Origin of the sequence: Nocardia ninae NBRC 108245, assembly GCF_007990755.1 — a bacterium.
Lineage (GTDB): Bacteria > Actinomycetota > Actinomycetes > Mycobacteriales > Mycobacteriaceae > Nocardia > Nocardia ninae.
Map to the genome: position 1 here is coordinate 1 of NZ_BJXA01000051.1, position 57,671 is coordinate 57,671.

51 protein-coding genes are annotated in these 57,671 nt (G+C 68.1%); 32 read left to right on the forward strand and 19 right to left on the reverse strand.

Annotation, left to right across the window (positions count from 1 at the left end; all coding sequences use genetic code 11):
* The 3 genes from NN4_RS29220 to NN4_RS29230 form a co-directional block, all read left to right on the forward strand.
* Positions 1-1,003 (forward strand): LCP family protein (locus NN4_RS29220; RefSeq protein ID WP_246181147.1); only part of this gene is annotated, 1,003 nt, incomplete at its 5' end.
* A 10-nt stretch (positions 1,004-1,013) separates the two neighbouring features.
* Positions 1,014-1,562: a ferritin gene (locus NN4_RS29225; RefSeq protein WP_107653566.1), complete on the forward strand. Its 549-nt coding sequence runs from the start codon at positions 1,014-1,016 to the stop codon at positions 1,560-1,562.
* 72 nt (positions 1,563-1,634) lie between these two features.
* Positions 1,635-2,183, forward strand: coding sequence for a ferritin (locus tag NN4_RS29230; RefSeq protein ID WP_147138316.1), 549 nt, complete (start codon positions 1,635-1,637; stop codon positions 2,181-2,183).
* 265 nt (positions 2,184-2,448) lie between these two features.
* Here NN4_RS29230 and NN4_RS29235 read toward each other — a convergent pair whose 3' ends face one another.
* From NN4_RS29235 to NN4_RS29250, 4 genes are all read right to left on the reverse strand, one after another.
* The gene (locus NN4_RS29235) at positions 2,449-3,369 is read right to left on the reverse strand and encodes a DUF5926 family protein (RefSeq protein WP_147138319.1); all 921 of its coding nucleotides are present in this window, start codon (positions 3,367-3,369) and stop codon (positions 2,449-2,451) included.
* 337 nt (positions 3,370-3,706) lie between these two features.
* Positions 3,707-4,474 carry a glycerophosphodiester phosphodiesterase gene (locus tag NN4_RS29240; protein WP_147138321.1) on the reverse strand — a complete coding sequence of 256 codons (768 nt, stop codon included), beginning with the start codon at positions 4,472-4,474 and terminating at the stop codon, positions 3,707-3,709.
* Positions 4,471-5,571: a DUF4328 domain-containing protein gene (locus tag NN4_RS29245; protein WP_246181148.1), complete on the reverse strand. Its 1,101-nt coding sequence runs from the start codon at positions 5,569-5,571 to the stop codon at positions 4,471-4,473. Before NN4_RS29245 ends, NN4_RS29240 begins: the two co-directional genes overlap by 4 nt.
* Before the next feature lie 92 nt (positions 5,572-5,663).
* Complete coding sequence (locus tag NN4_RS29250) at positions 5,664-6,032, reverse strand: rhodanese-like domain-containing protein (RefSeq protein WP_186818685.1); 369 nt, start codon at positions 6,030-6,032, stop codon at positions 5,664-5,666.
* A gap of 528 nt (positions 6,033-6,560) precedes the next feature.
* On the opposite strand from NN4_RS29250, the gene NN4_RS29255 reads away from it, so the two are divergent.
* The 4 genes from NN4_RS29255 to NN4_RS29270 all read left to right on the forward strand — a co-directional run bounded on the left by NN4_RS29255 (position 6,561) and on the right by NN4_RS29270 (position 10,234).
* Positions 6,561-7,172, forward strand: coding sequence for a hypothetical protein (locus tag NN4_RS29255; RefSeq protein ID WP_246181149.1), 612 nt, complete (start codon positions 6,561-6,563; stop codon positions 7,170-7,172).
* Between the two features lie 448 nt (positions 7,173-7,620).
* Entirely contained in the window at positions 7,621-8,244 is a 624-nt protein-coding gene (locus NN4_RS29260) for a superoxide dismutase (RefSeq protein WP_107653560.1), read from the forward strand.
* 341 nt (positions 8,245-8,585) lie between these two features.
* Positions 8,586-9,113, forward strand: a complete 528-nt coding sequence (locus NN4_RS29265) for a peptidase (RefSeq protein ID WP_135234223.1) — start codon at positions 8,586-8,588, stop codon at positions 9,111-9,113.
* A gap of 296 nt (positions 9,114-9,409) precedes the next feature.
* The gene (locus NN4_RS29270; RefSeq protein ID WP_147138323.1) at positions 9,410-10,234 is read left to right on the forward strand and encodes a TMEM165/GDT1 family protein; all 825 of its coding nucleotides are present in this window, start codon (positions 9,410-9,412) and stop codon (positions 10,232-10,234) included.
* A gap of 72 nt (positions 10,235-10,306) precedes the next feature.
* Here NN4_RS29270 and NN4_RS29275 read toward each other — a convergent pair whose 3' ends face one another.
* Both NN4_RS29275 and NN4_RS29280 read right to left on the reverse strand, forming a co-directional pair.
* Positions 10,307-10,984, reverse strand: a complete 678-nt coding sequence (locus tag NN4_RS29275) for a TetR/AcrR family transcriptional regulator (RefSeq protein ID WP_147138325.1) — start codon at positions 10,982-10,984, stop codon at positions 10,307-10,309.
* A 26-nt stretch (positions 10,985-11,010) separates the two neighbouring features.
* Positions 11,011-11,889, reverse strand: a complete 879-nt coding sequence (locus NN4_RS29280; RefSeq protein WP_147138327.1) for an SDR family NAD(P)-dependent oxidoreductase — start codon at positions 11,887-11,889, stop codon at positions 11,011-11,013.
* Between the two features lie 234 nt (positions 11,890-12,123).
* On the opposite strand from NN4_RS29280, the gene NN4_RS29285 reads away from it, so the two are divergent.
* A complete protein-coding gene (locus NN4_RS29285; protein WP_135234219.1) occupies positions 12,124-12,891 on the forward strand; it encodes an SDR family NAD(P)-dependent oxidoreductase in 768 nt (255 codons plus the stop codon).
* 61 nt (positions 12,892-12,952) lie between these two features.
* Here the strand turns inward: NN4_RS29285 and NN4_RS29290 are convergent, their stop codons facing one another.
* From NN4_RS29290 to NN4_RS29300, 3 genes are all read right to left on the reverse strand, one after another.
* Positions 12,953-13,771, reverse strand: coding sequence for a class I SAM-dependent methyltransferase (locus NN4_RS29290; RefSeq protein ID WP_147138329.1), 819 nt, complete (start codon positions 13,769-13,771; stop codon positions 12,953-12,955).
* Positions 13,772-13,984: 213 nt separating this feature from the next.
* The gene (gene htpG, locus NN4_RS29295) at positions 13,985-15,952 is read right to left on the reverse strand and encodes a molecular chaperone HtpG (RefSeq protein ID WP_147138332.1); all 1,968 of its coding nucleotides are present in this window, start codon (positions 15,950-15,952) and stop codon (positions 13,985-13,987) included.
* A complete protein-coding gene (locus NN4_RS29300) occupies positions 15,949-17,685 on the reverse strand; it encodes a TM0106 family RecB-like putative nuclease (protein ID WP_371865760.1) in 1,737 nt (578 codons plus the stop codon). Before NN4_RS29300 ends, htpG begins: the two co-directional genes overlap by 4 nt.
* A 153-nt stretch (positions 17,686-17,838) precedes the next feature.
* Between NN4_RS29300 and NN4_RS29305 the strand changes: the two genes are divergently transcribed.
* The 9 genes from NN4_RS29305 (at position 17,839) to rraA (ending at position 23,301) form a co-directional block, all read left to right on the forward strand.
* On the forward strand, positions 17,839-18,483 hold the full coding sequence (locus NN4_RS29305) for a DUF6474 family protein (protein WP_147138334.1): 645 nt from the start codon (positions 17,839-17,841) through the stop codon (positions 18,481-18,483).
* Positions 18,484-18,495: 12 nt separating this feature from the next.
* The gene (locus NN4_RS29310; RefSeq protein WP_147138336.1) at positions 18,496-19,014 is read left to right on the forward strand and encodes a hypothetical protein; all 519 of its coding nucleotides are present in this window, start codon (positions 18,496-18,498) and stop codon (positions 19,012-19,014) included.
* Between the two features lie 38 nt (positions 19,015-19,052).
* Positions 19,053-19,712: a YcnI family copper-binding membrane protein gene (locus NN4_RS29315; protein WP_147138337.1), complete on the forward strand. Its 660-nt coding sequence runs from the start codon at positions 19,053-19,055 to the stop codon at positions 19,710-19,712.
* Positions 19,709-20,251, forward strand: a complete 543-nt coding sequence (locus NN4_RS29320) for a copper resistance CopC family protein (RefSeq protein WP_147138339.1) — start codon at positions 19,709-19,711, stop codon at positions 20,249-20,251. The genes NN4_RS29315 and NN4_RS29320 overlap by 4 nt, the downstream gene beginning before the upstream one ends.
* Positions 20,248-21,207: a CopD family protein gene (locus NN4_RS29325; RefSeq protein WP_147138341.1), complete on the forward strand. Its 960-nt coding sequence runs from the start codon at positions 20,248-20,250 to the stop codon at positions 21,205-21,207. The genes NN4_RS29320 and NN4_RS29325 overlap by 4 nt, the downstream gene beginning before the upstream one ends.
* 118 nt (positions 21,208-21,325) lie before the next feature.
* Positions 21,326-21,805: an SRPBCC family protein gene (locus NN4_RS29330; protein WP_147138343.1), complete on the forward strand. Its 480-nt coding sequence runs from the start codon at positions 21,326-21,328 to the stop codon at positions 21,803-21,805.
* 25 nt (positions 21,806-21,830) lie between these two features.
* The gene (locus NN4_RS29335; protein WP_147138345.1) at positions 21,831-22,205 is read left to right on the forward strand and encodes a DUF5313 family protein; all 375 of its coding nucleotides are present in this window, start codon (positions 21,831-21,833) and stop codon (positions 22,203-22,205) included.
* Between the two features lie 49 nt (positions 22,206-22,254).
* Positions 22,255-22,620 carry a DUF5313 family protein gene (locus NN4_RS29340; RefSeq protein WP_135234209.1) on the forward strand — a complete coding sequence of 122 codons (366 nt, stop codon included), beginning with the start codon at positions 22,255-22,257 and terminating at the stop codon, positions 22,618-22,620.
* Positions 22,621-22,809: 189 nt separating this feature from the next.
* The gene (gene rraA, locus NN4_RS29345; RefSeq protein WP_147138347.1) at positions 22,810-23,301 is read left to right on the forward strand and encodes a ribonuclease E activity regulator RraA; all 492 of its coding nucleotides are present in this window, start codon (positions 22,810-22,812) and stop codon (positions 23,299-23,301) included.
* 9 nt (positions 23,302-23,310) lie between these two features.
* Here rraA and NN4_RS29350 read toward each other — a convergent pair whose 3' ends face one another.
* Positions 23,311-23,529, reverse strand: coding sequence for an RNA-binding S4 domain-containing protein (locus NN4_RS29350; protein ID WP_107659886.1), 219 nt, complete (start codon positions 23,527-23,529; stop codon positions 23,311-23,313).
* A 144-nt stretch (positions 23,530-23,673) separates the two neighbouring features.
* Between NN4_RS29350 and lysX the strand changes: the two genes are divergently transcribed.
* Together lysX and NN4_RS29360 are read left to right on the forward strand one after the other, a co-directional pair.
* The gene (gene lysX / locus NN4_RS29355; RefSeq protein WP_147138350.1) at positions 23,674-26,994 is read left to right on the forward strand and encodes a bifunctional lysylphosphatidylglycerol synthetase/lysine--tRNA ligase LysX; all 3,321 of its coding nucleotides are present in this window, start codon (positions 23,674-23,676) and stop codon (positions 26,992-26,994) included.
* A gap of 164 nt (positions 26,995-27,158) precedes the next feature.
* Positions 27,159-27,443, forward strand: a complete 285-nt coding sequence (locus NN4_RS29360; protein WP_147138352.1) for a hypothetical protein — start codon at positions 27,159-27,161, stop codon at positions 27,441-27,443.
* A 55-nt stretch (positions 27,444-27,498) separates the two neighbouring features.
* Here NN4_RS29360 and NN4_RS29365 read toward each other — a convergent pair whose 3' ends face one another.
* Entirely contained in the window at positions 27,499-28,998 is a 1,500-nt protein-coding gene (locus tag NN4_RS29365; protein WP_246181151.1) for an MFS transporter, read from the reverse strand.
* Positions 28,999-29,106: 108 nt separating this feature from the next.
* On the opposite strand from NN4_RS29365, the gene NN4_RS29370 reads away from it, so the two are divergent.
* The 3 genes from NN4_RS29370 to NN4_RS29380 all read left to right on the forward strand — a co-directional run bounded on the left by NN4_RS29370 (position 29,107) and on the right by NN4_RS29380 (position 30,924).
* On the forward strand, positions 29,107-29,805 hold the full coding sequence (locus NN4_RS29370) for a winged helix-turn-helix transcriptional regulator (RefSeq protein ID WP_147138355.1): 699 nt from the start codon (positions 29,107-29,109) through the stop codon (positions 29,803-29,805).
* Between the two features lie 58 nt (positions 29,806-29,863).
* Positions 29,864-30,475: a histidine phosphatase family protein gene (locus NN4_RS29375; RefSeq protein ID WP_147138357.1), complete on the forward strand. Its 612-nt coding sequence runs from the start codon at positions 29,864-29,866 to the stop codon at positions 30,473-30,475.
* 116 nt (positions 30,476-30,591) lie between these two features.
* On the forward strand, positions 30,592-30,924 hold the full coding sequence (locus NN4_RS29380) for a hypothetical protein (protein WP_147138358.1): 333 nt from the start codon (positions 30,592-30,594) through the stop codon (positions 30,922-30,924).
* A 78-nt stretch (positions 30,925-31,002) separates the two neighbouring features.
* Here the strand turns inward: NN4_RS29380 and NN4_RS29385 are convergent, their stop codons facing one another.
* From NN4_RS29385 to NN4_RS29400, 4 genes are all read right to left on the reverse strand, one after another.
* A complete protein-coding gene (locus NN4_RS29385) occupies positions 31,003-31,902 on the reverse strand; it encodes a cutinase family protein (RefSeq protein WP_186818686.1) in 900 nt (299 codons plus the stop codon).
* Positions 31,903-32,512: 610 nt separating this feature from the next.
* Positions 32,513-33,982: a glutamate synthase subunit beta gene (locus NN4_RS29390; RefSeq protein ID WP_147138363.1), complete on the reverse strand. Its 1,470-nt coding sequence runs from the start codon at positions 33,980-33,982 to the stop codon at positions 32,513-32,515.
* 122 nt (positions 33,983-34,104) lie between these two features.
* Positions 34,105-38,754, reverse strand: a complete 4,650-nt coding sequence (gene gltB, locus NN4_RS29395) for a glutamate synthase large subunit (RefSeq protein ID WP_147138365.1) — start codon at positions 38,752-38,754, stop codon at positions 34,105-34,107.
* An 874-nt stretch (positions 38,755-39,628) separates the two neighbouring features.
* Positions 39,629-40,216, reverse strand: a complete 588-nt coding sequence (locus tag NN4_RS29400) for a chorismate mutase (RefSeq protein WP_147138367.1) — start codon at positions 40,214-40,216, stop codon at positions 39,629-39,631.
* Between the two features lie 266 nt (positions 40,217-40,482).
* On the opposite strand from NN4_RS29400, the gene NN4_RS29405 reads away from it, so the two are divergent.
* A complete protein-coding gene (locus tag NN4_RS29405; RefSeq protein WP_147138369.1) occupies positions 40,483-42,186 on the forward strand; it encodes a DUF4407 domain-containing protein in 1,704 nt (567 codons plus the stop codon).
* 89 nt (positions 42,187-42,275) lie between these two features.
* Positions 42,276-43,874 (forward strand): adenylate/guanylate cyclase domain-containing protein, encoded by a 1,599-nt coding sequence (locus NN4_RS29410; protein ID WP_147138371.1) that lies wholly within the window; start codon positions 42,276-42,278, stop codon positions 43,872-43,874.
* 85 nt (positions 43,875-43,959) lie between these two features.
* Here the strand turns inward: NN4_RS29410 and NN4_RS29415 are convergent, their stop codons facing one another.
* Entirely contained in the window at positions 43,960-45,507 is a 1,548-nt protein-coding gene (locus tag NN4_RS29415; RefSeq protein WP_147138373.1) for an MFS transporter, read from the reverse strand.
* Between the two features lie 88 nt (positions 45,508-45,595).
* Between NN4_RS29415 and NN4_RS29420 the strand changes: the two genes are divergently transcribed.
* The 6 genes from NN4_RS29420 to add all read left to right on the forward strand — a co-directional run bounded on the left by NN4_RS29420 (position 45,596) and on the right by add (position 51,487).
* Positions 45,596-46,153: a TetR/AcrR family transcriptional regulator gene (locus NN4_RS29420; protein WP_147138375.1), complete on the forward strand. Its 558-nt coding sequence runs from the start codon at positions 45,596-45,598 to the stop codon at positions 46,151-46,153.
* Positions 46,154-46,282: 129 nt separating this feature from the next.
* Entirely contained in the window at positions 46,283-47,080 is a 798-nt protein-coding gene (locus NN4_RS29425; protein ID WP_246181152.1) for a hypothetical protein, read from the forward strand.
* Positions 47,077-48,108, forward strand: a complete 1,032-nt coding sequence (locus NN4_RS29430) for a DUF4129 domain-containing protein (protein ID WP_147138377.1) — start codon at positions 47,077-47,079, stop codon at positions 48,106-48,108. Before NN4_RS29425 ends, NN4_RS29430 begins: the two co-directional genes overlap by 4 nt.
* A complete protein-coding gene (locus NN4_RS29435) occupies positions 48,105-49,094 on the forward strand; it encodes an AAA family ATPase (protein ID WP_147138379.1) in 990 nt (329 codons plus the stop codon). The genes NN4_RS29430 and NN4_RS29435 overlap by 4 nt, the downstream gene beginning before the upstream one ends.
* Before the next feature lie 3 nt (positions 49,095-49,097).
* Positions 49,098-50,393, forward strand: coding sequence for a DUF58 domain-containing protein (locus NN4_RS29440; protein ID WP_147138382.1), 1,296 nt, complete (start codon positions 49,098-49,100; stop codon positions 50,391-50,393).
* A gap of 50 nt (positions 50,394-50,443) precedes the next feature.
* On the forward strand, positions 50,444-51,487 hold the full coding sequence (add, locus tag NN4_RS29445; RefSeq protein ID WP_147138383.1) for an adenosine deaminase: 1,044 nt from the start codon (positions 50,444-50,446) through the stop codon (positions 51,485-51,487).
* Here add and NN4_RS29450 read toward each other — a convergent pair.
* A complete protein-coding gene (locus tag NN4_RS29450; protein ID WP_147138385.1) occupies positions 51,484-52,278 on the reverse strand; it encodes an RDD family protein in 795 nt (264 codons plus the stop codon). The two genes, add and NN4_RS29450, sit on opposite strands and share 4 nt — an antisense overlap.
* Positions 52,279-52,321: 43 nt before the next feature.
* Between NN4_RS29450 and NN4_RS29455 the strand changes: the two genes are divergently transcribed.
* Positions 52,322-53,317 carry a stage II sporulation protein M gene (locus NN4_RS29455; RefSeq protein WP_147138387.1) on the forward strand — a complete coding sequence of 332 codons (996 nt, stop codon included), beginning with the start codon at positions 52,322-52,324 and terminating at the stop codon, positions 53,315-53,317.
* 1,320 nt (positions 53,318-54,637) lie between these two features.
* Here the strand turns inward: NN4_RS29455 and NN4_RS29460 are convergent.
* Positions 54,638-56,053 (reverse strand): hypothetical protein, encoded by a 1,416-nt coding sequence (locus NN4_RS29460; RefSeq protein ID WP_147138389.1) that lies wholly within the window; start codon positions 56,051-56,053, stop codon positions 54,638-54,640.
* A 152-nt stretch (positions 56,054-56,205) separates the two neighbouring features.
* Here NN4_RS29460 and NN4_RS29465 point away from each other — a divergent pair, with 152 nt between their 5' ends.
* Positions 56,206-56,847 (forward strand): class I SAM-dependent methyltransferase, encoded by a 642-nt coding sequence (locus NN4_RS29465; RefSeq protein WP_147138391.1) that lies wholly within the window; start codon positions 56,206-56,208, stop codon positions 56,845-56,847.
* A gap of 12 nt (positions 56,848-56,859) precedes the next feature.
* Here the strand turns inward: NN4_RS29465 and NN4_RS29470 are convergent, their stop codons facing one another.
* Entirely contained in the window at positions 56,860-57,627 is a 768-nt protein-coding gene (locus NN4_RS29470) for an SDR family NAD(P)-dependent oxidoreductase (protein ID WP_147138393.1), read from the reverse strand.
* Positions 57,628-57,671: the final 44 nt, after the last annotated feature.

Sequence of the window (57,671 nt, forward strand, 5' to 3'; positions counted from 1 at the left end):
GCCGCCACCGCCGCCCGGTCCGCCGCGTGGCGAACGCCAAGCCCGCGCCCCGCGTCCGCGCCGCAAGCGCCACTATTTCCGCTGGTTCCTGGTCCTGCTGCTGGTGCTCGTACTGGCCGCCATCGGCGCCGTCGTGAAACTCGACGGTTCGCTGACCCGCATTCCAGCACTCGCCAACTACTCCGAGCGGCTCGGCGATACCCCCGGCACCAACTGGCTGATCGTCGGCTCGGACGGCCGCGCGGGCCTGACACCCGAGCAGGAACAGGAGCTCGCCACCGGCGGCGAGGTCGGCCCGGAGCGCACCGACACGATCATGCTGGTGCACATCCCGAAGTCGGGGAAGACCACGATGGTCAGCCTGCCGCGCGACTCCTACGTCAGCATTCCCGGCAACGGCCAGGACAAGCTCAACGCCGCCTTCGCCATCGGCGGGCCGCAGTTGCTCGTGCAGACCGTCGAGATCGCCACCGGCGTGCGCATCGATCATTACGCGCAGATCGGTTTCAGCGGTTTCGCCGGTGTCGTCGACGCGCTCGGTGGCATCGACGTCTGCCTGCCGACTGCCATCGACGATCCGCTGGCCGGGATCAACCTGCCCGCAGGCTGCCAGAAGCTGAGCGGACCGGAGGCGCTCGGTTTCGTGCGCAGCCGCGCGACCGCGCTCGCCGACCTGGATCGGATCAATAATCAGCGCATCTTCATGGCCGCCCTGGTGAAGAAGGCGACCAGCACTGCGACCCTGGTCAATCCGTTCAAGCTGTGGCCGTTGGCCTCCGACACGGTGAAATCGTTGAAGGTCGACGACGGTGACCACATCTGGCATCTGGCGCAGCTCGGCTGGGCGATGCGGGGCGACACGGTGGCGACGACGGTGCCGATCGGCCGGTTCGCCGATACCGACAGCGGCAACGTGCTGGTGTGGGACAAGAACAAGGCGAGCCAGTTCTTCGATGCACTCGCTTCCGACCGTCCGATTCCGGAGGACCTGTTGACGAGGTAGCGTCGGTCACATGCCGGACACCGAGCTCGATCGCCCCTTCCCGACTCTGCTCACCGCACAGATTCGTCACGGGTTCACGGCAGCGCAGCAGTATCTAGCCGCCGCCGTGTACCTGGACGCGAATCGGTTGCCGCAGTTGGCCAGACACTGCTACGGCAAGTCCGAGGAGCAGCGCGCACACGCATTGCGGATGGTCCAGTATCTGCTCGACCGTGACCTCGACGTCCGGATCGGCGGACTGGACGAGATCCAGTCGACCTTCGAATCCCCCCGTGCCGCAATAGCTTTCCTGCTGGAGACCGAGCAGCACCGCAGCACGCAGATCACCGGGCTCGCCCGTGCCGCCCGCGAATCGGGCGACTATCTCGGCGAGCGCTTCGTCCAGTGGTTCCTGAAGGAACAGGTCGAAGACGTCGCCAGGATGACCACGCTGCTGACCGTGATCGACCGCGCGGCGGACAATCTGTTCGACGTCGAGGACTTCATCGCGCGCGAACTCCGGGTGCCGCAGCGCATCGACAACGCGACCCCGAGAATGGCTGGGACAGCGAAGAATTAATTAGGCAATACTAGCCTCAATAAGGTTGCACTTGGATGACACGCGCCTTGACCAGCGCTAATGTCAGCTACTATGTCCAGCCATCCGGAGTCCCCACGCAGCAAATTCCACGGCCTGCTCCATGATCAGATCAGGCATGAATTCAATGCCGAACATCAATACATCGCCATCGCGGTGTGGTTCGACAATGCTGATCTGCCCCAGTTGGCCAAGCGTTTCTATGCGCAGGCGGTGGAAGAACGCAACCACGCGATGATGATCGTGCAGTACTTCCTCGACCGGGACATCAGTGTCGAGCTGTCCGGCATCGATGCCGCCAAATCCAAGTTCGAGAATGTGCACGAGCCGATCGCGCTCGCCCTGGCCCAGGAGAAGGCGGTCACCGACCAGATCATCCAGCTGGCCAGCACCGCCCGCGAAGAAGGCGACTACCTGGGCGAACAGTTCATGCAGTGGTTCCTGAAGGAGCAGGTCGAGGAGGTCGCCAACATGACCACCCTGCTCACCATTGCCGAGCGCGCCGGTTCCAACCTGTTCGATCTGGAAGAGTTCATCGCCAGGGAAATGAGTGGTCCCAGCGATACTTCCGGTGCCCCTTCGGCAGCGGGTGGATCCGTCTGATAGGCGTTGCCCATCAATAGCAAACAGGCCCAGCTTCTCGCGAGGAGCTGGGCCTGTTGCCGTTCAACACTGTTCTACTGAACGCCCGTAGGGCTGAGCAGCGATTTTCAGCGGGTGCAGAATAACGTCCACGGTTTCTTCTTCCGCACCGGCTGTTGAGACCGCGCTCACCTCCGCCGCTTTTCGGTAGCAGTTAGCGAACCGCCTCGGTGACATAATTAGTAGGACCGTTCTGCGCTGAATTCTCCTACTGGTTCACCGCAATTCAGCGCAGGGTCACCTGACGCGACCGCAGACCATCGCGCGACCGACGCTCACCGGCGGTCAACGGCGCGTCCGAAGCCAGCGCCTCGGCCAGTCGGGCGTCGAATTCCTGAGCGGGCTTGGCCCATTCGTCGGCGTGCATCTCGGGATCCAGGTCGAAGACCGGAACCAGCACACCGTGCGTGCGGAACGAGCCCGCGAACCGGGAGCCCTCGCCGAGCTGCAGCCCACCGGCGGCGTGCAGGCGGGCCAGCGCCAGCATCAGATCGTCCTCGTTCTCCGGGCGAACCCAGCGGATGTGCGCCTTCTCGCCGGCGTCGACCCACCATGCCGCGCCGACCGCGTCCGGACCGAGCGCGATCCGGGCAGACGGCTTGATCGCCAGCTTGGCCTGCTCGATCGTCGCGGCGACCTGCGGGTCGGGCTGCACGCCCTCCGGCACCCACCAGTCGAAGTCTTGGTGCACCGTGATGTCCAGCGGCGCAGCGGGATCGATCACGTCGGCCAGGCGCGGGCCGCCCGCGACGCTCTCCACCGAGGCCAGCGAGTCACCGGGCTCGGCGGACTGCGTCCACAGGATGGCGGCGGCGATATCGGCGCCCAGGTCGGCGCCTTGGAACTGCACCTGCGCGCCGACGTAGCCGCTCGGCGGCTCGCCCGCCCGCACCAGCGCGGCCACCGCACCCGGTAGCACGGTGGCGAGCACGACCGAACGCTCCGCCGCGACACCGGACGCCAGCTTCAGCTCGGCGGTCGCCGACGGTACGAACTCGCACAGCGCGACCAGATCGCACTCCGCGGCCAGCCCCTCGAAGGGGCGCGAGACGGACTGCGCCGCCTGCTCGAGCGCCACCTTCCGCTCGGCGAGACGCTGTGCCCGGTTCCCTCCGGGCTTAGGACTATTCCGCTTGCTCTTACCCACGGGGGGTCAACCTACATGGTGTGCGCTCCGCCACCCCGCGCGCCACGGCACCGGGACGGTGCTCGGCGCGGCCGCGGGCGGGTCGCTGCTGAACGGCGCACGCGCACAACCTGGTTCGCAGGCCCGCCGGCGCGAGACGAACCAGTCGCCGAACCAACTCTGTCAAGCCGCCTTTCGTCAGCCCGCCTGTGTCGAGCCGCGCCGACTGGCAGCGAACCGAGGCGTCGCCGATTCGGCGATGGGGGCGCCGAGTAACCGCCCCTTCGGTTGAGAAGGGCGCGAAGCGGATACGCATGGACTGCTTCAAAGGTCAGCGGTATCAACCCGTTCGAGCGGGTCAGGCGGCGGCGAGCAGCGCCTTGGTCCGTCCGGGATGGTTGGTGGCGACCCAGCTGACACCGAGGTCGGCGCACAGGCGCACATCGTCCGGGTCGTCCACGGTCCAGCAGTAGGTGGCGCGACCTGCGGCGGCGGCCTTGTCGACCAGTTCGGGGTGGTCGCGCAGCGTCTTCACCGACGGGCCGACGGCGGTGGCGCCCACCGTGGTCGCGGCGCCGCCGCCGAGGTAGCGCGACGATTCGCCGAGCAGCACGGTCGGCAGCAGCGGCGCGGCCCGGCGGATCCGCCAGACCGCGGTGGCCGCGAAAGACATGACCACCGCGCGGGAATGATCGGCGGAGGCGGGGGTGGCGATGCCGAACCGCTGCAGTTCGGCCAGCAGCTTGTTCTCCACCAGCGCGCCGTAGCGGACCGGGTGCTTGGTCTCGATGAACAGCTTGGTCGGCCTGCTGCGCCAATCGAGCACCAACGTGATCAGCTCGCTCAGGGTGAGCACCTCCGCGGCTGCGCCGTCGGCGCCGAAGTCGAGTTCCTTCAGTTCGTCCAGCGTCATCTCGCTGACGAGGCCGGTGCCGGAGGAGGTCCGGTCGACGGTGCGGTCGTGTACGCACACCAGATGCCCGTCCCTGGTCAGCCGGACGTCGCATTCGACGCCGTCCGCGCCTTCCTGGAGCGCCAATTCGTATGCGGCGAGGGTGTGTTCGGGGCGCGCCGCCGAAGCACCTCGGTGCGCCACGACGAACGGTGCGCGACTGACCTGGCTCACTTGGCCAAAACCTCCTGTTGCTCACGGTCCACTGCACCGTTGTCCTCAACGCCTGAGCCGTTGTCATCCGCGCCGCTGTCTTCAGCATCATTGTGCTCAGCCGCGTCCGATACGGACTCGCCGACCGCCTGCGGCGCACGCCCACCGGGATGCACCGGCTCGATCACCGGCACCGCCGGGTCGACGGCGATCAACCAGCGCCGCGCGGTCCTGCTGCGGCCGAGCACGTCTCGTTCCTCGACCGCCCGCATCACGGCCAGGGTGAGCAGCGCGACGGCGGCGGCGACCAGGTCGGTGAACGCGGTGAACAGCACGCCGTCCGCCTCGGCCTGCAACGAATCCGCGGTCCGCCACAGCAGCGCGGCCGCGGCGACCACACCGCCGAACACCCAGGCGGCCCACCAGATCCGGATCGTCCGCAGCGCGCGCGGATCGGACCGTCGTGCGACGAGTTCGGTCAGAAAAACGCCGGGCCACAGGAGATTGACCACCGGGATCACAGAGCCGAGCACCAGTACCCGCACCGAGCGCGGGTCGGCGCGCCCGGTTTCCCGGAAGGCGGCGCGGCGCGCGTCGATCAACCAGCCGACCACGGCGACCGCGCTCAGCAGCGCGAACAACAGGGCGAGCACCGCGGCGCCGATGACAAGCGCGTCGGAAGCGAATAGCAGCGCGGGATGGATCAGCCGGGTGCGATTGCGCAGCAGGAGTAGATAGCGCAGCAATTCGCCGACGGCCGCGACCGCGAACAATGCGGTGGTGGTGATCAGCAGAGCGGATGCCCTGGCGGTCAGCCTGGTGAGCGGACGAGCAGCCGCGGCGGCAGGCTTCGGCGGCGGATCGAGCAGACCCCAGCGCGGAATATGGGTGTAGCGCGGAGTTTCGGCGCTCGGCACGGGGTGTCCGGCGGCCGGGGCCCTGCGCGCGCGATGGTCCGGCCTGCGCGCCACCCATCGATAGTTACGCCGCTCGGCGGGTGCGTCGATAGGCGCGGGCGACAGCAGCACGCCGCGGCAGCGCGGGCACCAGTGCATCGGGGTCGACTGCACGGCCCAGCGCGCGCCACACCGCGCACAAGGTTGTACGACCGTGCTCACCGTGCCTCCTGTGTCTTGCGGGACACCCGCGCCCGGTCGGCGCTGATGAGCGCTGCGCCATCGTGTCTCATCACGCCTCCTTCGCGGCGGTCCTAGTAGATCTTCGCCTGCCCGTCACCGTCGGCGACCAGCGGGCGGCCCGCCTGCTGCCACGCGACCATGCCACCGTTCACCTGGATGGCGTCGAAGCCGATGTGCGTGAGGTATTCGACCACCTGGAGGGAACGGCCGCCTTGCCTGCAGATGACGTAGAGATCGACGTCGTACTCCAGCTCGTCCACCCGGGCGGGCACGTCGACCATCGGGATGTGCACGGCGCCCGGCGCGTGCCCGAGTTGCCACTCGTCGTCCTCGCGCACATCGAGCAGGATCGCTCGCGCGGCGTCGGCTGCCGGTTCGGCGCTGTCGAATTCGCGCGGCACCGCGTCCACCGGGACCGAGGGCACATGGGGACTCGTCACAGTTTCGATCCTGCCATGGGCGACGGAGGGCCGTGCGGTTCCGCCCGCGCGGCGGCCGTCGGCGGCTCGACATCGAGCCGATACTTCAGGTATGTTCTGCGTCCCGGAACCCTGATCGATGCCCCGTTCAGGGTCGGCATGTGCATACCTCCGACAGAGTTATCCACATAATCCACAACTTCATCCACAGGCTGCAGCTATCGGACAGCGCACCATTCTCAGGGTTTGGCTATCAAAGCTACCCTCCGGCAAACCCGCTCTCCGGGCCCAGACTGCCGGATCAGGGGTCATATCTGAGCCCTCAGCGGATTCGCGGCATGAACTTCGGCGCGAACGACCGATCCGAGACTCCCCTCCAGCCGCCAATCCCGGAGCGGTCATTCGCCGCCGACCTCGGAACTCGCGGCGCGGCGGGTTCCGATATCTACTTGGACGGCGCGAGGCCCGGTTCGGTTCCATAAAAAACGAGAACACTAGCGAAAAACTGAAATACTGGGCTCCACCGGTAGCTGTCGGTAGCCTGTGGCCATGAACGTGAGCAGGGGGCTACTCGACGGCATGGATACGGCTGGGCTCAACGTCGCTCTGTCCGAGGCGACCTGCCTCGGCCTGGAGGTCGACGCGGCGGCCGGACAACTACGACTCGACTTAGAGGTGTTGACGCTTCCGGAAAACGGAACGCCCACCGAGGATTACCGGGTGCAGGTCACCTTCACCGGGGTCAGCCGCGTCGCGGCGTCCCTGCGCATGCAGAACTGGGACGACCTCGAACCGCGCGTGCTGCCACTGGAACTGACCGGTCTGGACGAGGCCATCCGCAGCTTCGGCGGCGGCAGGCTGCACGGTTGGGAGTTCATCGACCTCGATGACAGCGGCTGGGCACTGTGGAGCGAGCTGCTCAGCTTCGACACCACCCTCGACGAGCACGTCTCCGCGCACGTACTGGAGTTCTCCCAGGAGGAGGGCATCGACCCGCGCGAGCTGGACGTGCGCGTGTGGTTCGACAACATGCTCATCAACGACACCGCAGGCCGGGAGATCCCGCTGGCGGAGTTCATCGCCGGCGCGCAGCGCTGGTGGGCGGCGCACGACGCGGGCGACCCGCGCGCAACCCGTCCTGGCGTAGCGCCGCCGCTCTGAATCCACCACACCGATACCGCACACTCGGACTTCCGGCTGTGCGGTATTTCTGTATCCCGCGCCGCTGACGGGCGGCAACCGCAGCGATTCTCGGCCGGAAACTCGCCCTCGACTCGGGCTGGTTCCGGAATCGGCGGCTGCCGCGGATGACCATTGACGTATTGGGTATCCGGAACGAGGATCGGTGCTGCCGACCGGGCAGCGCCGCTCCGAGTGATCATGGACGCGCGCGGGGAGGCGCAGTCGCTGCACTGGTTCGTCGTACCGCGACATGGTTCGATGCAACGCGTGAGGTTCGACCCGCTGCCGATGACGACGTGCCGGTGCACAGCCCGTGCCCGCGTCGGAATGCGGGGGCATCAGGCCCGGTTGGAACCGAGCGGGTGTACGAATGATGGTTGGGTGTGCTCGATAAGGGCGCACACAGCCCGACATAGGAAGGGACATCGTGGCTGAGTACACGCTGCCAGATCTGGATTACGACTACAGCGCCCTGGAGCCCCACATCTCCGGGCAGATCAACGAGCTGCATCATTCCAAGCACCACGCCGCTTACGTCGCGGGCGCGAACACCGCGCTCGAGAAGCTCGAAGCGGCCCGCGAAAGCGGCGATCACGGCGCCATTTTCCTGTACGAGAAGAACCTGGCCTTCCACCTGGGTGGGCACGTCAACCACTCCATCTGGTGGAAGAACCTGTCCCCCAACGGTGGCGACAAGCCGGTCGGCGACCTCGCCGCCGCGATCGACGACCAGTTCGGCTCGTTCGACAAGTTCCGCGCGCAGTTCACCGCCGCGGCCAACGGCCTGCAGGGCTCCGGCTGGGCGGTGCTCGGCTACGACACCCTCGGCCAGAAGCTGCTGACCTTCCAGCTCTACGACCAGCAGGCCAATGTCCCGCTGGGCATCATCCCGCTGCTGCAGGTCGACATGTGGGAGCACGCCTTCTACCTGCAGTACAAGAACGTCAAGGCGGACTACGTGACCGCGTTCTGGAACGTCGTCAACTGGGAAGACGTGCAGGACCGCTTCACCCGCGCCGTCGGCCAGGGCAAGGGCCTCATCTTCGGCTGATAGCGACCACGCGCCCACGGGCCCGTGTCCCTGCCGCGCTCACGCGGTCGGGGCGCGGGCCCGTCGCCGTTTTCGGCCGGCAATCGCGACGCGATCAGGACACGCCCGAGCGGCAAACCGGTCTCGGACCGTGGGCCCGACCGGCCGTCGCGGGCCTGTGGGCTGGCTCGATCGCTGGTCAGCCCGATTTCGCCGGGCAGCTGGCACTCTTTGGTACTTGTGTGCCAGGTGATTCGTAGTTCATTCTCGGATTCCACAGTTCGAGGACGGGCAAAGCCGCTGGGAGCGCTATCGAGCGTGAACGCGCGAGGCCGCCCCCGGTTACCCGGACGGGAGGCACCATGCGGACGAACGGACCGATCGGCATCACGCCTTTCCATGCCCGCGGCTCGCTGCGCGGCTTCGTCATCTCCGGCCGCTGGCCGGACACCACCAAGGAATGGGCGCAGGTACTCGTGCTGGCCGTCCGAGTGGCCACGCTACCCGGGCTGCTGTCCACCTCGACGGTGTTCGGGGTGCGTGAGGAACTGCCGGACGACCCCGCACCCGACATGGTCGGCCTGGTGATGGCCGAGGGCACCGTGCTCGGCGAGGAGGCCCTCGCACCCGGCCGGTTTGCCGACCATGTGCCGGCCGCCCTGTTGATGCTGCATCCGCCCTCGGAAACCCGGCCGTCCCTGCCGGAATGCGCGGGCGCAGCCTCGGGCTGTGTGCTGCTGCCCGGCGTGCCGCATCTGGGCCTGGAACACCGGGCGGCGTGGGCCGAGGCCGAATCCGACGGGACGGTCACCTCCCTGGTCAGCCGGGTGGGACTGGACCCGATCAGCGATCCCGACACCGCGGTTCTGGCCATGCTGCTGGCCGCGTAAGGCTACCCGAAACTCTGCAGATGGATCGCCAAACTTATTGTGCGCATTGCGATTTGGGTAACAGCCGGTTGGCACACTGCAGCACCCGCGGGTAGAGTCGGGGACAGCGAAGGGGAGTAGCCCCCAATTGCACAGTCGACATACTGACCCGCTTCCCCACGAGGGCTCGGGTCCGGCTGTGTGAACCGGCGTAGACCGGTGGGCGAGACCTTCGGCCGAGACAACTATTTCGTTGTCGGCCGGAGGCATACCCAGACTCCGACCGGCAGGCCGGAGACCCGGGAGCCACACACATCATGATCGCCACCGTTTTGCTGAGTATCGGCATCGTCTTCCTTGCTGAGCTCGGTGACAAATCCCAGCTGATGGCCTTGACGTTCGCGTTGCGCTACCGCTGGTGGGTCGTGCTCGGCGGCATCGCGACCGCCTCGGCCGCGGTGCACCTGATCTCGGTGGGCGTCGGCTACTTCCTCGGATCGGCGCTGCCCACCCGGGCCATCTCGCTGGTCGCCGCCCTCACCTTCCTGGCCGTCGGCCTGTGGACGCTGCGTGAGCACTTCGGCGCGGACGAGGAGAACCCGGCGCCGAAGTCATTGCGGGCGAGCACCGCACCGTTCCTGGTGGTGCTGTCCGCCTTCCTGCTCGCCGAACTCGGCGACCGCACCATGTTCGCGACCGCCGCGCTGGCCACCGACTACGACTGGGTCGGCGTGTGGGTCGGCTCGACCATCGGCATGGTCGCCGCCGACGCGCTCGCCATCGGGATCGGCATCCTGGTCGGCAAGCACCTGCCGGAACGCGCGATCGGGATCGGTTCTGGGTTGCTGTTCCTCTACTTCGGTGCCGCGACCCTGCTTTCCACCGCCGCGCCCGCGCTGGGCGGACCGACCGTCGCCGTACTGGCGACCATCGCGCCGGCGCTGGCTGGTGCGGTCATGCTGATTCTGCGCAAGCTGCGGCCTGCCGCGCCGGCAGGACATCGGTCGGAGCCCGCTCCCCGCCTGCCCGCTCCCGGCCTGCCGGCTCCCGGCTCTGCGGCGCCCAGCCTGCCGTTGTCCGTTGCCGCAGCACCCGACTCGGCAGTATCCGGCACGGTCCAGGATCCGGAAGCGCGCCGGTAGTCCAGCTGTGGCACCTGAGTTCGCGAGCGCCGCACTGGATCCGGAAGTGTGGTCCAGCCGACGCTGTCACCGCTAGGTCCGCGGTTCGTTCGATTCGAGCAAGGCGTCGCCGTACAGCTCCCCGCCGCGCCGCACCAGATTCAGCAGCGGTACCCGCAGCGCGAGCAGGCCGTCCAGATCATCCGCCGCGATCCGGCCGGTCACCATCGCGCTGATCGAGGCCGCAAGGGTCTGGCAGGCGAACCGCTGATCGTCGGTGCCCGCACCGAGCACGTCGGCGATCAGGCCGACGAACAGCTCCATCAGCTGCGCCCGCCGCGAGAGTGCCGCCGAACCCACCGCGTAGACCTCGACCAGGAACAGCCGCGCGCTGGCCGGATCGTCCACCAGGTGCTGCAGGTAGGCCTGGAAGATTCGGTCCATCCGGTCCAAGCTGCTCAGTTCGGGTCCGGACGGATCGTCGACGCCGCGGGAGGCACCCTCGATGCGGCCGAGCAGATTCTGTACGGCCCGCTCGTAGGCGGCTTCGAAACACGCCTCCTTGGAACGGAATTGCTCGTAGAAGGTCTCCCTGGAAACTCCCGCGCGCTTCAGGATCGCCGCGACCGACGTTCCGACATAACCGTTCTCGGCCATCGCCTCGGCCATCGCGATCAGGATTCGCTCGCGCTGCGAGGCGACCACCTGCTCCCGCGGCAGGCCGTGCCTACCGCGCGGGAGTTGGCGTGCGCTGGTTGCCGATTCGGTCATTCGGTGGCTCCGGTGGTTCGGTCGGGCTAGGCTGGCCGCTCCATTTTGCGGGGTCGGGTGGGTTGGTCCGTTGTGAAGGGTGCCTCTTCACTTCGAGCGATCTCCAGGGCACGCCGCACACCTCGACGCAGCGTCAAGCCGATCAGCCGCTGGGCGATCGGCCGGAACGGTAGCGCGACGGCCACCCACCAGGGCGAAACCACCTGGCGACGCCGGCGCGCGATGGCCTTTTCCACCGAATCGATTGCGGGGCCGAGCGGCGCGACACCGGAAACGGTGGAGCGGCCGAGGATAGCGCGGGCCGCGGCGGTGCCGAAGCCGCGCGAGGTCATGTCCGTGTCGAGTTCGGCGAAGTATGCGATGCCGACCTTCGCGCCGGTGTGTTTCAGCTCGATCCGCAGCGTGTGGCCGAGCGCCTCCACCGCGGCCTTCGACGCGCTGTAAGCACCGACCAGCGGCAGGTTCACCGCGGCGGCGAGCGAAGAGACCACCAGCGCATAGCCGTTCGCGTGACTGATGTGCGGACCGGCCGCGCGCACCGTGTAGTAGACGCCGAGCACATTGACCGCGAGCGTCTCCTCCATCACCGCCGGATCGCCGCCGATCAACGGCAGCTGTCGCGCCACCCCCGCATTGGCCACCACCACATCCAGCCCGCCGAGCTCACCGACCAGCGTCTCCACCACCCGATCCACCTGCTCGACATCCCCGACATCGCAGTAGCGCCACGGCGCGTCCCCACACTCCCGCGCCACCTCCCCCAGCAACTCCTCCTCCAACCCCAGCAGCGCGACCTTCGCCCCCGCGTCATGCAACTGCCGAGCCAACGCAGCCCCGATCCCCCGCGCCGCCCCCGTGATCAACACCCGCCGCCCCGCCACCGACACCCCACCGAACAGCTTCATGCAGCGACGGTACCACCGAAGAACACGTTTGTTCGCAAATAGCCGTTCCACATCGTCGCCGCGGTTTTCGAGGATCCCGAGCGGCCACGAAGGGACCTGCCTCGGTAACCGCGCCGCAGGTGAGCCGAGAATCCACGCGGAAATGAGAGGGATGCCTCATGGGGCTCGGTGGGGGCAACCGTTAGGGTGCAATTGACGAAGGGCCAACTGGCTGTCACGAACGAGAGGACCATCGTGGAGATTTCGGGTTCCGCCGCCATTGTCACCGGAGGCGCATCCGGCCTCGGCGCCGCCACCGCCAAGCGTTTCGCCGAGCTGGGGGCCACTGTCTTCGGACTGGATGTGCCGCAGTCGATCGAACGGGCCGGGGACAATGTGCCCGCCGGGGTCACCCTCATTCCGGCCGATGTGACCAGCAATGACGAGGTCGCCGCCGCGGTCGCGCAGGTCGTCGACTCGGGTGCGCCGCTGCGCATCGTGGTCAACTGCGCCGGTGTCGGCTGGGCGGGGCGCATCCTGTCCAAGAACGGCCCGCACGACCTGGAGCTGTTCCGCACCGTCATCACCGTGAACCTGCTCGGCACCTTCAACGTGATGCGCCTGGCCGCCGACGCCATCGCCAAGACCGAGGCCGTGGACGAGTACGGCCAGCGCGGCGTCGTGATCAACACCGCGTCGGTCGCCGCGTTCGAGGGCCAGATCGGCCAGATCGCGTACTCGGCCTCCAAGGGTGGCGTGCACGGCATGACCGTGCCCGCCGCGCGCGACCTGGCCCAGTTCGGCATCCGGGTGAACACCATCGCCCCCGGCATCATCGACACCCCGATGCTGGCCGGCGTCACCGAGGAGTACCGCAAGGGCCTCGAGGCGGGCGTGCCCTTCCCGTCCCGCCTCGGTCGCCCGGACGAGTACGCGCAGCTGTCGCAGTACATCGTCGAGCACGACTACCTCAACGGCGAGACCATCCGCATGGATGGCGCGCTGCGCATGGCCCCGCGCTAAAGAACACCAACGCGAAAGCCGCTGCCGACCCACAAGGTCGGCGGCGGCTTTTTCGTACCACTCAGGCGAGCGGCTTGTGCCCGATACCGAGGAACGCGGTGGTGGACAACGGCCGCTGCGGACGGTAGTGCTCGGCGAGGTAGGCCTTCATCAGCGCGACGCGTTCGGCCCACACCTGTTCGCCGACGCTGCGGCGCATCAGCGCCAGCGGCGCGCTGCTGCGCACCAGGGTTTCCCACATGTCGTCCGCGGTTGCGAAGGCGAGCGCGGTCGAATGTCGTTGGATGGAGATGGCTTCGAAGCCGGCGCGGCGCATCTCGGTCTGGAAGACCTCGGGATTTTCCAGGCTGAGGTAGTTGGGCTGCGGCTCCTGGACGCTCGGGTCGGCGGCGTGCAGCGCGCCGAACATCATCCGCATCAGCGGTGATTCGATGACCGGCGCCCAGCTGGACACCACGGCCGTGCCGCCGGGGCGCAACACCCGGAACAGTTCGGCGAAACCTTTGGCCCGTTCCGGAAAGAACATCAGCCCGAACATCGAGAATCCGGCGTCGAAGGTGTCGCTGTCGAACGGCAGGGCCTGCCCATCCCCCACCCGCGCTTCGATATTGGTCAGCCCGGCGGCTCGAGCGGCGGCGGTGAGCCGCTCGATCATCGGGGCGGAGAAGTCGATGGCCTGCACCCGGGCCACCTGCGGCGCGGCCAGCAGACTCAGCGCGCCCGTCCCCGCCGCGACATCGATGACCTGGGAAGACGGTGTCAGCGAAGCGAATTCGAGCGCGCGATCGGAGAAGGGCTGCATGATCGCGGCGGCGAATTCGGCGTATCCATCGGCGACGAGATCCCACGGCTCGGCGACGGCAAGAGGGTTTCCGGACATAAGCTGACGATCCTTTCGATCGCCCAAATTTAACCGCGTCCACCCATGACCCAGCACCATCTCAGGCGAATATCGCTGTGCGCGAAGCTATTCGGATCGCGTGCCAGAAGGTAGCGAAGCCTGTCATTTCACACTGGACGCCGGATCGTGAACCACTCGAGCCGGACGTGCTTCGGCAGGGACCACCTGGGGTGGTCCCTGCCGAAGTCCGGATCAGAGGGTGCGGGTGAGGCGATCGGTGAGGATGTGCGCGAACCGCGCCGGATCCTTCAGCTCGCCGCCCTCGGCCAAGACCGCTGTGCCGTAGAGCAACTCGGCGGTCTCGGTGAGCTCGGGCACCTTGTCCGCATCCGCGTCGTCCTTGCGGGTGTCGTAGGCGTCGCGCAGACCGGTGACCAGCGGGTGGGTCGGGTTGAGCTCGAGGATCCGCTTGGTTTCCGGCACCAGCTGACCGGACGCGCGATACATCCGCTCCAGCATCGGGGTGAAGTCGAAGACGTCACCGACGAGGCAGGCCGGTGAGGTGGTGAGCCGGTTGGTGAGGCGCACCTCCTTGACGCTGTCGTCCAGCGTCTTGCCGAGCCAGGTCAGCACCTCGGCGAAATCCTTGTCCTGCTGTTCACGCAGCGCCTCGGAGGCCTTCTTCTCCTCCTCGGACTCCAGGTCGACCTCGCCCTTGGCGATCGAGGTGAAGGCCTTGCCGTCGAACTCGGGCACCGAGCCGACCCACATCTCGTCCACCGGGTCGGTGAGGATCAGCACCTCGCGGCCCTTGGCCTTGAAAGCCTCCATGTGCGGGGAGCTTTCGACCTGCTGGCGGGACTCGCCGGTCATGTAGTAGATGGCGTCCTGCCCCTCCGGCATGCGCTCCACATACTGGGCCAGTGTGGTCAGCTCGGTCTCGGAGTTCGTCGAGGCGAACGAGGAGACCTGCAGGATGGTTTCGCGGTTGTCGAAGTCGCCGAGCAAACCCTCCTTGAGGACGCGCCCGAACTCCTTCCAGAAGGTCTGGTACTTGGTCTGGTCCTCGGCGCCCTGCAGGTCCTTGACCGTGGAGAGCACCTTCTTGACCAGCCGCTTGCGGATCATCTGGATCTGGCGGTCCTGCTGCAGGATCTCGCGGGACACGTTGAGCGAGAGGTCCTGTGCGTCCACCACACCCTTGACGAAGCGCAGGTACTCCGGCATCAGCTCTTCGCAGTTGTCCATGATGAACACCCGCTTGACGTAGAGCTGCACGCCGCGCTTGTGCTCGCGGGTGAACAGGTCGAACGGCGCCTGCGACGGCAGGAACAGCAGGGCCTGGTATTCGAAGGTGCCCTCCGCCTTGAGCGGGATGATCTCGAGCGGATCGTCCCAGGCGTGGCTGACGTGCTTGTAGAACTCCTTGTACTCCTCGTCGCTGACCTCGCTCTTCGGGCGGGTCCACAGCGCCTTCATGGAGTTGAGGGTCTGGTCCTCGACGATGGTCTTCTCGGACTTCTCCTCGCCCTCACCCTCGGTGACGGTCCGCTCGACCTGCATGCGGATCGGCCAGGCGATGAAGTCGGAGTACTTCTTGACGATCTCCCGGAGCTTCCACTCCTGGGTGTAATCGAAGAGGTGGTCCTCTTCGTCGGCGGGCTTGAGGTGCAGCGAGACCGCGGTGCCCTGGGGTGCGGTGTCGAGGGTTTCGATGGTGTAGGTGGAACTGCCCGCGGCCGACTCCCAGCGGGTGCCCTCGGTCTCCCCGGCCCGCCGGGTGGTCAGGGTGACCTTGTCGGCGACCATGAAGGTCGAGTAGAAGCCGATGCCGAATTGGCCGATCAGCTCCGCGGTGTCGATGTTGGCCGCCGCGCTCTTGGCCTCGTTGAGCTTCTTGCGCAGCTCGGCGGTGCCGGACTTGGCGAGGGTGCCGATCAGGTCGACCACCTCTGCGCGGGACATACCGATGCCGTTGTCCCGAACGGTCAGGATCCGGTTGTCCTTGTCGACTTCCAGCTCGATGTGGAGGTCGGACGTGTCGACATGCAGATCCTTGTCCCGGAAGGACTCCAGCCGCAGCTTGTCCAGCGCGTCGGAGGAGTTCGAGATCAGCTCCCGCAGGAAGGTGTCCTTGTTGGAGTAGACCGAATGGATCATCAGCTCGAGCAGCTGATGCGTCTCTGCCTGGAACTCGAGTTGTTCGACGTGCTCTGTCACGACGCGATAGTACGACGCCCGAAATCCGCAAGGCCAGGAACCTCGAGGTCTGCCCGATTCGACATCCACTCGCGCAGCACCTGGGTGGCTCGAACGTCGTCCTCGTTGTACTCCAGCAACCGGGTGCGCTGGGACATGTCGGGGTCGCCCTCGTAGCCGACGGCCAGCCGATACCAGCTCATCGACGCCTCGCCGCCCGCCTCGGCATCGCGCCAGGCGAAGCCCGCGACCGGCGCGATCTTCTTCAGGCCCTTGCCGTTCGGGCAGATGAACTGATCGGAGACGGCCTGGAACATGTCCACCCACTCCGGTCCGTCGACGAACGCGCGCACCTGGTCGACGGTCGGCACGCCGGGGCGCCCGGCGAAGCGGCGCGCCGACTCGTAGAGCCACTTGTCCTCGGCGGTGCGCGAGTAGCAGTAGGCGGCAAAGGTTTTGCCGTGCGCGGCGGCTTCGGCGCGGATGGTCATCAGCCAGGTCCAGAACTCGCCGAACGAGCGGCCCTCGTCCTCGGTGGGCAGCGGATCCCAGGTGACGAACGGGCGGTACACGCCGTCGAGCAGCGTGCCCCACAGGTATGCGCCGTACTCCTGGAAGCTCTCCAGGTCGACGTCGACCTCCACGTCGGCCCGTTGCACCCGGATCGGCTCCACCCGGCGGACCAGCGGCGCGCCCGCGATCCAGGCGCGCGCGGTGACCACCGCCTCGTCGAACGGGCCGTGCTGCCAGTCGTCGGGGTCGTCGCCCGCCCACTCGGCCAGCTCGTCGATGGTCTCCACACCATGCCTGCGCAGCACGTCGGCGCGCGAGCCGGGCGCGACCAGGCTGACGTCGCGATGCTCGATGAGCCAGCCCTCACAGCTGGGTCCTTCGATGCTGCGCGTCCACCACGGGCACTGCCTGCACTCGGGCACCTTCGACGGAATGGTCGGCAGTTCGCCGCGGACCACCGCGACCCGGTCGGCGTAGCGCTGGTCGTAGTCGGCGAGCACCGGGCCGAGGTCGTGCACCAGGATGCAGTCGAAGTGGTAGCCGATCACGCCGCCGACCAGCGCCGGGCTGGCCATGCCGTGGCGCTGCAGCATTCGGTACAGGTGCGCGAGACGCTGCTGGTCGCGTGGCTGCTGGCGCAGCTTGCGGTGCCGGTCCGGTTTCGGGTTCCAGTGGTACGGGTTCGAGGTGGTCGGGTGGAAGTCGGCGGGTTCGGGGTTTCGCGGGTCGGTCACCTTGTGGTTCACCACGATGACCGGGATGTATCCGCCGCGGTCGAGGTCGCGCAGCAGGATCTCCGAGCCGCCGCGCCTGCCCGTCTCCGGTTCCTGCGGCAGCAGCCCGCCCCAGATGTGTTGCACGCCAGCGGCACACGCCTGCATGGTGGCCGCGGCGCGCTCGGCCGCGCGCAGCGTGGGGTCGATGACCACCCAACCTGCCGGATCCGCCGCGATCAGCGCGTCGCGGACCCGCAGGCGATGGGCCGTGGCCGCCTCCCTGCGCTGCCGCACCCCCGGGTCCTCGGTGACGCCCTGCAGCGCACCGGGATGTGCCGCGTCCAGGTGCAGTCGATGACGACAACCGATGAGCGCTCTGGCATCGATGAAGGGGGTCGGCGCATCCGCGACGCCGGCCGGCCGTTCGACGGCCGTGCCGTTGTGCTTGCGACCCGCTCGGTCACCGATGCCCGATTCCACGCTATGCAGTATGGTCCCTACCCCCGACAAACCCACGAACCCCATGGGCAACGGCATCGTTCGCGGCTCGTCGCCCTGCCACGCTCGCTGGTGTCGCGATGCACCCGTTAGGGTAGGACGCAAACCGTGTGACATGGGCGGACGGGCTTTCCCCGGCGTCGTACTGCCATGGCAAACCAGCATGACGGAGGGCCTTCGATGGGGTTGTTCACGAAGCGCAAGCGGCGCCCGAGCCGCAGGGCCGAGGCGAAAGCTCTCAAGCACAAAGCCGGTTTGGAAGCCAAGCTGGTCGCCAAGAACGACCGCAAAGCCCGCCGCGCGGAGGCCCGTACCCAGCGCAAGGTCGCCAAGGCGCAGATCTCGGCCCTGCAGGCGGAGGAGAAGGCCGCGCTCAAGCTGGCCGCCAAGGCCGAGCGTGACCTGTTCAGCGCCGGTCAGGTGAAGAAGTACCTCGGCGTGGCCCGGGTACTCATTCCGGTGCTCGCGCCGCTGGCCTACCGCGGCGCGACATTCCTGCGTGCGCAACTCGACACCCGCAAGGCCCAGCAACTGGGCATCGGCGTCGATCAGCTCGCCGACTTCAGCGGCCACGGCGCCAAGCTGCGGGCCCGGATCGTGAATACCGAAGCGGCCCTTGGCAAGGTCGGTGCGCAGGGCGGCAAGGACAAGGCCGAGACGCAGAAATTCGTCACCGCCACCCAGGCCCGCCTGGACAGCCTGGCCGCCGCGGTGCAGACCGCCGAGCAAATGCCCGCGCCGCGGCGCCGGGCCGTGCACACCTCGATCGCGGACGAACTGTCCGGCGTCGAGGCGGACGTGCTCGCGCGGCTCGGCGTGCGCTGACCTTCGCCCGCGATGTCGCCAGCACCGAGTACCGGCCACCTGCGTGGTGGCCTGGTCGGTGTGCTGGTGGGCGCGCTCGCCGTCGCCGCGCACGGGGTCGCGGGCGGCGGTTTTCCCGGCTCGACCGAGCTGACCCTGGTGCTGCTGGTGGCGGCGCTGGCCGGTAGCGCCGCGAATGTGGCTGCGCGCGGGCGCGGTTCGGTGCTCGTCCTGCTGGGGCTCGGACAGCTGGCGAGCCATCTCGCGCTGTCCGGCCTGCTCGGCCACGAGCACGACACTGCCGCAACGAATCCGCTGCCAACCGGCTGGATGCTCGGCGCGCACGCCGTCGCCACGATCGGCTGTGCGGCAGTCATCTCGGTCGCCGAACGGCTCTACGCGCTGGTCTCCGGCGCCGTCCGCGCGGTACTCGCGAAACCGTGTCTCCCCCGCGCCACCGGATCGCCGCACTGGTCCGATCCCGGTCTCGCGCACTATCACTGCCCGCCGAAGGGTGCGATCGGCCCGCGCGCGCCACCGGTGCTCGCCTGACTCGCAGCACCATTCCCCTTCGGACAGAAAGTCTTTCCATGCACCGTTCGATTTCGCGCGCCGCCGGCACGGCCGCAGCGGCCGCCACGCTCGCCGTACTGGCCTGCGGCACCGCCTCCGCCCACGTCAGCGTGGACGCGCCGGGCGCCCAGCAGGGCAAGTATTCGGTCGCCACCTTCCGGGTGCCCACCGAATCCGACACCGCGAGCACCACCGCGCTCACCGTCATCCTGCCCAACCTGAAAAGCGCACGGCCCGAACCCATTCCGGGTTGGTCGGTCAAGGTCGACAAGAACGAGAAGAAAGAGATCACCGCGATCACCTGGACCGCGGATCCGGGCGCCCCCGGTGTCGGCCCCGGCCAGTTCCAGCGGTTCGCCGTCTCGGTCGGCCCGCTGCCCGCGCAGGAGACGGTCAGCTTCCCGGCCAAGCAGACCTACAGCGACGGCAAGATCGTCAACTGGGATCAGCCAGCCGGCAAAGACGGTGCGGAGGCCGAACATCCGGCGCCGTCGCTCACCCTGGCCCAGGGCAAGGCCGACGCGGGCGACGACCACAAGGTCGACAGCGAGGCGGCGCACGGCTCCGCCGACGACACCGACAACACCGCCCGCTGGCTCGGCGGCATCGGCCTGGCGCTCGGTCTGCTCGCCGTCGCGCTCGGCCTCGGCAACGTGATCCGGGCGCGGCAGTCATGACCCGGCGCCTGCTCACCGCGCTCGTCGCGGGGCTGTTCCTGCTCGGATTCGGTCTCGCCGCAACGGGAACCGCCGCCGCGCACTCCGCGCCGACGGCCAGCGTGCCGGAGGACGGCGCGACCATCGAGGCGGGCCCGGCGCGCGCGAGCGTCACCTTCAACGAGGCCTTGCAGCCGAGCTTCCCGGCGCTCACCGTGGTCGGGCCGGACGGCAAGCTGTGGTCGAAGGGCTCGCCGACGGTCGACGGCAATACGGTCAGCGTCGAAGTGGGCGAGCTCGGCCCGGTCGGCGAATACACGGTCGCCTACCGGGTGACCTCCGCCGACGGCCATCCGGTCAGCGGCACCCGGCATTTCACGCTGAGCAAGGCGGGTAACGGTGTCCCCGGTGCGAAGCCGAACGCCAACAGCGGTAGCTCCGACGACGACGGCTCCGGCGGAATCCCGTTGTGGGTCTTCATCGTCGGCGCCGTCGTGCTCTTCGGCGGCGGGCTGGCGTTCGCGCTGTTCGGCGGCAGGAGCCGGAAACCGAACCAGTGACCGGTAGGACGATCGGCGGCCGGGGCGGTGCGCGGCGGGGTACCGCCCGCGCACCGTGGTCGGTGCTGCTGGTCGTCCCCGCAGGCTTGGTCGGTGTGCTGATCGCCTGGGCGCTGGCCGTGTCCGCTGGGTTCGCGGCCGAGGCAATCGTCCGGGTGCTCGCCGACGGCCTCGGCGCGACGGTGCTCGGCTTGGCCGCGCTGCCCCGACTGCACGCCCGCCTGGAGCCGCCGTGGCGCTTACTCGCCGTGCTGGCCGGGTGCTGGTGCGGCGCCGAGTTCGCGATCATCGTGTTCGAGGCGGCCCAGGTGGTCGGGGTGCCGGTCGGCGAGTTGGGTGCCGCGCAGTTCGGCGACTATCTGGTGCAGATCAGCGGCGGGCAGGTCGGCATCGCCATCCTGGTGGGCGTCGGCGCGGTCGCGTGCTATTCGACGGTGGCGTTCCGGCGGACCGCGGTCGCCTCCGCCGACCTGGTGCTGGTGTTCGCGGCGGTCGCGCTGGCGCTGCGGCCGATCACCGGGCACATGTCGCAGCAGGCGTTCGGGTCGGTGCTCGCCGCGGTGCACGCGCTGGCGGCGGCGGCCTGGTTCGGGCTGCTCGTCGCGCTCGCGCTGGTGGTGCGCACCCGTGGTGAGTGGGCCGTGGTGTTGCCGAGGTATTCGGCGGTGGCGCTGCCGCTGGTCGCGGTGGTGGCGGCGACCGGCCTGCTCAACGGACTGGTGCGGGTCGGCGGGATCACGCCGTTCGTCAGCACCGGTTACGGTCGCATCCTGCTCGCGAAAACCCTTGTGCTGGTGGGTCTGCTGGCACTGGGCTGGTGGTGGCGGCGCAGCTGGGTGCGCCGAGCCGCCGACCACCGGATGACCGCCGAGGCGTCGCTGCGCCGGGCGACCATCGAGGTGGTCGTGATGGCACTGGCCTTCGGTTTGGCCGCGACGCTCGCGGTCACCGCCTGAACCTCTGCCCCGTCGTCCCGGTGCGCACTTCGGTCCAGCCATCCGAGGGAAGCTGTGCGGCATCCGGGGCACCTCCGGCGAGCAGGCGACCTGGATCGCCACCGGTTACTGTTTTCGCATGACCGAAGTGAAGATCGTCGAGGACTGTGCGGCATCGGCGGAGTCCGCGTTCGCCTACGTGAACGACTACCGGAATCTGCCGAAGTTCCTCTACGGGATCCAATCCTTCACACCGGTCGGCGAGCAGACGGTCGGTGTCGGCGCCGCCTTCGACGGGCACATCAAGCTCGGGCCGGCCTCGCTGAAGTCCCGCGTCGAGGTGGTGCGCTGGGCGGAGAACACCCTGATCGCGGTGAAGTCGATCAAGGGCTTCGAGGTCGAGTCGACCTTCCTGTTCCACCCCAAGGGCGCTGCGCTCTGCACCGTCGACGCGATCGTCGACTTCCGGGTCGGCGGCGGGCTGGCCGGCCGCGCGCTCGGCAAGACCATCGAGCCGTTCGTGAAGATCGCGGTGCAGCACACCACGCACAACCTGATCACCCAGATCCAGGCTTTCCATGCCGGTCGCGCCGCGGAATCCGATGAGTCCGTGCATTGATCCACCGGTAGAGGATGCTTAGTCGATGAGTGCCACGCCGTCCTTCGTCCAGCGCATCGGTTACATCGCGGGCCGCACCCTGCCCGCCTCGATGACCGACTGGGTGCGCGAAGACCTGGTCGGCCCCGGCGCGACGCGGCGGTATCTGCTGCGCATCCTGGTGCCGTTGATTCCGGTGCTCATGCTGTTTCTGCTGCTGCCCGGCCCGTTGTGGATGGGCCTGGCGATGATGGCGCTGCTGTATCTGCCGCTGATCTACTTCACGGTCGCGCTGATGTACGTGTACCGGCGGCACCGGCTGATCAAGCACGGCCTCGACCCAGCGCTGGCCGACGCGGACGCCCGGCGCAAGGCCGAGCCGGAACGCCTCGCATACGAGCGTCGGCACGGCCGAGGTTAGGGGCTCAGCAACCTAGCGGTGACCGATACCACAGGCATAGCCTTTAGGTATGAAAACCCCCACAATTCGGCAGCGGATCGCCTACGATCTGGGCCGCGAGCTCCCCGAGGAGCTGCACGAGTGGGTCATCCGCGACCTCGTCGGACACGGGGCCATGGAGCGCTATCTCGTCCGGTTTCTCGGGCCAGTGCTGCCGTTCTTCGCCCTGGTACTGCTGTTCCCGGGTCCGATGCCGCTGAAGATCGGCTTGATCGTGATGATGATCGTTCCGATGGTCATCTTCACCGTGGCGCTCAGCTATGTCTGGCGCCGCTACCGTTTGGGCCAGCACGGGTTGAACCCCGAACTGGTCAACCGCGCCAAGTTCTCCGAGCACGACCGGGAGAGGTACGAACTGCGCTACGGGCACCGTTAGGTAGCGCCCAGACGAGACGCGCACACCCGAAGCAACCACCACGCGCGAGTTTTGCGAGCGCCGTTCGCGGCCCGTCTCGCGTCCGAGTGGCCGAAGCGCATGCGACGAAGTCGCTAGTCTCGGCCGCTCGGACGCGAGACTAAGGGGGCCGTGAACACGCCGGGCCGCAGGCACGGCAAAATCAACACAGTGACCGAATCGCAGAATGATGTTGTCGCCACTGCCGACCTGGCCGACGAGATCGGCCCCGAGATCCGCAGCTGCGACACGCAGTTCATCCAGTTCGGTGGCCGCGCGGCATTTTCCGGCCGCATCTCCACCATCCGCTGCTTCCAGGACAACCTGCTGGTGAAGCAGACGCTCGGCGAACCGGGCCATGGCAAGGTGCTGGTCGTCGATGGTGACGCGAGCGTGCACACCGCACTCGTGGGCGACATCATCGCCGGGCGCGGCGTGGACAACGGCTGGGCCGGCGTGATCATCAACGGCGCGGTGCGCGACTCGGCCATCCTGCGCACGCTCGACATCGGCATCAAGGCGCTGGGCACCAATCCGCGCAAGAGCACGCAGACCGGCTCCGGCGACCGTGACGTGCCGGTCGAGTTCGGCGGCGTCACCTTCGTGCCCGGCGACATGCTCTACAGCGACCACGACGGCGTCGTGGTGCGGGCCGAGGACTGAAAGTCCGCCTCAGACCGACACTCTCGCCTGATGACCGGCCAGGGTGACGACGTCACCGATCTGCAATTGCCTGCCGCGGCGCAGCTCCACCTCGTCGTTCACCCGCACCAGACCGGACGCGATCACCGTCTTGGCCTCCGAGCCGGATTCGATCAGGTTGGCCAGTTTCAGGAACTGACCGAGCCGAATGACGTCGTCATCGATCGGTACATCGACTGGTTCTGACATGAGGTACATCCTTACCTTGCATTCGTAAACAGCAAACGCCAGCCCCCTGCGCGCGTCGCTGACACGCGTGTGCGACGCGCCGATAACCGACATGCCCGGGTGGTCTTCGAGCACCGAAACGGCGGCACCGTACACACTGGTTCAGTGACCACCACGCAAGCCCGGCAACACCTGATCGAACCGCCCGCGGATAGACCGACCCCGCCCGTCCCGCATCGGGGACATGGCCGACTGGCCGAGGTACCGCATATCGCGGGCCTGGTGCTCGGGGTTTTCGCGGTGGCGTGCTTCCTCTGGAGCCTCTCGCCCGGCCTGCGTTTCCTGACCCAGGTACCGCGTCGCTACATCGACAACTACTACTTCGACGCCCCCGACACCAACCTGATGTGGGCGCTGATCGTCGGTCTGCTCGCCGGTGCGCTGGCCAGCCGCAAACGGATCGCCTGGTGGTTGCTGCTCGGTTATCTGGCGTTGTACGCGCTGGCCGACGGCTTGGATTTCGCGGACACCGGCAATATCGACGCGCTGGTGGCGATGATCGTGCACTTGGCCGTGATCGGTGTGCTGATCGCGGCCTGGCGCGAGTTCTACACGAGGGTGCGTCGCGGGGCGGGCTTGAAGGCGCTCGGCGTGCTCGCCGGCGGCCTGACGGTCGGCTCCCTGCTCGGCTGGGGTCTGGTCGAGTTGTTCCCCGGTTCGCTGCCGAGCGGCGCGCAGCGGCCCGGCTGGGCGATCTATCGGGTGACCGCCGCGGTGCTGGTGGACAACGAACACTTCGACGGTCACCCGCGCCCGTTCGTCAACTTCCTGCTGGGCCTGTTCGGCGCGATCGCGCTGCTGGCCGCGGTGCTCATCCTGCTGCGCTCGCAGCGGGCGGCGAACGCGATGACCGGCACCGACGAGTCGGCCATCCGCGGCCTGCTGGAACGTTCCGATCTGGAGGACTCGCTCGGCTACTTCGCCACCCGCCGCGACAAGGCGGTGGTGTTCGCGCCCAGTGGCAAGGCGGCGGTCACCTACCGCGTGGAACTGGGCGTCTGCCTCGCCAGCGGCGACCCGATCGGCATCCGTGAGGCCTGGCCGCAGGCCATCGATGCCTGGCTGCGGCTGGCCGACCAATTCGGCTGGGCGCCCGCGGTGATGGGCGCCAGCGAACTCGGCGCGACCTCCTACCGCCGGGCCGGGCTCTCCGCGATCCGGCTCGGTGACGAGGCCATCCTGGACACCAGGACGTTCTCCCTCGCGGGCCCGGAGATGAAGCCGGTCCGCCAGGCCGCGAACCGCTTGCGCAAGCACGGCATCACCGTCCGGATCCGGCGGCACCGCGACATCCCGGCCGAGGAGTTCCGGCAGGTGATCGCCCGCGCGGACGCCTGGCGCGACACCGAGACCGAGCGCGGTTTCTCGATGGCGCTGGGCAGGCTCGGCGATCCGCTGGACGGGGACTGCCTGCTCGTCGAGGCGGTGAACGGTCAGGATCGAGTGCTCGGCATGCTGTCACTGGTCCCGTGGGGCCGCACCGGTGTCTCGCTGGAGTTGATGCGCCGGGACCCGAACGGCCCGAACGGCGTGATGGAGCTGATGATCTCGCAGCTCGCGCTGAACTCCGAACAGCAGGGCATCACCAAGGTCTCGCTGAATTTCGCGGTGTTCCGCTCGGTGTTCGAGGAGGGCGGCCGGATCGGCGCCGGTCCGGTGCTGCGGCTGTGGCGCGGTGTACTGCTGTTCTTTTCGCGCTGGTGGCAGCTGGAGGCGCTGTACCGCTCCAACGTGAAGTACCAGCCGCATTGGGTGCCAAGGTTTTTCCTGTTCGAGGAGCGCAGGCAGCTGCCCAGGGTCGCGGTGGCCAGCGCGCTCGCCGAGGGTTTCCTGCCGCGCTTCGGCAAGGAGCCGGATACGGTCGCGCACACGGGCGTTCATAGCGCGGTGCCCGCGACCATGACCGGACTGCACGCCGACGGCAGCCCGCCCGACATCGATCACGTCGAGGGCAAGGAACAGCTGCCGCGCCGCCCAGAGCAGGTGCGGGTGCGGATGGACAAGCTGGACCGGCTCACCGCGTCCGGCGTCGAGGCCTACCCGGTCGCCTACCCGCCGACGCACACCGTCGCGAAGGCCAGGCACTCGCCGCGCGGCACCACGGTCCGGGTCTGCGGCAGGCTGCTGCGCATCCGCGACTACGGCGGCGTGATCTTCGCCGTGGTCCGCGACTGGACCGACGACATCCAGCTGGTGATCGACCGCGACCGGGTCGGCGCAGAGCGCAGCGCCGAGTTCACCGAGTTCTTCGACCTCGGCGACCTGATCGAGGTGAGCGGTCAGATCGGGCGCAGCCGCCGCGGCGAACTCTCGCTGCTCGCGGCGGACTGGCGGATGCTCGGCAAGTGCCTGCATCCGTTGCCGGACAAGTGGAAAGGCCTGTCCGATCCCGAGGCGAAGGTGCGGCAGCGCTACGTCGACATGGCGATCAACGCCGAGACCAGGGAGGTGCTCGCCAAGCGCAGCGCGGTGGTCCGTTCGTTGCGCGACTCGTTGAACGCCTGGGGTTATCTGGAGGTGGAGACGCCGATCCTGCAGCAGGTGCACGGCGGCGCCAACGCCACCCCATTCCTGACCCACATCAACGCCTACGACCTGGATCTGTACCTGCGGATCGCTCCCGAGCTGTACCTGAAGCGGCTCTGTGTCGGCGGCATGGAGAAGGTCTTCGAGATCGGCCGGACCTTCCGCAACGAGGGCGTCGACTTCAGCCACAACCCCGAGTTCACCATTCTCGAGGCGTACGAGGCGCACAGCGACTACGAGCGGATGATGCACGCCTGCCGCCAGCTCATCCAGGACGCCGCGCTCGCCGCGAACGGTGCGATGGTGGCGTTGCGGCCGCAGGGTGACGGCTCCTACGAGCCGGTGGACATCTCCGGCGAGTGGGCGGTGAAGACGGTGCACGGCGCGGTATCCGAGGCCATCGGCACCGAGATCACTCCGGACACCGACCTGGACCAGCTGCGCGAACTGTGCGACAAGGCCGAGGTGCCCTACCAGCACGGCTGGGACGAGGGTCAGGTGGTGCTGGAGATGTATGAGCACCTGGTCGAATCCCGCACCGAGGAACCGACTTTCTACATCAACTTCCCCACCTCGGTGTCGCCGCTTACCCGCGCGCACCGCTCGATTCCCGGGGTCACCGAGCGCTGGGACCTGGTCGCCTGGGGTGTCGAACTCGGTACCGCCTACAGCGAACTCACCGACCCGGTCGAGCAGCGCCGCAGGCTCACCGAGCAGTCGATGCTCGCGGCCAACGGCGACCCGGAGGCGATGGAGCTCGACGAGGACTTCCTGCAGGCGCTCGAGCACGCGATGCCGCCGACCGGCGGGCTCGGCATGGGCGTGGACCGGGTGGTCATGCTGATCACCGGGCGCAGCATCCGCGAGACGCTGCCGTTCCCGTTGGTGAAACCGCGCTGAGCCGAGGCAAGGTTCGCGAAGGGTCCACTCCGGATGAATCGGACAGCTACCCTGGGTTATTCGGTCCGGGCGGCCGAATACTCGGGTTGACCGGCCGGTGGTTCGGGCGTGCGGTGAGTGGTATTCGGCCCGGGAGGAGACCGATACACGAGATGGGGTTCTGAATGTACGTTGACCTGCTGACCAATATGAGCCTGGTGGACACGAGCGTGTGGGCGAGCCCGGACGTGTGGAACTCGGCGCTGGACCTCGCGGCCAAGAAGAAACGCAGAAGCAGCGGTGGGCTGATCATCGGCGGGCTCTGCTGCCTGCTGGTCATCGCGGCGATCATCGCAGGCGTCTACCTGATGCGGCGGCGGAAGAAGGGGCCCAACCAGCAACCGCCGAACCAGCCGCCCTACGGCGAGCAGCCCCCGTACGGGCAGCAGCAACCGCCTTACACTCCTTGACCGACCGAATGGCCCGGCTCGCATAGCGAACCGGGCCATTCGTTTGCGTCGTCCGTCAGATGGCGGTGCGCTCGGACGCCACTTCCGCCTCGAGCAACAGCTCGTCGTCCAGGTCGACGCCGTGCTCGGTGGCGGGCACCGACTTCAGCACGAGCACCGCGGCCAGCAGCGCGGCGACGACCAACGCCGCGCCGATCCAGAATGCGAGCTGGAACCCACTGGTCAGCGCCTCGTTCACCGGAATGCCCGCCGCCAACAGGTCGGTCGTCTTGCTCGCCGACAGGGTGGCCAGCACGGCGAGCCCTAGCGCACCACCGACCTGCATCGTGGTGTTGGCCAGTCCGGAGGCCAGCCCCGCTTCCTCCGGCGCCACCCCGGACATCGCCAGGTTCATCAGCGCCGGGAAGGCAAGGCCCGCACCGGTTCCGAACAGCACCATGGGGCCGAAGATGTGCAGCCAGTAGTTGCCATCGACCGGCGCCTGGGTCAGCCAGAGCAGCGCGGCGAGGATCAGCGACAGACCCGGGATCAGCACCTTGCGCGCACCGAACCGCATCACCAAGCCCTCGGAGTAGCGCACCGAGAGCAGGCCCATGATCGCGGCCACCGGGAAGAACGCCAGACCCAGTTGCAGCGGCTCGTAGCCGAGCACCTGCTTCAGGTACAGCGAGCCCAGGAAGAACATGCCGAACATGCCCGCCACGGTGACCACCTGAATCGCGTTGGCGCCGGACAGGTTCCGGGACCGGAAGATGGTCAGCGGCATCAGCGGTGTCTTCGCCGTCGCCTCCCGCGCGACGAACCCGGCGAGCAGCGCCAGCGACGCCACCCCGAGGCCCAGAGTGGCCGGATCGGTCCAGCCGTACTCGGCCGCGGGCTTGACGATGGTGTAGACGCCGAGCATCAGCGCCGCCGTGATCAGCACGGCGCCGGGCACATCCGCGCCGTCCTTCAGGCCCGCGCCCTGATCCTTGTCCAGGATCTTCAGCGCGGCGAGCCCGACCAGGATGCCGATCGGCAGGTTGACCAGGAAGATCAGCCGCCAGTCCAGCGCCGTGAGCAGGCCACCGAGCAGCAGGCCGATCGCGCCACCGGCCGACGCGACGAACGCGTAGCGCCCGATCGCCTTCGCCTGCTCCCTCGGGTCCGGGAACATCGCGAAGATCATGCCGAGGATCACCGCGGAGGTCATCGCGCCGCCGATGCCCTGCAGGAAGCGGGCCGCGATCAGGGTGACCTCGTTGACGGCCAGCCCGCACAGCACCGAGGCCACGGTGAACACCACCAGGCCGGACAGGAACATGGTGCGGCGACCGATCAGGTCGCCGAGCCGGCCCGCCAGCATCAGCAGGCCGCCGAACGAGATCAGGTATCCGTTCACCACCCAGGCCAGCCCGGCCGAGGTGAACCCGAGGTCCTGCTGGATGTCGGCGAGCGCGACGTTCACGATCGTGGCGTCCAGCACGATCATCAGCATGCCGCCGCACAGCACATACAGCGCGAGCCAGCGACTGCGGTCCGCCGCCTCGCGCGTCCGTTCTCTTACGTCAACCACCAGCGTTGCCTTCCACCCGAAGATCGTTATGGTGCGACGCTAGCAGTCGTTAGTCCTAAAAGACAACTATCTAATTATGTTGCAGTATCTACTGATATGCTGTATTCCATGACTGCTGCTCCCGAGCACCGCAACAAGCGCAGCTACCACGACGCCTGCGGCGCGGCCCGTGCGCTCGACCTCGTCGGTGAGCGATGGACGCTGCTCGTGGTGCGCGAACTGCTCCTCGGCCCCAAGCGATTCACCGATCTGCGGGCCGGGCTGCCTACGATCAGCCCGAACGTGCTCTCCCAGCGGCTCGACGAGCTGGTCCAGGCGGGCGTGGTGCACAAGCGCAAGCTGCCGCCGCCGGTCAGCGCCGCCGTCTACGACCTCACCGACTGGGGCAAGGAACTGGACACGGTGATCCTCGCGCTCAGTCACTGGGGTGCGCGCACACCCAGCACCTACCGCTGCTCGGAGGTGAGCACCGACGCCCTCGTCGTCTCGTTGCGCACCCATTTCCAGGCGGATCGGGCGGCCGGCGTGCGAGCCGACTTCGACCTGCACTTCACCGGACCCGATGCGAACACCGACGAATTCCACGCGGTGGTCGACGACGGCACGCTCACGATCAGTCGCGGCGCGAGCGGCACCGCGGCGACCGCCATCCACACCAGCGTCGCCGCCTTCGTCGCGGTCGTCTACGACGGGCACTCGATGGCCGAGACAATCACCGCGGGCGTTACGAAGGTGACCGGCGACGCGGCCGCCGCCGAGCAGTTCACCACCCTCTTCGAGCTGCCGCGGGAGTGCACCGGGCGCTGATCCGGCACTGTGTCGCGCCCGGATCGAAGCGCGGCCCGCGATACGGCAGAGTGGGCCTGTGCAGTTGATCCTCGTTCGCCATGCCCAACCGGTCCGGATCATGAACTCCGCCGGTCCCGCCGATCCCGAGCTCGCGCCCGTCGGGCTCGAGCAGGCCGAGCGGGTGCCTGCCGCGTTGAGCCAGCACCGGATCACCCGGGTGGTGAGCAGCCCGCAGCGCCGGGCACGCGAGACCGCGGCGCCGACCGCGGCGAAGCTCGGCTCCAGCCTCGACATCATGGACGACCTGGCCGAATACGATCGTGATCTGCCCGCCTACATTCCGATCGAGGATGCCAAGGTCGAGTTCCGCGAGGTCTACGAACGGATCAAAGCGGGCCACCTGCCGCACCAAATCGACGGCAAGGCGTTCAAGTCCCGGGTGCTCGACGCCGTCACCGAGATCGCCGCGAGCACCGACCCGGCAGGCACGGTGGTCGCCTTCACGCACGGTGGCGTGATCAACGTGCTGCTGCAGGAGATCCTCGGATTGGAACGGCCGCTGACGTTTCCGATCGACTACTGCTCGATCACCCGAATCCTGTTCTCCCGCACCGGGCGCCGGACCGCCGCGACGATCAATGAGAACGGGCACGTCTGGGATCTGTTGCCGCGCAATATCAAAGCCTGAGCGCCACTCACAGCCGATTGGCAGGGACGTCGCACCGTCGTCCCAGCGACGGAACCTTCTATGGGACGGGTGCGCTACCACCCTCAGTAGCGCACGGTTCCAGAGAAAGGATTCCCGTGTTGCTCTCCAGTACATCGAGACGCCGCCTCACCCGAATTGCCGTGGCGGGAGCGTTGATCGCGTTACCGGTCGGCGCGCTGGCCGCGACCGCTTCGGCGGCGGCATCCGATCCGGCGGCTGTTCAGCTGACCCCGGCTGCCGGCACCGATATCAGTGCGCATCCGCACGGCGGCCTGGACCTGCCCGGCCAAGGACACGACGGCCCGCGGGTGGAATATCGCGAGGGTCCGCGCGGTGACGGGCCGCGCATCCACAAGAAGGACGAGCCCGGTCCGCGGATCTTCTTCAAGGACGGCCGGCCGTCGACTGGCTCCGCGGGCAGCAGCTGATCCCTTGTCCGGGTAGTTGATACGACGAAGGCCCACCTCCTTGCCGGAGGTGGGCCTTCGTTTCGGTACGCGGTGGATCTAGGCCATGCCCGCGATCCAGTTGTGCATCCAGGAGACGGCGGTCTGGCCGCCGCCGACCGGGTAGCTGCCGTACAGGGTGTGTGCCTGCGACTTGTAGAAGCGCTCCAGGTCCTTGGCCCGCTGCTCGTTCGCCGACTCGGTCAGCTGCGCCTGCAGTGTGGGCACGCCACCATGCGCGAACAGGTCGTTCATGATGTTCCCGGCTTCGATCTGGTAGCGCCACATGTTGGCCGGGTTCGCGTCCGAGGCCTGCGCCAGGAAGCCGGCGAACCGGGTGACGAAGTCGTCGGGTGCGGTCGCGCAGTACAGGTCGCTCACCGCACAGATGCTGCGGGTGCGGTCGCTGATCCAGCCGAAGCCACCGACCCGGGCGCCACCGGCACCCGCACCGGGCGCCGGGGCGCCGACCTGAATGTCGTTCGGGGAACGGCGCGGGTCGGAGATCAGGCCGACGCCCGCGATCCGGTCCGGCGCCACCACGCTGAGTCCGGTGCCGATCTCGGCCGCCAGATCACCGGCGGCGTCGGCGCCCTGGCTGTAGCCGACGAGCGCGATCTTCGTCGCGCCGCACGACTTCGCCATGTCGGAGATGAGGCCGCGCGCGGTGTCGACGGCTTCCTTCTTCGAGTTGCCGTAGACCTCGCCCTCCCACGGGAACGCGGTCGCGGCATAGGTCACGTAGTCGACCTCCGCCGAACGCGGCAGATTGTTGGTGACTCCGGCCAGCATGCCCGGCTTCGGCGTCTTGTCTTTGCCGGTCTCCCAGGTACCCGGGATCGCCACCACGTACAGGCTCGGGCAGCCCGGCGCCGCGCTCGCGGCACCGGCGCCGAACACCATGCCGGACAACACCGTCGCGGACGCACCGAGAGCCGCGACAACCTTCTTCAACTGCATACCGCTCCAGTCCAAAACCATGCCTCTCGCGAGTTGCGTCCTCGACAAGTTGCGCCCCAATGCTGAACCCGACGGATGACGTTCCAGTGCACGCTGGGTTAACACAAGCCACCCACCGATGTGTCGGCTACGACCAACAACCCACGACCCAAGATCAGCAGCGCGACGGGATCACAATAGAGGTACCAGCTCGCCGGCGCCATCCGAAACCCCGGCCTTGTTCGAATTTTCACCGAATGCCCAAATCCTCAGTTGCCCACCGCAACCCATGCCCAACCCGCACACCTTCGACTTCCGCACCACCGCTGCATGCAGAGCAATCACACAGCTATCACGAGTCCCGCCGTAATCCACGCAACCCGTTCTCTGGCAAACATCAAGACCGTCCGCGCACCAGCCCACCGACCAAGACCGTGCCGCAGCGAATCCCTGAAATACGCCCTACGTCCCATTCACGGCGAAAGTCCTTGTGGGCTGGGGCAGTTGAGCGTCGAACTGGATTGTTGTCAGACCCTTGTTATTTGGGGCAGCCCGATCTGGAAAACAAAGGCGCCTGTGGACATTGCTGTCCACAGGCGCCTTTTCCGCTCCGGTAAGAGAGGGGTTCAGGTCATCGTTGGGCGACCATGGTGGGGGTGATGGGGGCGGGGAGGGCCGTCTCACCTTCCAGGAAGCGGTCCACCGCGGCGGCCGCGGCGCGGCCTTCGGCGATGGCCCAGACGATGAGGGATTGGCCGCGGCCCATGTCGCCGGCGACGAAGACACCGGGGATGTTGGTCGCCCAGTTCTTGTCCCGCTGGACGTTGCCGCGCTGGTCGTAGCCGACGCCCAGATCTTCGAGCAGGCCCGGCTTCTCGGGGCCGGTGAAGCCCATGGCGAGCAGGACGAGGTCGGCCTCGAGGGTGAAGTCGGTGCCGTCGACCTTCTCGAAGCGGCCGTTGACCATGCTGACCTCGTGCGCCTGCAGGCCGGTGACCTTGCCGTCTTCGCCGATGAAACGCTCGGTGTTCACCGAGAACACCCGCTCGCCACCCTCTTCGTGCGCCGAGGACACCCGGTACATGAGCGGGTAGGTCGGCCACGGGGTGGAGGCGGCGCGCTCCTCCGGCGGGCGCGGCATGATCTCGAACTGGTGGACGCTGGCCGCGCCCTGCCGGTGCGAGGTGCCGAGGCAGTCGGCGCCGGTGTCGCCGCCGCCGATGATGATGACCTTCTTGCCGCGCGCGTGAATGGGCGGCAGGCCGTCTTCGTCGGTGACGTCGTCGCCGAGCTGGACCTTGTTGGCCCACGGCAGGAACTCCATGGCCTGGTGGATGCCGTCGAGTTCTCGACCGGGGATCGGCAGGTCACGCGCGAGGGTGGCGCCACCGGAGAGCACGACCGCGTCGTAGGTTTCGCGCAGCTGCTCGGCGGTGATGTCCACCCCGACGTTCACGCCGGTCTTGAAGATGGTGCCTTCGGCCTCCATCTGCGCGAGCCGCCGGTCGATGAAGCGCTTCTCCATCTTGAATTCCGGGATGCCGTAGCGCAGCAGCCCGCCGATGCGGTCGGCCCGCTCGAACACGGTCACGGTGTGGCCCGCCCGGGTGAGCTGCTGTGCGGCGGCGAGTCCGGCGGGACCGGAGCCGACGACGGCGACGCGCTTGCCGGTCAATCGAGTCGGGTAGACCGGAGTCACCCAGCCCTCGTCGAAGGCGTTCTCGATGAGATCGACCTCGACCTGCTTGATGGTCACCGGGTCCTGGTTGATCCCGAGGACACAGGACGCCTCACACGGCGCCGGGCACAGCCGCCCGGTGAACTCCGGGAAGTTGTTGGTGGCGTGCAGCCGGTCGATGCCTTCGCGCCACTGACCCTTGTAGACCAGGTCGTTCCACTCGGGGATCAGGTTGCCCAGCGGGCAGCCGTTGTGGCAGAACGGAATACCGCAGTCCATGCACCGGCTGGCCTGCCGCTGCAGGGTTTCCTTCGGATATCCCTGCTCGTAGACCTCTTTCCAGTCCATCAACCGCAGCTCGACCGGTCGACGGGTCGGTAGCTCCCGGTGGGTGTGCTTCAAAAATCCTTGTGCGTCAGCCACGTTCGGCCTCCGTAATCTTGCCTGTGGACATCGGACTCAGCGTGTGAATGCGTCGCGTGCTAGCCACGGGCCGCCCTGAATGGTCACAGCGCCTCGTCGACGTCGTCTCTTGAACCCGCGTGCTAGCCACGGGCCGCCTCCATGATCGCCTCGTCGACGTCCTTGCCCGCCTTCTCCGCCTCGGAGATGGCCAGCAGTACCTTCTTGTATTCGCGCGGCATCAGCTTCACGAAGTGGTTCACCTGCTGCGACCAGTCGCCCAGAATGCGTTCGGCGACAGCGGAACCCGTCTGATCGCGGTGCTGGGTGATGATGTCGCGCAGCCAGGTGAAGTCGTCACCGGAGAGCTGCTCGACGGCGTCGGCCTGCTCGGGGTTGAGCCTGGACTCGAAGGTGCCGTTCGGGTTGTAGACGAACGCGACACCGCCGGACATACCGGCGCCGAAGTTGCGCCCGGTCTCACCGAGGATGACCACCCGGCCACCGGTCATGTACTCCAGACCGTGGTCGCCGACGCCCTCGACCACCGCGAGAGCACCCGAGTTACGGACGGCGAAGCGCTCGCCGACCACACCGCGGATGAACGCCTTGCCGTTGGTGGCGCCGAACAGGATCACGTTGCCCGCGATGATGTTCTCCTCCGCCACGAACTCGGCGGGCGCGTTCAGCGACGGGCGCACCACGAGGTGACCGCCGGAAAGCCCCTTGCCGACATAGTCGTTCGCGTCACCCTGCACCCGCAGCGTGATGCCCGCGGGCACGAAGGCGCCGAAGCTGTTGCCCGCCGAGCCGGTGAAGGTGATGTCGATGGTGTCGTCGGGCAGGCCCGCGCCACCGTAGAGCTTGGTCACCTCGTGGCCGAGCATGGTGCCGACGGTGCGGTTCACGTTCGTGATCTTGGTTTCGAACTTCACCGCCTGACCCCGCTCGAGCGCGTCGCGGCTCTGCGTGATCAGCTGCTGATCCAGCGCCTTGTCCAGGCCGTGGTCCTGGGTCTTGGTGCAGCGCCGGTCCTGGTACATGAACGCGGTCTCGACATTGTCGAGGATCGGCGACAGGTCCAGCTTGCTGGCCTTCCAGTGCTGCTTGGCCTTGGCGGTGTCGAGCAGGTCGACCCGGCCGATGGCCTCGTCCAGCGTGCGGAAGCCCAACTGCGCCAGCAGTTCCCGGACCTCTTCGGCGATGAACAGCATGAAGTTCTCGACGAATTCCGGCTTGCCGGTGAAGCGTTCGCGCAGCACCGGGTTCTGCGTCGCGACACCCACGGGGCAGGTGTCGAGGTGGCAGACCCGCATCATGATGCAGCCCGAGACCACCAAAGGCGCAGTGGCGAAACCGAATTCCTCGGCGCCGAGCAGCGCGGCGATCATCACGTCACGGCCGGTCTTCATCTGACCGTCCACCTGCACGACGATCCGATCGCGAAGTCCGTTGAGCAGCAACGTCTGCTGGGTCTCGGCCAGGCCGAGCTCCCACGGACCGCCCGCGTGCTTGAGCGAAGTGAGCGGCGAGGCGCCGGTGCCGCCGTCGTGGCCGGAGATCAGCACCACGTCCGCGTGCGCCTTGGACACACCGGCCGCGACGGTGCCGACGCCGGGCTCGGCAACAAGTTTCACGTGAATCCGCGCCTGCGGGTTCGCGTTCTTCAGGTCGTGGATCAGCTGCGCCAGATCCTCGATCGAGTAGATGTCGTGGTGCGGCGGCGGCGAGATCAGGCCGACACCCGGCGTCGAGTGCCGCACCTCGGCGACCCACGGGTACACCTTGTGCGCCGGAAGTTGGCCGCCCTCACCGGGCTTCGCGCCCTGCGCCATCTTGATCTGGATGTCGGTGCAGTTGGTCAGGTAGTGCGCGGTCACGCCGAAGCGGCCGGAGGCCACCTGCTTGATCGCGCTGCGCCGCCAGTCGCCGTTCTCCTCCGGCTCGAAGCGGGCCGGCGATTCGCCGCCCTCACCCGAGTTCGACCGGCCCCCGAGCCGGTTCATCGCGATGGCCAGGGTCTCGTGCGCCTCGGCGGAGATGGAGCCGTAGCTCATCGCGCCGGTGGAGAACCGCTTCACGATCTCCGACGCGGGCTCGACCTCGTCGATCGAGATCGACGCGCGCTCCTTCTTGAACTTGAACAGGCCACGCAGCGAGGCCAGCCGCTCGGTCTGGTCGTCGACCATCTTGGTGTACTCCTTGAAGATGGAGTACTGACCGGTGCGGGTGGCGTGCTGCAGCTTGAACACGGTGTCCGGGTTGAACAGGTGGTACTCACCCTCGCGCCGCCACTGGTATTCGCCGCCCACCTCGAGCTCGCGGTGCGCGCGCTCGTTGCGGTTCTCCAGGAAGGCGAGCCGGTGCCGCTCGGCGACGTCGGCCGCGATGTCCTCGAGGCCGATGCCGTCCAGGTGCGAGCGCAGGCCGGTGAAGTACTCGTCGGCCAGGTCCTGGGACAGGCCGATCACCTGGAACAGCTGCGCGCCGGTGTAGGAGGCCAGCGTCGAGATGCCCATCTTGGACATCACCTTCAGCACGCCCTTGCTGGCGGCCTTGTTGTAGTTGGCGACCGCCTTGCGGAAGTCCGCGGCGTGATCGCCGGTGCTGCCGGGCATTTCGAGCGCGCCGCGCTCGAGCATGTCCTCGATGGTCTCGAAGGCCATGTACGGGTTGATCGCGGCCGCGCCGAAGCCGACCAGCATCGCCATGTGGTGCACCTCGCGGGCGTCACCGGCCTCGACGACGAGACCGACCATGGTGCGGGTGCGTTCGCGCACCAGGTGGTGGTGCACCGAGGCGGTCAGCAGCAGCGACGGGATCGGCGCCAGCTTCTCGTTGGACTCGCGGTCGGAGAGCACGACGATCCGGGCGCCGCCGTCGATGGCGGCCGACACCTGGGTGTTGATCGCCTTGAGCGCCTTGCGCAGGCCCTTGCCGCCCTTGGCCACCGGGTACAGGCCGCGCACGATCACCGAACGCAGCTCGGGCTGGGAGCCGTCGTCGTTGATGTGCACCAGCTTGGCCAGCTGGTCGTTGTCGATGATCGGCGATTCGATCGCGATCTGCTTGCACGACTCCGGGCCGGGGTGCATCAGATCGGCCTCCGGGCCGATCGCCCGGCGCAGGCTGGTCACCACCTCTTCGCGGATCGCGTCCAGCGGCGGGTTGGTGACCTGCGCGAACAGCTGGGAGAAGTAGTCGAACAGCAGCCGGGGCCGCGACGACAGCACCGCGATCGGGGTGTCGGTGCCCATCGAGCCGAGCGCCTCGCCGCCGGTCTTGGCCATCGGCGAGATCAGCAGGTTCAGTTCTTCGTTGGTGTATCCGAAGATCTGCTGGCGGATCAGCACCCGGTCGTGCGACATGTGCACGTGCGGGCGGTCGGGCAGGTCCTCGAGCTTGGTCACACCCGCGTCCAGCCATTCCTGGTACGGGTGCTCGGCCGCAAGGTCGGTCTTCAGCTCGTCGTCGCCGACGATGCGGCCCAGCGAGGTATCGACCAGGAACATGCGGCCGGGTTGTAGTCGGACCTTGCGGACCACCTTGGACGGGTCGATGTCGAGCACGCCGACCTCCGACGCCATCACCACGAGGCCGTCGTCGGTGATCCAGATGCGGCTGGGGCGCAGGCCGTTACGGTCGAGCACGGCGCCGACCACGGTGCCGTCGGAGAAGCACACCGACGCCGGGCCGTCCCACGGCTCCATCAGCATCGAGTGGTACTCGTAGAACGCGCGGCGGCGCTGATCCATGGTCTCGTTGCGTTCCCACGCCTCGGGGATCATCATCAGCACCGCGTGCGGCAGGCTGCGGCCGCCGAGGTGCAGCAGTTCCAGGACCTCGTCGAAGCGCGCGGTATCGCTCGCCCCCGGGGTACAGACCGGGAAGATCTTCTCCAGCCGGTTGTTGCCCGCCGAGTCGGTACCGAAGATGTCCGAACGCAGCAGCGCCTCGCGCGCCCGCATCCAGTTCTCGTTGCCGGTGACGGTGTTGATCTCGCCGTTGTGCGCGACGCGGCGGAACGGGTGCGCCAGCGGCCAGGACGGGAAGGTGTTGGTGGAGAAGCGCGAGTGCACGATGCCGAGGGCGGACTCCACCCGGCCGTCCTGCAGGTCCAGGTAGAACGCGCGCAGCTGCGGCGTGGTGAACATGCCCTTGTAGACGAAGGTCTGGCCGGACAGGCTCGGGAAGTACACCGACTCCTTGCCGACCGAGCCCTCGCCGGGGCCCGACTTGCCGAGCTCGTGCTCGACCCGCTTACGGACGACGTAGGCACGGCGTTCCAGGTCCATCCCGGACAGCTGCTCGGCCGCACCCCGCGGGGAGCCGATGAAGATCTGCCGGAACGTCGGCATGGCGTCGCGGGCCAGCGCGCCGAGCGACGACTCGTCGATCGGCACCTCGCGCCAGCCGAGAACCTCGAGGCCCTCTTCCTTGACGATCTTCTCCACGCCGTAGGCGGCACGCGCGGCCTCGCGCCTGGCCTGCGGCAGGAAGGCGATACCGGTGGCGTAGGAGCCCTCCGGCGGCAACTCGAAGTCCACGATGGCGCGGAAGAACCGGTCCGGGACCTGGATCAGGATGCCCGCGCCGTCACCACTGTTGGGTTCGGCGCCTGCGGCACCACGGTGCTCCAGGTTCAACAGAGCCGTAATAGCCTTGTCGACGATGTCGCGGCTGCGGCGGCCGTGCATGTCGACGACGAACGCGACACCGCAGGCGTCGTGCTCGTTCGCCGGGTCGTAGAGCCCGACGAGTCCAGGTGACCTGTGGCCAGGAAGTTGCATCATGCCTCTGCCTTCAAGAAGGGCGTTCGACGAAAAAGAATTAGGCCATTTCGTCTGAATGCCTCCGTACAAGACTGCGCCCGTACGTTCCGAAACCAGCCGCGCTGATGGTCTTCGGCGTGCAGTCACGTCTCCAGTTGTTCACCCGCTTCAGTGACGTAGTGGGTGCTCGTCGGTAACAGATCCCTAACGAGATCCTTACCTCCGTGCGGGTTCTCGCCAGCTACGCTGAGCACCGGTCCAGGAGCTGCCCGAGCGGGCGAGGGTGCCGAGCATTCTGTGTTCGGCGTAAGAGCAAACGATAAGTCAGGTCCGGGGCCCAACCAACTAAGGTTGCACTAATAACCGGGTCTAGCTGGGCTTCTTCATTCGGTCCTCCACGTGTGCGCGTCGTCCAGTGTAAAGCAGCGGGTACCGCTGGATCGACCCTGCGGCACCCTCGGCCAGCCGCTCGACGCCGGCGCGCGAGAGCGGCCCCAACCCTCGCAAATCGGTCAGAAGAACGCTCTCACCTGCATCGAAGATGATTTCCCTCGCTCAGCATCCGGCAAACCCCTCGGCGGCGGCTAACTCGGAAGCGGGCTGGATGAGATATTTCCGACAGGGTCCTGACGAGCCCGAGATGTGATCCGACCGTCCGGACTGTTTTGTTTGCTGTGGCCTTCAGCACATTTTCAGCTAACCAACTGGAGTGGCGTTCGACACATTTTCGTGGCCGAAACCTATACGCCGTCAGGGGGTAATGGCTGTGATTAATTGCGGGCCCGAACGCTTTTCGCCGAATATTCGCCGAACGCGCGGACTCACCGCCTGAAGTCGGTGCTTAAAAAGGGGTTAAGCGGGGTATGAAGCGGGTTCCGTGGGGAGCGCGCAGCGTTCAACGCGGCGCGCACAACGCGGCTGCGGCACGCACCAGCGCGGCCTGATGCAAGGCGTCGGTATTTCCGGCGCCGAATACGTCGAAGACGCTGTAGGCCAATCTTTCCGCGCAGTCCGGCGCGGTCAGCTCGGCCCGCCGGGCGGCCAACTGGTCGACGATCTCGATGTTCACCCGGTCGATCACCGGGCGCACCGCCGCTAGATCGGGTGCCGAACCGGGTGCCGCGGCCGGGTCGAAGCGCCAGCGAGTGATCAGGCCGCGCTGCACGATCTTGTTGGACTCGATCTGGCCGGAGAACACCTGCCGCACCCAGGGTTCGGGCAGGTCGCGCCCGGCGCCCAGCTTTGCCATCGCGTCGTAGACCACGGCTTCCCTGGCCGGATCATCGATGGTGGGTTCGGTGCCGGACTCGGCGGCGGCCACCCACTTCGCCGCGGCCACCGCGTCACCGGTGTCGAGGCGCTCGAGCACCAGGGCTACCAGGCGATCCAGCGACTCGGCGCGACCGTCGCCCGGCTCGGCCGCCGCGCTAACCGGCGACATGATCAGTGCCGCCGACACGATCATCAGCATGACAAGGCGCATAACCCGACCTCCTGAACTGGCTCGCGCGGAAACCGATCATCGAGCCAGGGTAAGCGAACGGACCCGCGCGCTCGGTCCCGAAACCGGCCCCGCGCGATGGCCGTCGGCACCCGTACCCGCACCACATCGGCGGTTTTGTGAGCCTGACCACATACCTCCGCCGCCACTCGGTGTGTCGGGTTCGGTCCTGTCACGCTGTGACCACGAAACCGTGACGGTTTCATCGAGCCCTGAAATCGACTGGGACCAAGAGGATGTGAGCTCCCATGACCGTCATCGGCTTGTTCACCTGGCTCGGCGGGGGTCAGACCGGTGAAATCGCCTACCGCCACGAGCGCACCGGCTATGCCGTCACCGGTGCGGCGGTGCTGTTGTTCACGGTGGTGTCCGGCCTGGTCACCGCACTCGCGCTGGCCTCGACCGGTACCTGGGCACTGCTCGCGGTGATTCCGGTGGCCCTGCTGGTCGCGGTGCTCGCGGGCGCGATCGCTCGCGCGGTAGCGACCGCACGGCCGAGCGGCGAGCCCGACCGGCTCGGCTTGCTCGCCCGCATCGCCGTTGCCGTGCTGGCCGGCGGATTGCTCGCCGAGCTTGCCGCGATCGTCGTCTTCGGCGGCAGCGTCGACCGGACCCTCGATGAACGAGCGCAACGTTCCGTCGCCTCCGCGCCGCGGGTCGTCGCCGCGACGGCCGAACTCGACAAGGCGCGCGCCGACCGGACCGCGCTGGATCAGTCGATCACCAAGGCACAGGCCGATCTCGACCGCTCGCTGGTGATCGCCCGCTGCGAGTTCAACCCGACCCCCGACTGCCCGCAGACGCGGATCACCAACGTGCCGGGACGCGGACCGGAAGCCCAGACCGCCAACGACATGCTCGACGACGCCCGCAGACAACTGGCCGCGGCGCAGGGCCGGGCCGACGCGCTGGACCAGCGGATCGCCGACGACGAAAAGGCCGTGGCCGCAGCCGAATCGGCCGCCTTCGCCGACGCCGACCGCGGCCTCGGTGCGCGCTGGCTGGCGATGAACGACTACACCACCCACCACGCGGGCGCGCTGCCGCTGCGCATCCTGACCATCATCGCTGTCGTCGCGCTGGCGCTGCTGCCGCTGGTGCTGCGCTGGTGGCGCGGCCAGACCTCGTTCGACCGGCGGGTCGCCTACCTCGATGTACAGGCGCGCGCCGAGGCCGAAGCCGACACGGCCATCGCCCTGAAACAGGCCCAGGTGCGCGCCGAGGCCGAAGCACTGCGCGCCGAACAACAACTCACCGCGGCCCGCCTCGCCGCCGAGGCGGACACCGCCATCGACCGGGAGCGCCAGCGCACCAGGATCGTCGCGGCCATCGGCGGCCTGGAGATCGGTATCGCCGAACCGCCGCGCCGCCCCGCACTACCAGCCGCACCGGCTGACGACCGAAAGGACAGCTCCGTGTCTGAAGGATTCGCGCCGTCGAACCTGCCCGCCCCCGTCACCGCGCGGGAGCTCACCCCTGGCACCGGGGCGCCGACGCCCAAGTCCGGTGGCGGCCTGGAACTCCCACTGATCGGCACGGTGCCGTTCACCGACACCGCGGCCCGGTTGATCCGCCCGCTGGTGCCGTCGTTCGTGGCCAACGCGATCGACAACGCCACGCATCCGCTGCGCACGGCCCGCCAGGCGTTCGAAGAGGTCGAGGAGATCACCTTCACCCTGCGCCGCACCCGCAAGGTCACCGTCGATACCCAGGACTCGCACGCGCCGACCGGTTATCAGCTCGCGCCGGGCTCGCCCGAGGCACTGCATGCCCAGCGCGTCGCGGCCACCGTGGTCGACGCCGACTACGGACAGCAGGATCCGCGCTACTCGGCACTGCCGGACGGTGCGCAGCCGTACGGCCTTCCGGCCGGGCGGCAAAACGAGCTCAGCGGCCACCGGAACCCCGAACTGCCGGGGCATGGCCGCCGCGAACTGCCCCGCGGCAACTGACCGTCTACCGCGCGCTGGTCGAGGCGCTCGGCCGGTCCTGGACCACTGGTCCGGCTCTTCGCGGGTCCTCCGGCCTAGGCTTTGGTCCCATGGCCCACAGTGACGTCTCGACAGCCGCGTTCGGGTCGCGGCTGCTCGGACCGGTGGACGAGTCCTCGGGGATGCGGCGGATCCGGGTTCAGCTGCTGCTGACCGTGCCGCTGGTGGCCGCGAACCTGGCCGGAATGGCCGTCACCTTCGCGCTGATCGGGTTCGTGCTGCCGGGGCCGACGGTGTTCACCCGGGAACTGCTGCTGCTCGATGTGATCGCGACGCCGCTGTACGCGGCGCTGGCCTTGCTGGTCGGCATGTGGTGGGGCACCGTGCGCGGTCTGCGCACCCTGCGCTGGGCGATCCAGCCGGACCAGGTGCCCACCGAGGCGGAGCAGATCGCCGCGTCCAGGGTGCCCCGGCATCTGGTGCTGCAACAGGCCCTGCTGTGGTCGGGTGCGGCCGCCGTACTGACCCCGCTGTACGCAATGGTGGAGCCCGCGCTTATTCCCAAGATCCTGATCGGCATCGCATTCAGCGCCATCGTGGTCTGCGCCAACGGTTACCTGATCGCCGAGTTCGCACTGCGGGCAGTGACCGCCCGCGTCCTGGACGCGGCGCCGTTGCGGCGGCGGCGCGGCATGGGTGTGTTCTCCCGCTCGATGGTGGCTTGGATGCTGGGCGCCGGTGTGCCGGTGACCCTGTCGATGATCGTGGCGGGATGGGCACTGGTCGACTCGTCGGTCAGCACGGCCCGGCTCGCGGTCTGTGTGCTCTCGCTCGGCTGCGCGACGCTGGTGTTCGGCCTGTTGCTGATGATGCAGACCGTGTCCACGATCATCGCGCCGATCCGCGGGGTGCGCCGCGCGCTGCGTCAGGTCGAGGACGGTGACCTGCGGGTGGCCATCACCGTGTACGACGGCACCGAATTGGGTGAGCTGCAAAGCGGTTTCAACCACATGGTGGAGGGACTGCGCGAGCGCGAGCAGATCAGGGACCTGTTCGGCAGGCATGTCGGCCGCGACGTCGCCGACGCGGCGCTCGCCGGTAATCCGACGCTCGGCGGCGTGGAGACCGAGGCGGCGGCGCTGTTCATCGACATCGTCGGCTCCACCACGATGGCCGCGACGGTGCCCGCACCCGAGATGGTCGCCATCCTCAACCGTTTCTTCGACATCGTGGTCGACGAGGTGGAGGCGCACGGCGGGCTGCTCAACAAGTTCGAGGGCGACGCCGCCCTGGCCGTATTCGGCACGCCCGCCGCCCTTTCCGACGCCTCGGGCGCGGCGCTGGCCTGCGCCCGCGCCATCCGGCAGCGCCTCGACCTGACCGCCGACGACTTCATCGCCGCCATCGGTGTCGCCGCAGGCCGGGTGGTCGCGGGCAACGTCGGTGCTCGGCAGCGCTACGAGTTCACCGTCATCGGCGACGCGGTCAACGAGGCGGCGCGGCTGTGCGAACTCGCCAAGCACGACGACCTACTGCTCACCTCCGCGAACACCGTCAACAGCGCCGACGACACCGAGGCGGCGCATTGGCAGCTCGGCGAGTCCGTCACCCTGCGCGGTCGCCTCACCCCGACCCGACTCGGTCGCCCGCGTAATTCCGGGCAACCGGCTGATCGCGGTCTGCACCCGAGCGAGCAGCGAACCGAATGACGGCTGCAGCCGAATAGTGGGCGCACCTCTATATAGCTTCGCGCCCGCTCCGGGGGAATCCAGAGCGGGCGCGAAGAGTCGGCTTTTACGGACGCGCGGCCCGCAGCCGGAACGCGACCACCGCGGCGATCAGCAGAATCGACGCCGTACCGAGCGCGGCGAAGTGGATGCCGGAAACGAACGCCTCGTGCACCGAGGTGAGGAACGCTTCCGACACCGACTCCGGTAGCTGACGCGCGAAACCCGTGGCCGCGCCGAGGGATTCCGACGCGACACCCACCTGATCGCTCGGCACGCCGGTCAGGTCGAGGCCGTTGCGGAAGATCGCCATGACCACGCTGCCGAGGATCGCGACGCCCAGGGCGATGCCGGTTTCGTAGGCGGTCTCCGAGACGGCTGCGGCCGCACCGGCCCGCTCGGCGGGTGCCGAGCTGACCACCAGGTCCGACGAGACCGTCAGTGCGACACCGACACCCGCGCCGATGAACAGGAAGCCGAGGATGAACGGCGTCGTGCTGCCGGCGGCGTCCGGGCCGAGCCAGAGGAACAGCGCCGAGCCGACCGCAGCGGTGGTCAGCGCGCCACCGAGCACGGCACCGGGTCGCACCCGCTGCACCAGCCACGCCGCGGCCAGCGACGCGACCACGCTGGCGGCCAGGCCGGGCAGCAGCAGCAAACCGGCCTGCATCGGCGAGTGGCCGAGCACCAGCTGCAGGTACTGCGAGCCGAAGAACAGCACACCGGCCAGCGCGAACACCGCGAGCAGGTTGGTGATCACCGCGGTGCGGAACCTGGGCAGCGCGAACAACTTCAGGTCCAGCATCGGATTCGCCAGCGTGCGCTGCCTGCGCACGAACAGCACGCCCGCGACGACACCGACCGCACCGATCAGGGCCAGCTGGATGCTGGCGCCGTGCGCCGCCGACTCCTTGATCGCATAGACGATCGGCACCAGCGCCAGCATCGACAATCCGGCGCTCGGCAGATCGAACCGGCCGGGGTTCGGGTCGCGCGACTCCGGCACGAGGAACGGGCCGAGCGCGATCAGCACCAGCATGACCGGCAGGTTCACCAGGAACACCGAGCCCCACCAGTAGTGCTCGAGCAGCCAGCCGCCGAGCAGCGGACCCGCCGCCGCGCCGCCACCGGCCATCGCGCTCCACACCGCGATGGCCACGGTCCGCTGCCGCGGATCCAGGAACATCGAGCGGATCAGGCCCAACGTCGCGGGCATGAGCGTCGCACCGGCGACACCCTGCAGCACGCGCGCGCCGATCAGCATCTCCGGTGAGACAGCCCACGCCGCGAGCACCGAGGCGACGCCGAAGCCAGCGGCGCCGATCAGCAGCAGCCTGCGGCGGCCGATCCGGTCACCCAGGTTGCCCATCATCACCAGCAGGCCGGCCAGCACGAACGAGTACACGTCGATGATCCACAGCAGCTGCGGTGTGGTCGGCGCCAGATCGGCGCTGATCGCGGGCACGGCCAGGTCGAGCACCGTGGCGTCGACGGCGAGCAGCAGCAGGGCGAGGGCGAGCACGGCGAGTCCGGCCCAGTCGCGCGCGGTCGCGCGGGGCGGGCCTTCGGTTGTCGTCCCGGTCTTCCGGGGGTTCTGCACGGTTGATGTGGTCATTGGCTTTCTCGACTTCCGTCGCACTCTTTTCTTACCGTCCGGACGGTACAGTATCAGACCTTACCGTCCAGCCGGTATAGTTCGGCCGGTGACGGTGAACACCCGCGACCGCATCCTGGACGCCCTCGAATCCCTGCTCCTGGAGAAAGGCATGTCGCATGTGACATTGGAGAGCGTCGCGACGAAGGCAGGCGTCTCCAAAGGCGGCCTGCTCTATCACTTCAAGAGCAAGGACGCGCTGCTCGCCGGGCTGGTCCGGCGGCTCACCGAACGCGCGAACCAACAACTGACCGACGCCACCGCCCGTGGCCAGTCCGTCGCCGGCTGGTATCTGCAGACCCCGAATCCGGACGACGCCACCGACGCGGTGGAGCTGGAGCTCTACCGCTCCATGCTGGCCACCATGCGCACCATCGACGCCGCGACCGACGCGGACACCGACGAGGTGCAGCAGGCGCTGATGGACATGATGAGCTCCTGGTCCGATGACCTGGACACCGAGATCGCGGACCCGGTGCAGGCCGACCTCATCCGGCTGGTCGGCGACGGCGTGTACCTGCGGGCCCTGCTCGGCCTGCCGCAGATCGACCCGGCCCGCTACCGCCGCGTGGTGCAACGCCTGCTGGACCCGCCGAGCGCCGGGTAACCGCGAAGGCGCTGCACCGACCGCGAATCGGGCACTGACCGTTAGACTCGGCCCGTGCTACCTGCCGCCGACCCGGCCGGTGCCGTCGGGGCGGGAGCAGATCCGGTACCAGGGTCCCCTGGAACGACGGTGCCGATCCGTCCGATGACCTTCCGCGAACTCCTCGATGTGCCGTTCGCGCTCATCCAGGCGAATCTGTTCGCGCTGGCCTGGTCCAGCATGCTCGCCCTCGTCAGCGCCGAGCTGCTGGTTGTCGCGATCACCGCGGGGATCTCGACGCTGATCGACGACTCGGACGCAGCGATCGCCTGGGCAGCCATCCTGTCGACCATGGCCAGCGCTTGGCTGCTGCGATTCGTGCTGCGCGGCACGACCGTGGCGATCGGCCTCGCGAGCGTGGCGGGTGCCCCGATCGACTGGCGCACCGCGCTGCGCCGGGTCGGCGCGACGGCCGGGCCGTTGCTGGTGTTCCAGGTGCTCTACACCCTGGTCGGGGTCGGCGTGCTCGCGCTGTCCAGCCTGCTGATCATCACCTTTCCGTTCGGCGTGGCCTGGCTGGGGCAGCTGCGGGCCAAGCGCTTCGTCGCGGTGCCGGTCATGTTCGTCGAGCGGGCCGCGCATCGAACGGCGGCCGAGCGCTCGAAACTCCTTGTCGCCGGCGCCGAATGGCAGACAGCCGCGCTGTGGTTCGCGCAGCGCTGCCTGCTGGTCCTGTTGTCCGTGCCGCTGCTGGGGATTCCGTGGTATCTCTCGGATTTCTCCGGCACCCACCGGTGGCAGGTGATCGTGCTGCTCACCACGGGCGTGCTGATGATCGTCGCGTTCGGCGAGGTCGTCGAGGCGGCGACCAGGGTGGTGTCGTACGTCGACCGGCGCTGCCGCCGTGAGGGTTTGGATATTCACGTCCCGGGTCGTGAGGTGCGATGAACGAGCACGACCCAGTGCCCCCGGCCCAGCCGCGTCTCGGTGCCGCGGCAGACCATCGCGCGGCGGCCGAAAACGCCGCACAGCACCGCGATTTCGACAGCGCGCTGCGCGAACGCTTCCGCGCCGTGCTGCGCGGGCTGGAACAGCGCGGCGTGCTGGAGGTACGGCGGTCGCGCACCGCACGCGAGACCGCGGACGATGCGACCACCGCGCTGCCGCTCGAGGTCGCCGCCGAATTCCACCCGGCGGCACACAGTTTCGACGAGGTCGTCTACGGCGGACGGCGGGCGACCGAAGACGAGTACCGCAGACTCGAATACGCCGACCGGTTCTCCGCGGCGGCACCACCGCCCGCACCGGAACCCACCGAAATCACCGCCACCGAGAAGGCGCCGCGCACCCGCCGGAAGCTGCCACCGCTACCCACGCTGTTGCGCAACCCCAAGTTCTGGGCCGCCCTCGCCGGCGCGGCGGTGCTGCTCCTGCTGCTCTACGGCGCGCTGCAGTCGTGCGGCGCGCCGACAGCGCCGAAACCGCCGCCGCCGCCACCGGACATCCCGAACCCCGAGCCGCCGCGCGACTTCGACCTACCCGGCTTCGGCACCGGTGACGATCCGATCTGGGACCGGCTGCCCGCCGCCGTCTTTTTCGGCGGGCTGCAATTCCTGATCGCCGCCGCACTGGTGGTGTGGTGGCGGGCGCGGCGCCGCGGCGCGCTGGTGCGCGAACCACGACCGGTCGAGGTCGCGGCGAACGAGCTGCTCGCCGGGCAGGCGGCGCTGTATCGGCGCTCGAAGGACCACGAACATGTCGCGGCGAAGCTGCGGGCGGCGACCCTGCGCCGGATCCGCCCGCCGCTCGGCATGGCCGCGGACACCCCACCGGACCGGCTCGTCGCCGCCGTGGCGGCCCGCACCGGTGCGCCGCCGGAGCAGATCGGCCGCGTCCTCTTCGGCGCGGTACCGGACGCGGACACCCTGGAACTCGTTGCCACCCAACTCGACTGGATCGAATCGGAGGTCGGATGACCATCCCCACCACCAAGACCAACCACACCCCCACTGCCGAGGAGGCGGGGGCGGCGTTCGCGGCGTTGCGCGGCGAGATCGGCAAGGCGGTGGTCGGCAACGACAACGCGGTCATCTTCCTGGTGCTCGCCCTGCTGTGCCGGGGCCACGTGCTGCTGGAAGGTGTCCCCGGCGTGGCGAAGACGCTGCTGGTGCGCGCCTTGGCGACGGCGCTGGAGCTCGACCATGCCAGGGTGCAGTTCACCCCAGACCTGATGCCGGGCGATGTCACCGGGTCGCAGATCTACGACCCGCACTCGGCCGAGTTCACCTTCCGGCACGGCCCGGTGTTCACCAATCTGCTGCTGGCCGACGAGATCAACCGCACGCCACCGAAAACCCAATCGGCCCTGCTGGAATCGATGGAGGAGCGACAGGTCTCGGTCGACGGGCAGCCGCGGCCGCTGCCCGATCCGTTCGTCGTGATCGCCACCCAGAACCCGATCGAACAGGAAGGCACCTATCCGCTGCCGGAGGCGCAGCTGGACCGGTTTCTGTTCAAGGTCGACATCCAACTGCCCAGTCGCGACGACGAATTCCGCGTGCTGCAGCGACACGCCGCCGGCTTCGATCCGCGCGACCTGGCCGCAGCGGGGTTGCGCCCGGTGGCGGGGCCCGCACATATCGCCGCGGCGCGCGCCGCGATCGGCAAGGTGACGATCAGCCCCGAGGTGCTCGCCTACGTGGTCGACCTGTGCCGCGCCACCCGGGTGTCCCCCGCCGTCCAGCACGGCGCGTCCACCCGCGGCGCCACCGCGCTGATGGCGGCTTCGCGCGCGTTCGCGTGGCTGAACGGGCGCGGCTTCGTGACCCCGGACGACGTGAAAACCCTTGCCGTGGCCGTCCTTCGGCATCGGCTGCAGTTGCGGCCGGAGGCGGAGCTGGACGGGGTGACCACCGAGAGTGTCATGACGTCGCTGCTGCTTTCGGTCCCGGTCCCGGTGTAGCCCGTGGTCGTCACCGGTCGGCTGGCCGCCGTCGCAGGGCTACTCGCGCTGCTCGTCACCTTCGTCGTCCCGTCGTTGCCCGGCGTGCTCGTCGCGACCTGCGTGCTGGCCGCAGCCCTGCTGTTCGACCTCGGTTCGGTCGGCCGGGCAGGCGATCTCATGCTGTCCAGGCAGCCGCTGACCACGGTGCGGCTCGGCCGGTCCACCGAGGTGGAACTCGTCGCGACCAACACCGGTGCGCGCGCCCTGCGCGGCACCGTGTGGGACGACTGGCCCGACAGTGCCCGCGCCGAAAACCGTACGCACCAGCTCGATCTGGCACCGGCCACCCTGCTCCGCTTCCGCACCACGCTGACACCGGCGTACCGCGGCGACCGGGTGGCCGGGCAGGTCACCGTGCGGCTGATCGGCCCACTCGGCTTGGCGGGCAGGCAGACTCGCCGCACCGTCGCGGCCCGCGTGCGCGCACTGCCACCGTTCCGCAGCGAGCGGCTGCTGCGCTCGAAAGTCAAACGGCTGCAACACCTCGAGGGCCGCAACGTGGCGAATATGCGTGGCCAGGGCACCGAGTTCGACTCGTTCCGCGAATACGTAGCGGGCGACGACGTGCGCGCCATCGACTGGCGCGCCACCGCACGCGCCACCGACGTGCTGGTGCGCACCTGGCGCCCGGAACGCCACCGGCACATGCTGATGCTGCTGGACACCGGTCGGGTGAGCGCGGGCCGGGTCGGTGCGGGCACCCGGCTGGACGCGAGCATCGAGGCCGCGCTGCTGCTCGGCGGTCTCGCCGCCGCCGCGGGCGACTCGGTCGACCTGCTCGCCTACGATCGCGAAGCACGCGCCGAGGTCCGCGGGATCAGCGGAAAGAGCTTGCAGCTGAAGCTGATGCACGCGATGGCGGGCGTCACCCCCGCCCTCGTCGACACCGACAGCGCGGCACTGGTGCGCGCCGCCATCCAGCGCACCCGCCGGCGCAGCCTGGTCGTCTGGTTCACCAGCCTGGACGGCGCCGCCGTGGAGGAGAACCTGCTCCCGGTGCTGCCCACCCTCGCCCAGCGCCACCGCGTGCTGATCGTCTCGGTCACCGACCCCGAGGTCGCCGAGGCCGCCACCCGACGCACCACCCGCGCCGACCTCTACCCCGCGGCCGCTGCCGAGTCCATCCTCGCCGAACGGGCTTTGGTGCAGGAGTCCCTGCGGCGCAAGGGCATTGCGGTGGTCGCCGCCGCCCCCGACCGCCTGCCCGAAGCCCTCGCGGACGAATACCTCGAACTGAAGCAGTCCGGCACGATGTAGTCCCGCCAAGTGCCCTTGTGGAGGCGGGACGGCGGAGGACTATGGAGCACATGTCTGATCTCGCCGCGTTTGTCCGTGGGCTGCCCAAGGCCGAGTTGCATCTGCACCTGGAAGGGACGCTGGAACCGGAGTTGAAGTTCCGGCTGGCCCAGCGCAATGGGATCGAGCTGGCGGAGAAAACTGTGGACGAGGTCAAGCAGACGTACCGGTTCCACGATCTGACCTCGTTCCTGCAGGTCTACTACCCCGCCATGCGAGTGCTGCTGGAGCCCGCGGACTTCCATGATCTGGCGTTCGACTATCTGACCAGGGCACACGCCCAGGGCATCCGGCACGTCGAGATGTTCTTCGACCCGCAGGCACACACCGGGCGCGGTGTCCCGTTCGCCACCGTGCTGGACGGATATCGGTCGGCGATCGTGCGGGCGCGGCGGGAGTTCGGGATCTCGGCCGAGCTGATCCTCTGTTTCCTGCGCGACTACTCCGCGGAATACGCCATGGCAACGCTGCTGGAAGCGCTCCCCTACCGCGACTGGATCATCGGCGTCGGGCTCGACTCGGATGAGCGCGGCAATCCGCCGAGCAAGTTCGCGGCCGTCTTCGCGCGGGCCCGCCGCGAAGGCTTCCTGCTGACCATGCACTGCGACATCGATCAACCGGACTCGATCGAGCACATTCGGCAGGCACTGGAGGACATCGGGGTGGACCGACTCGACCACGGCACGAACATCGTGGAGGACGACCGGCTGGTCGAGCTGGCCAAGGCCAAGGGCATCGGGCTCACCTGCTGTCCGGTCTCGAACTCGTTCGTGACCAGCCAGATGAAATCGGACGAGATCGTCGGGCTGCTGGCGCGCGGGCTCACCGTGACCGTCAACAGTGACGATCCCGCGTACTTCGGCGCGTACGCGGGGGACAACTACCTGGCCCTCGCCGAGCACGCCGGCCTCGACCTCGATCAGTTGGTGGCGCTGGCGAAGAACTCGTTCCGCGCCTCGTGGATCACCCCGGCGCGCCTCGACCTCTTCCTTCGGGAGATCGACGACTACGTCGCCGCCAACCGTCAAGACGCCGGAGCCCGTGCGCAGGACTAAGGACCCACCTGCATCGGCACCTGCCGGAAGACCGGGAACATCGGCGGCGGCAGCACCCGGCGTTGCCGCTCGGCGATGACCGCGCCTAGAACTTGAAGCGGCGGATACCCCGTCGGCACCGGCACCTGGAGCCGCGCGCACACCGCGTCCACCAGCGCGGTGCCCAGCTCGTGCTGCACCACGGGGGTGAGGGTGCGGAACCGGCTCAGATACTGACGCACCGCGAGCGCCAGATCATCCGGCAGCATGGCCAGCGGTAGCGGCCCCGCCCAGCCCGCGAGCCACGGCGGCGCGACCGCGAGCAGCGGCGCGGGCAGCGGTCGCTGAGCATGCACCACCACGGTGCCCGCGAGCACGTCACCGATCCGCCGCGCGTTCGGCGAGCACATCGAGGTGAGCACCGCGACCGCGCCGAACGCGCCGAGCATCCAGAAGTCGACGATCGCACCGGCCAGCCCACGGGTGAGTGCGTGCCGGAAGTCGATCGGGCCGCCGTCCGCGCGCACCACCCGCAGACCCAGCAGCAACTTGCCGAACGTGCGACCACGCCACACGGTTTCGCACGCCACCGGATAGCCCACCAGCACGCCGACGATGGTGACCATTACGGCCACGTCCAGCCACGCCGTGTCCGCGCCGCTGGGCAGCAGGACGCTGATGGTCAGCACGAACAGCACGGCGGCCAGCATGACCTGCACCACCACGTCGATGAGGAAGGCGGTAGCCCTGGTGGGGATCCGGGCGATCGGCAGCTCCAGCGCGACCGCTTCTCCCGTGGTGAATTCAGCCATGTCGATAGCATTCTCCCGAGCGGCGGTACTGGGAGGCAAGCCTGTGGATGTTGACGCGTACAGCTATGCACACCGGAGGGCCTGGGAACGCCTCGATTATCTGTCGACGCGGCGCAAGCTCACCGGTGCCGAGGCGGACGAACTCGTCACGCTGTACCGGCGCACCTCGCAGCAGTTGGCCCGGTTGCAATCGCACAGCCCCGATCCGGAGCTGATCGCCGGGTTGAGCGCGCTGCTGGCCAGGGCGCGCGGCCGGGTGCTCGGCGGCCGGGCCGACACCTGGCCGGAGATCGGCCGGTTCTTCACGCACCGGTTCCCGGCTGCCCTGTATCGGACGTGGCCGTGGTGGGCCGGGGTGGCGGCGGTGTTCCTGCTGGTGTCCGCCGGACTGGCCGGCTGGGTGGCCCGATTCGATTCGGCCCGTACGGTTCTCGGTATTCCGCGGGACACCGGCGCGCTGACGGAGCGGGGCGGTGCCTTCGAGACCTACTACTCCGAACATCCCCAGGGTGCGTTCGCCGCGCAGGTGTGGACGAACAACGCCTGGGTGACCGCGATCGCCTTGTTCACCGGGGTGCTGATCCTGCCTGCGGTGTATCTGCTGTTCATGAACGCGCTCAATCTCGGTGTCTCGGCCGGCTTGATGGCGGAGGCGGGGCGGCTGGATTCGTTCTTCGGGTTCATCCTGCCGCACGGCACGCTCGAGCTGACCGCGATCTTCGTGGCCGGTGGCGTCGGCCTGAAACTCGGTTGGACGCTGATAGATCCGGGTCGGTTGAGCCGGGTGGAGGCGGTGGCGCGGCAGGGCCGGGCGACCGCGACGGTCGCGCTCGGGTTGGTCGCGGTGTTGCTGGTGTGCGGCTGCATCGAGGGATTCGTGACGCCGAGCGCGCTGCCCGCGCCGGTGCGGATCGCCATCGGGTTCACCGCCGAGGCGTTGTTCCTGGTCTATGTGTTCGGAGTTGGCCGCCGTGTGGTATCGGCTCGGGCCGAGGACGTTCCGGGAGCGACCGGAGATGGGTCGGGCGAGGGTCAGTAGACAACCTCGAGCACACACTGAGCGACACGGGTTCGGACACGCGACAGCAACGCTGTGTCACAGAGCGGTTTCGGTGTCCCCCAATTGAGTTCCGCTGGCCGCAGCGAGTCGAGCTCAGCTGCGGCCAGCGTTACCGTTGACTCTACACAATCGTTATCCCGATGCAACCCTCTTCGCTCGTGTCAAGCGTATAAAGCAGCACGCCAGCAAACCCTGGTGACGGCATCGTTTTTCACCGTTCCAGCTAACTTGCAGCTGCGACTTCGGAGCGGTTTCGCGGGACTCGGAAGTACGCGCTCGGGCGAATCCGCAGGTCTGCCCATATCCACTTCGTGGCGGTACAAACATTCTTCGAACCATTAGCTGCACCGTCGACATAGACCTCTCCATCCCCCGGCTGCATGGTGGATGACCTGCGAGTTCGTCGCGAAAAATCAAGGTAGCTAGACAACGGATGAACAGAAAGCGACCATAGGTTTGTTTACAGCGTAATTAACACGATGCATACCCGGTAGGGCGATCCGTACACGTGCATGTGTCTTGTCAAGATCAGGAATAACCAGACACCGAAAGGCAACGAACGGAGCGTCGCGAGCGGGCCGGTTCAGCACCTCGGCCGCAACCTCGAGGCGGGGTGTGATCTTCGCCTCACTGGTCGCGGTACCTCCGGCGAAAACGGCGAAAACGACACTGCGGCAAGCATTCCCCACTTCGGACACACCGGGACAACACGCCGATCAGGACGCCAACTGGGGCTGCACAACCACCGTGTTCGGGTATCGGCCCGGAACGTGCGTCGCGGTCGTCCACAGCCTGGGAGTCGCGCACGCTCCACCGTTGTGGACAGGATCGGCACGGTCCACGCCCGCCCTGCACGCCGCCGACCACCGCTATCGATGTCCACACCTGGGCACCACCGCGCCATCCACAGCGACGGCGTTATCTCGAGTGCTTGCCCACAGGGTTGTCCCCATCCGTCCGGCCGCTCATGCACAGGCCGCACCCAGGCGCTTAGGAGTCGATACCGCCCACATCGCTCGAGGTCGGGACGGCAACGCGCAGATGAACGGCGTTCGGCCATCCCGAAACAACACACAGCATCATCCACAGCCGCGAGCGCCCACCGCCAAACCTGGTGCACCGCAATAATGCACCCAGAACAGGGTGCGACACAGGTCGGCTCGCATCCGTACTCCTCGAGCAGCGCACAGATCTATCCACAAGGTGCGCACGCATCATCAGCTTGTGCATAAACCGCGAACTCGACTGAGCGGCAGCGGTATCCAGCACCCGAAATGGCCGGGCGAAAACGCCGGCGGCTCAGCCGACGCGCAGAATCCCGGTGATCGTGCCCTGCAACACCTGACGTCCGTGGGTGATCAACGGTGAGGTCTGCAGCGGATCATCGACGATGGTGCCGGGCAACGGACGACTGGCGGCCACCGCGCCGGTGTCCGGATCGACCACGGTGAACGCATAACCGTCCAGCGGCGTCGTCGTGTCGAGACCGACCCTGGCCACTGTGTACAGCGCTGCGTCGGCTGTGGATAAATGGGGCACCGCCGCACTGCGCACCGTGTTCTCCCACACTGTGCGGCAACCGTTCTCGTCCACATCGACCCTGGTCATGCCGCCGGTGAACGGCGCGGACGCGGGCACCGCCGGTCCCGCACCGTCGGGCACGGCCGGATACGGATAGCCGTAGGTGCTCGCCACGAACACCGAGCGGCCGATGCCGACCGGTGAATTCTCGCTCCCCGCACCGCCCTTCGTGAGGACCGGTTGCGAACATACGAATTGTCCGCTTCCGGAACGGAATACCAGCGCGTTGACCCGACCGTCGGCGTTGTCGACGATGGTCAGATAGTCGGCACCGGTGTCCGGCCCGAAATAGGTGGGTGTCGATCCGGTACCCCAGCTGAGCTGCCCCGGCTTTCGAGCCGGGCCGCGTTCGTACGCCGCGCGCCACAGCACCTCTGGCCGGCCCGACGAATCCGCCCGCAGTTCGTAGAGCGCATGCGTGGTCGCCACGGCGATCCGTCCGCTCGGCGCCGCCGAAATGCTGTTGGCCACCTGCTCGCCGGCGGGCAACGCCACCGTCGCCGCCGCACCGGACGGCGCGACCGTCCCGACAACACCCTTGCCGGTGGCGAACCAGATGGTGCCCGCCCAATCCGGCACCAACCCGGTCACGTTGTCGCCCAGCGAAATCACCGCCGACAGATCGACCAGTTGTTCGCTGACCAACCGCCACTTACCCGTCGCGTCGCGGGCATGACCCACCCGAAGCAGCCGGTTGTCTCCGTCGACGACCACGAGCCGGTCGTTGTTGTCCAGATACGCGTACACGCCACCGAGCAGACTGCCCTTGCTGAGCGGGAGCGCCGCCAGCGAATGCCCGATCGGTCCTGGCGCAGCGGGGTCGATCAGGTGCACGGTCGGCACCTGACCGACGATCGCCGTGCACAACGCGACCACCAGATTGTCCGAGCCCTCCAGCAATGTCGGGCACGCCGAGGCGAGCGGATAGGCCGAGACCGACACGGCCCCCGCGCCGGGCCCGGCCAGCGGAGTCGCGTCCGACGAACCCGCGTCCCCGTGCATGGTCGCGGTGCCGATCGGCCCGAGATGCGGATTGGGCGGCGCCAGCGGCCCCCATGGTGAGGTCGCCGAGGCGGGGATCGCGGGCAGCAGCGCCATCGAGCAGGCGGCGAGGAAAATCAGTGGTGCACGCATGGCAGTCTTTCGGGTCGGCAACACAGCATCCGATCGAACCGAAACGAACGCCTTCGGCACAGTATTCGAAACGTCGGTGATCCAAATGTGGCCGGTCGCCCGGCGTCTTCGCATGCCCGAAGTGACAACGCAAGTGCGCCTACGATGGCGCCATGAACGGTCTGCGTGCCCGGTTGTTGTCGACCTTGGCCGGTCAGCTCGGCAATCCACACGGATTGCTCGGCAAGGGTGTGGCGTTCATGCTCAATCGCGGCAACAAGCGCGCCATCGCCGCCGCGGTGACGGCCGCCGCGATCACCGAGAGCGAGACCGCGGCCGACCTCGGATTCGGCGGCGGCGCCGGGCTTTCCCTGCTGCTCGACCGCGTCGGAGCCAACGGCATCGTGCATGGGATAGAGCTCTCCGCCGACATGCTCGCCCGCGCCCGCGCCGGCTATCCGCGCGAAACCGCCGCGGGCCGACTGCGTCTCGCCGAAGGTTCGCTCACCGCGCTGCCGCTCGCCGACGACAGCCTCGACGCCGCGATCACGGTCAACACCGTCTACTTCGTGCCGGAGCTGGACGCGGTCTGCACCGAGCTCGCCCGCGTCATCCGGCCCGGCGGCAGGCTGGTCATCGGCATCGGCGACCCGGACGCCATGGCGAAGCTGCCGTTCACCCGGTACGGCTTCACGCTGCGCCCGGTCGCCGACGTCATTGCCGCGCTCGAGAAGTCGGGCTGTGTCGTCACTCATGAGCAGCTGCCGAACCCGCCGATTCCGCATCATCTGCTGATCGCGACGAAGCCCGCGTAATTCCGTGCCCGACTACATCAACGCGCCGCCGTCGATCCGGATCTCGGTGCCGGTCATGTAGCGGCCGTCGTCCGAGGCGACCATCGCGACCACACCGGCGATGTCTTCCGGACTACCGAGCGCACCACCGTTGAGCCAGCCGGTCATCCGCGCGAACAGCTTCGGATCGAAGCCCTCCGGCTGGTCCAGAATCGATTTCGTGGTGATACCGCTGGTGATCCCCGCGGGCACGATGTTCACCGCGCGCAGGCCCTGCTTGGCGTACTCCAGCGCGATCGCGTGGGTGAACGCGTTGACGCCGCCCTTCGACGCCGCATACGCCGCGAGGTAGGGCGCGGCACTGAAGGCCGCGGTCGAGGACACGTTGACGACCACCCCGTGCCCGGAGTCGACCAGCGCGGGCAGCGCCACCTGGGTCATCAGGAAGGTGCCGGTGAGATTCACCGAGATCACCTGATTCCAGGCGTCGAGCGGCATCTCGTGGGTGCGGGCCGGGCGCAGGATGCCCGCGGCGTTCACCAGCACGTCGAGTCCGCCGAGGAACTCGAGCGCCGTCGCGGTCGCGGTACCGACCGACGCCGGGTCCGCGATGTTCACCGTGACCGTTCGCAATCGGTCGGCGGCGTCGCCCGCCTTCTCCGCCGTGGCCGCCAGCCCCGGCTCATCGATGTCGGCGGCGACCAGCTGGGCCCCCTCGTCCAACAACCGCAGGGCGACGCCCTGTCCGATGCCGGAGCCTGCTCCCGTCACCACCACGCGGCGGCCGTCATATCTGCGCATGCCAAGAATTAGAACAGGTTCTCATTGTGAGTCAAGACACTTCC

What these genes read in the sequence shown, in the direction of transcription:
- NN4_RS29225 (WP_107653566.1), top strand. Translation starts at nt 1,014, where the DNA reads ATGCCGGACACCGAGCTCGATCGCCCCTTCCCGACTCTGCTCACCGCA.
- NN4_RS29230 (WP_147138316.1), top strand. Translation starts at nt 1,635, where the DNA reads ATGTCCAGCCATCCGGAGTCCCCACGCAGCAAATTCCACGGCCTGCTC.
- NN4_RS29255 (WP_246181149.1), top strand. Translation starts at nt 6,561, where the DNA reads ATGAACGTGAGCAGGGGGCTACTCGACGGCATGGATACGGCTGGGCTC.
- NN4_RS29265 (WP_135234223.1), top strand. Translation starts at nt 8,586, where the DNA reads ATGCGGACGAACGGACCGATCGGCATCACGCCTTTCCATGCCCGCGGC.
- NN4_RS29270 (WP_147138323.1), top strand. Translation starts at nt 9,410, where the DNA reads ATGATCGCCACCGTTTTGCTGAGTATCGGCATCGTCTTCCTTGCTGAG.
- NN4_RS29275 (WP_147138325.1), bottom strand. Translation starts at nt 10,984, where the DNA reads ATGACCGAATCGGCAACCAGCGCACGCCAACTCCCGCGCGGTAGGCAC.
- NN4_RS29280 (WP_147138327.1), bottom strand. Translation starts at nt 11,889, where the DNA reads ATGAAGCTGTTCGGTGGGGTGTCGGTGGCGGGGCGGCGGGTGTTGATC.
- NN4_RS29290 (WP_147138329.1), bottom strand. Translation starts at nt 13,771, where the DNA reads ATGTCCGGAAACCCTCTTGCCGTCGCCGAGCCGTGGGATCTCGTCGCC.
- NN4_RS29300 (WP_371865760.1), bottom strand. Translation starts at nt 17,685, where the DNA reads ATGGGGTTCGTGGGTTTGTCGGGGGTAGGGACCATACTGCATAGCGTG.
- NN4_RS29305 (WP_147138334.1), top strand. Translation starts at nt 17,839, where the DNA reads ATGGGGTTGTTCACGAAGCGCAAGCGGCGCCCGAGCCGCAGGGCCGAG.
- NN4_RS29310 (WP_147138336.1), top strand. Translation starts at nt 18,496, where the DNA reads ATGTCGCCAGCACCGAGTACCGGCCACCTGCGTGGTGGCCTGGTCGGT.
- NN4_RS29315 (WP_147138337.1), top strand. Translation starts at nt 19,053, where the DNA reads ATGCACCGTTCGATTTCGCGCGCCGCCGGCACGGCCGCAGCGGCCGCC.
- NN4_RS29320 (WP_147138339.1), top strand. Translation starts at nt 19,709, where the DNA reads ATGACCCGGCGCCTGCTCACCGCGCTCGTCGCGGGGCTGTTCCTGCTC.
- NN4_RS29330 (WP_147138343.1), top strand. Translation starts at nt 21,326, where the DNA reads ATGACCGAAGTGAAGATCGTCGAGGACTGTGCGGCATCGGCGGAGTCC.
- NN4_RS29335 (WP_147138345.1), top strand. Translation starts at nt 21,831, where the DNA reads ATGAGTGCCACGCCGTCCTTCGTCCAGCGCATCGGTTACATCGCGGGC.
- NN4_RS29340 (WP_135234209.1), top strand. Translation starts at nt 22,255, where the DNA reads ATGAAAACCCCCACAATTCGGCAGCGGATCGCCTACGATCTGGGCCGC.
- NN4_RS29350 (WP_107659886.1), bottom strand. Translation starts at nt 23,529, where the DNA reads ATGTCAGAACCAGTCGATGTACCGATCGATGACGACGTCATTCGGCTC.
- NN4_RS29360 (WP_147138352.1), top strand. Translation starts at nt 27,159, where the DNA reads ATGTACGTTGACCTGCTGACCAATATGAGCCTGGTGGACACGAGCGTG.
- NN4_RS29370 (WP_147138355.1), top strand. Translation starts at nt 29,107, where the DNA reads ATGACTGCTGCTCCCGAGCACCGCAACAAGCGCAGCTACCACGACGCC.
- NN4_RS29385 (WP_186818686.1), bottom strand. Translation starts at nt 31,902, where the DNA reads ATGCAGTTGAAGAAGGTTGTCGCGGCTCTCGGTGCGTCCGCGACGGTG.
- gltB (WP_147138365.1), bottom strand. Translation starts at nt 38,754, where the DNA reads ATGATGCAACTTCCTGGCCACAGGTCACCTGGACTCGTCGGGCTCTAC.
- NN4_RS29400 (WP_147138367.1), bottom strand. Translation starts at nt 40,216, where the DNA reads ATGCGCCTTGTCATGCTGATGATCGTGTCGGCGGCACTGATCATGTCG.
- NN4_RS29405 (WP_147138369.1), top strand. Translation starts at nt 40,483, where the DNA reads ATGACCGTCATCGGCTTGTTCACCTGGCTCGGCGGGGGTCAGACCGGT.
- NN4_RS29410 (WP_147138371.1), top strand. Translation starts at nt 42,276, where the DNA reads ATGGCCCACAGTGACGTCTCGACAGCCGCGTTCGGGTCGCGGCTGCTC.
- NN4_RS29415 (WP_147138373.1), bottom strand. Translation starts at nt 45,507, where the DNA reads ATGACCACATCAACCGTGCAGAACCCCCGGAAGACCGGGACGACAACC.
- NN4_RS29430 (WP_147138377.1), top strand. Translation starts at nt 47,077, where the DNA reads ATGAACGAGCACGACCCAGTGCCCCCGGCCCAGCCGCGTCTCGGTGCC.
- NN4_RS29435 (WP_147138379.1), top strand. Translation starts at nt 48,105, where the DNA reads ATGACCATCCCCACCACCAAGACCAACCACACCCCCACTGCCGAGGAG.
- add (WP_147138383.1), top strand. Translation starts at nt 50,444, where the DNA reads ATGTCTGATCTCGCCGCGTTTGTCCGTGGGCTGCCCAAGGCCGAGTTG.
- NN4_RS29450 (WP_147138385.1), bottom strand. Translation starts at nt 52,278, where the DNA reads ATGGCTGAATTCACCACGGGAGAAGCGGTCGCGCTGGAGCTGCCGATC.
- NN4_RS29460 (WP_147138389.1), bottom strand. Translation starts at nt 56,053, where the DNA reads ATGCGTGCACCACTGATTTTCCTCGCCGCCTGCTCGATGGCGCTGCTG.
- NN4_RS29465 (WP_147138391.1), top strand. Translation starts at nt 56,206, where the DNA reads ATGAACGGTCTGCGTGCCCGGTTGTTGTCGACCTTGGCCGGTCAGCTC.
- NN4_RS29470 (WP_147138393.1), bottom strand. Translation starts at nt 57,627, where the DNA reads ATGCGCAGATATGACGGCCGCCGCGTGGTGGTGACGGGAGCAGGCTCC.